Below are 55,359 nucleotides of genomic sequence, written 5' to 3'. Positions count from 1 at the left end.
GGACTGTCCTGATATACCTTTTCTGGCGTTACAAACGCCTTCCGGTTTCAGGCAAAGATTGACATGTCCTCTCGCAGAACTTTTCTCAAATATGCCCTGTTCGGCGGAGCGGCCGCAGCAACGCAGGGGCTGCCGGCCGCCATTCGCCGCGCTTACGCCATAGCGCCCGATCCGGGAACGACATATCTGAATGCCGAGCATGTGGTGATCCTCATGCAGGAAAACCGATCTTTCGATCATATGTTCGGAACACTTGCCGGTGTTCGCGGGTTCAATGACAGGCGGGCCATCCGGCAGAAAAACGGTAATTCCGTTTTCGTGCAGTCGGGGAAGGGAGGCGAAACCTATGCACCCTGGCGCCTCAATATTCATGATACCAGAGTCACGTGGATGGGCTCGATCCCGCATTCACGGGACAGTCAGGTCGATGCCTGGAATGGGGGGCATCATGATGACTGGATTGATGCCAAGCGGCCTCACAAAAAGGAATACAAACAGTATCCTTTGACGATGGGTTATTATACCCGAGAGGATCTTCCGTTTTATTACGCGCTGGCCGATGCCTTTACGGTCTGTGACCAGAATTATTGTGGGGCGATGACAAGCACGACGCCCAATCGCCTGATCTTCTGGACGGGAACCGTCCGTGACCAGCAGAACACGACGTCCAGCGTCTATATGCGGAACCCGGAAATTCTTGAAGGCGGGATGACCTGGACGACTTTTCCGGAGCGGCTGGAAAAGATCGGGGTTTCCTGGAAGTTCTATCAGAACGAACTCAGCCAGACGGGCGGGATGTCTGGGGCGGAACGATCCTGGCTGTCGAATTTCGGATGTAACGTTCTGGAATGTTTTGACAGCTTCAATGTCGGTTCCAATCCAGGCTTCGGAGACTGGATTGAAGAGCGGATCCAGGAATGTTCCGAGCATATCAACCGGCTTGAAAAACTTGAGATGCTGGTTTCGGGTGAGCGTGGTGAGCAGCTTGTGGAAGCCAGGGCTCTGATGGACGTTCTGCGCCGGCGGCAGAAATCAGCAAAGGGTTATGAAGAGCTGACCCCGGCGGAGCGCGCACTTTTCACCAAGGCGTTCGTGACGAACAAGGCTGATCTGGATTATCATTCGCTTGAAGATCTGGCGTTTGAGGATGATCCGGACGCAAAGGGAATGAAAGCGCCCAAGGGCGATGTGCTCTACCAGTTCCGCAAGGACGCGAGGACAGGGACTCTTCCGGCCGTTTCATGGCTGGCCGCTCCGGAGCATTTCTCGGACCACCCGACATCGGCCTGGTACGGGGCGTGGTATGTCTCGGAGGTCATGAATATTCTGACTGAAAATCCCGCAGTCTGGAAAAAGACCATTTTCATCCTGACCTATGATGAAAATGACGGGTATTTCGATCATTGCTGTTCTTACGCAGCGCCCGACCCCCAGCGTCTGGAGACGGGGCAGTCTTCCGGGACAATTGGAGCGGACGGACTGGAGTATACAGTCGCTGAAGATGAAGTCCGACTGGGTGTTCCCGAGCGACTGGCCCGTAGCGGCCCGATTGGCCTCGGGTTCCGGGTGCCGATGGTGGTTGCGTCCCCGTGGAGCCGGGGCGGACGGGTCAATTCAGAGCTTTTCGACCACAGTTCGACGTTGCAGTTTCTCGAGCATTTTGTGGAACGGAAGTTTGGAACGCCTGTCCGGGAGACGAATATTTCTCCCTGGCGTCGTGCGATCTGTGGCGATCTGACGTCCTGCTTTCATTCTTCCGAAGAAGCTGCACCGTCCCTGAGTTATCTGGATCGCGACACGCATCTGCGGGTGATTGAGGATGCACGGAACCGTCCGATGCCGGGCGGTTTTCATTCTTTGTCCGCTTCCGAGATGGCGACCCTGAGGGCACAGCCGGATCTGTTGCGGGAAACCGTTCGGCAGGAACCGGGAATACGTCCGGCCTGTGCGCTGCCGTATGAACTTTATTGCAACGGGGGCGTGCAGGCCGGAGAGAGGCGCGTGCATCTGAAGCTCCGCGCGGGCCGGAGTGTTCATGGGGAACGCTCTGCGGGTGCGCCGTTCAATGTCTATGATTATCGCAATGATGGTAGGGACATGCAGGCGGGCACCTATGCTGTTGCGGCTGGTGACGACATGGATGTGACGCTTCCGGTCGTAGAAGGGCTGTATGATGTGGCGGTTCATGCGCCCAATGGCTTTTACCGGGCCTATCGGGGGCATGTTGACCGGGTTCTGCTACGCTCAGCATGTCGTTACGAAAGTAATGCAAAGGGGAAGGGTGCAGCACTTCTTCTCTCCCTCAGCAATGCTGGCAGGGTTCCGGTGACTGTCCAGTACCGGACGGGAGATGCTGCGCCGTTGCAAACGGTTGTTCTGAAATCCGGGGGGCATAAAGACATCAGGCTGGATCTGTCAGCCACGCATCAGTGGTATGATGTGACGCTGACTTCTCCGGAGGACCCGGACTTCAGGCATGTGCTGGGTGGGCGGATGGAGACCGGGCAGCTCACGATTACGGATCCGGCTGCGGCGGTGGCGTTTTCCGGCTAACCGTTTTTGACGGTCATGATCGCGAACGCTGTTCCCGCCAGGAGCAGAGCAGCGTTGCGATCATGATTTCCGGGCCTGCGAGCAGCATCCATTCGAGAGTATTCAGAATGATGAAATCGCTGGTCGTGGCCTGAAGAACGAGGCTGGCGGTCAGACCCACGGCAGCGCAGCATTTCAGGATATTCCGTTGCAGATCGGTAAGGCTGTCGCGACACAGGACGCGATTTCCGCGTACCGAGGCCATAACCAACAGCAGCATCGCACCCTGCCCAAGAAACAGCGAGATGATCCAGTTCATCCCGAGCGAGCCGTTTTTTGCAGGGTGCGCAATGTTGCAAAGGCGAATGACGCAGACAGGAGAGCGGACGTCGCGCTAACACCCGCCAGAACGGATGTGTGCCATGGCAGGCTGAGCAGTGAGACCACAAGGCACGCAACTGCGCTGCCGCCCAGCAGTTCCGGCCAGGCCCGTTCCGGACGGCGGGCCAGTGCGTAAAGCAGGGTAAGGCCCCAGACCGTGAAGAGAGTTGTCACCTCATACCAGGCCCGGTGCGGAACTGTTGGGCCGATGAGGCGGTTGGCGATGAAAAAGGATGCAAAAGCGAGCGGTGTTCCGCCAAGCACGCCGACATTCAGGCGCGCGACAATCCGGTGTCCCCGATGATGGGGGCGGCGCAGCCGTTTGATTGCCCACAAATGCATGCCGCTGCCGATCACGGCTGCGAGGGCGAGGCCGGACAGGAAATAGAGCCAGCGCGTGATGGTGGGGGCAAAGCGGGCGACATGCAGTCCGTACAGGAAAGCGTAGGTTCTGATGATGGGGCGGTGTTCGATGTGTTGTCTGAGGATGCGGCCAGAGGGGCCATCGAATGTGATGATCTGGGAGGACGTGCTGACCGTATGGCCGTTACCGGCGATCATGGTCACGAGAGAGGCCTGATCGGACGGATTGAACACATAGATCTGTTCCAGCCCGGCACCCCCGAATTTGCTTTCGGCCTCGCGCAGCATCGGCAGAAAAGGGGCGAGATGGGCAGGATGGCCCGTGGCGGGACGGGAATAGAGAGCGGGGTTGAGCTCGGTATAAGACGCCATCAGATCATTGCGGTAGAGCGCCTGTGTACTCCATGGAAGCAGCAGCGTGCCGAGCGTGACGGCGCCGGTGAAGGAAATCATTAGGTGAAAGGGCAGGGCTGCGACACCGAGCAGGTTGTGCATGTCCAGCCAGCTTCTCTGCCCGCGTGAGGGCCGGAAGGTGAAGAAATCCGCAAAAATGCGCCGGTGGATGACAACGCCGGTCATCAGCCCGACAACCAGTGCGAGCGCAGCAAGGGCGGCGATTAGACGGCCGAGAGGATAGGGAAGCTGAAGCTCGAAATGAAAGCGGTAAAAGAATTCACCGCCGAGCGTGTCGCGGATGCCGTCAGGGCTGCCGGTAGTGGGGTCAAGGGCGCGCTGGATATAGTTCCCTTTCGCATCCGGCCACAGGGCTGTTGCAAAAGGCTGAAGGGCATTTGCGCTTGCGACATACCATGCGCTGGCGGCAGGGGCGTTGTGGCTCAGCCAGTCCAGCGCATGGGCGTTCACGGTGAGGGGGGCGGAGGCGCCAGCAGGCAATTCGGGTCTGGCCCAGAGATTGATATCCTGTCGGAACACGCTCAGGGCGCCGGACAGGGCAATGGCGAACAGGACCCATCCCGTCACGAGGCCCAGTGTGGTGTGGACCAGTGCCATTGAGGCGCGGAAAGTATTTTTCATGAGTGCCAGCCGCCGCCGAAAACACAGGCACCCAGGACAAGGGCCAGAACACCGGTCATTGCTGCCAGTCGCCTGATATTTGTGATCCCGAAAGACATCATGAAGACGACCGGCCAGAGCAGCAGGCCGAGCAGGATCCCGGCCATGGCACTATCGGCCCTGGAAAGCGGCAGCCAGAATGAAAGGCATACGCCTGCCAGCGCGGACACGACGTATCCGGCCGGCAGGGCTACGACAAGACGCAGGATCGTGTCGTAGCGCCGGGTGTGTCTGCTCAGCGGTTTACCAGCTGAAGCCAATATTGGCCTGCGCGTTGCGGCGCTCTCCGTAATAGCAGAATTCCTGACCGTAAGAGGCGTAGCTCAGGCAGTTTGCGACAAAGTTCTTGTCAAAGAGATTGCGGACGCTGGCGCCCACGTTCCAGCCATGAAGGCGGTGCGACAGGTTGGAAAGGTCGTAGCGCACCGAAGCATCGAACACGGCATATTGTGGCACCCAGACACTCCCGTAAGACGCTTCGCCGCCATAGGATTTGTTGGAATAGCGCATGCCGCCGCCGAAGCCGAGACCCTTCGCCGGGCCGGAGGGCATTGTATAGAATGCGAACAGCGAGGCATTGCCTTTTCCGGACTGGATCAGGGGCTTGCCGGTTGAGTCGTTATGGACATTCTGGATACTGACAGCGGCTGTCAGAACGAGGTTGTGGAACGGCTCGGCATGGGCTTCGAACTCGAAACCATCTGAATGGACCAGTCCGCTTTCGGCGCTGTAGCCCGTGTTGCCGATCCCGACGAGAACGTTCGTCTGCTCGATATGGAACCCTGCGGCGGTGAGAAGCAGGGATGTGCCCGGGAGCTGGTATTTCAGGCCGCCTTCAAGCTGTTTGCCGATGGACGGGTTGGCCTGACGCACCGTCTTTCCACCATCTGTCGACACGCTTCCGGACTGGGGCTGAAAAGACGTGGAATAGCTGATGTATGGCGAGAGGCCGAAATCGAAGTGATAGAGGCCAGAAGCGCGCCATGTGATCTGGCTGGGGCTCTGGTTGGTGGTGGTGTGGTACATGTTGTCGGTCTGGTGGGAGCGGTACCAGTCGTTACGCAGGCTCCCCGTCAGGATCAGGCGCTTCCAGTGGATCTCGTCCTGACCATAAATGCCGGCCTGATGGGAGTCGGTATTGTAGTTCACCCAGGGGCTCAGGGGAGCAATGGCCATCTGATAGTCGGGATGGAAGACGTTCATGGTCGGAGCGTCGCCGTAGAAGCCGACTTCGGAGGCAGTCTGCTGCATGTAGTCGAAGCCGAACATCATGGTGTGACGCAGGGGGCCGGTACGAACCTTGCCTTTGAACTGGCTGTCGAATGTCAGGTTGTGCGTATGTTCGTTGGTCGCAATGGCCGAGCGGGCCAGTGTGTCATCCGAAACATAATAGCCGCTGTCATAGACGCTGCGATACTGGGTCTTGATGTCGTCGTAACGGCCACGGGTGCTGAAGCTCCAATTGTCGTTGAAACGGTGATTGAAAATGTAGGTGATGGCACCGTGGCGGCGGTTGTATTTTTCGAACGAGGTATCGCCGTCGTAGAAATTGCGCGGCAGAAAGCCGAACGGCGCGCGTTTGAGCGAACCGACCAGCGGGACGCCGCCATAGGTGCCGTTTTCGGGATCGTATTGGTAATTGCCGAGGATTGTCAGCGTGGTCGGGCCATCGCCGCCGAATGCGAAGGACGGGCTGATCGAGAAGCGGCGGCTGCCGGTCCGGGCGAGCTGGCTGTGCTGGCCGTTGATGGTGCCGTCGAGGCGGTAGCGGACAAAGCCGTTCTTCGTCACGAAACCGCCGACATCGGCATCCACGCGATACAGGTCGAACATGCCGCCGGTCGCGTTCACGCTGCCATAAGAGCGCTGATCCGTGGGCAGTCTGCTGGAGAGGGCAACAAGGCCACCGGGGCTCGACTGGCCATAAAGGGCCGAGGCTGGCCCTTTGAGAATTTCGATACGATCCAGACGTGACGTGTCGGTCTGGGCGACGGCGTAACCAGTCGGGCTGTCCTGAAGTTTCAGGCCATCGAGGAAGGTCGGTGCCGAAAACCCACGCAGGGCAAACTGGTCATAGCGCGTCCCGACACCGCCGCCGCGAAGATCCGGCGTAATGCCTGCGGTGTAGCGAACGGCCTGATTGAGGTTCAAGACGTTGCGGATATCCATTTCGTTGCGGGTGATGACCGTGACCGACTGGGCGGTTTCGACGAGCGGCGTGTCCGACTTGGTGGCGGAAGATGCGATCGTCGAGGCGCGGCGGGCGCGGACCTTGAGTGTCTCAACCGTTTTAGCCTGTGTTCCGGCAGTCTCGGTTTTCTTGGTCCCGGAGCGCTGGGTCTGTTCGGGTGTAACATTCTGGTCGGCTGCGAAGACTTCTCCACTCATGACGAGGGAGAGGGGTATCGCGTAAAAAATCCTGTTGCGGTGCATACCCGACCTCAAATGACTGTTCATGCTGATGCGTGGTCAGAGGCTGGTATCGCTATTGAGAGTTAGTTGCAAGTAGAGGTCTGGAAAATAAAACTTTGAAAGATTTCTTTCATGGAAACGAAGTGTTGCGGTCTGTTGCGAAGGGGAAATCCGGGCAGTTTTCTGCTGCCCGGACCAGCGGATTCACCAGACGGTAAATCCTGCGTCCACGTTCACGATCGCGCCTGTCATGAGGCTTGCGGCGTCGGAGGCCAGGAACTGTACGACCGAGGCGACTTCGTCGGGCTGGCCGACACGTCCCATCGGGGTTCCGGCAATCCAGGCGTCGTAAAGTTCCGGTTTTTCCATGCCGAAGCGCGTGAGGGTGGTTTCGATATAGGTCGGGGCGACGGCATTGGCTCGGATGCCGTGAGGCGCCCATTCTGCGGCCAGCGAACGGATATACTGGTGAACACCTGCCTTTGACGCATTATAGGCAGCCTGTTGCTGGGGACGGTTCACGATCAGGCCGGACATGGAGCCGATCGCGACGATGACGCCCTTCTTCTGCTCAAGCATGATGCGTCCTGCGGCCTGGCAGGAGCGGAACATCCCGTTCAGGTTGATATCCACCTGCTTGAGCCACTGACCATCCGTCATGTCCTCGGCCTTGACCTCGGAAATGCAGATTCCCGCGCAGGCGACCAGAATGTCCAGACGGCCTTCCTTTTCATGAACGCTGCGCACGGCGTTCTGTACGCTGTCCGTCTTTGTGACGTCCATGAGAACGCTGCTGACGTCATGACCCTGATCGCGCAGGTCTCGGACGGCCTGGGCTGCGAGCGCTTCGTCGAGGTCCGCGATGACGACGCGCGCGCCGGCTTCGGCAAGGGCCGTGACGCAGGCCAGACCGATGTTCTGTGCGCCACCGGTGACGATGGCGACGCGGTTATCGAGGCGGAGTTTTTCCATGTACATGATGTGTGGTTCCTAAAATCAGGCAGCGAGCGGGTGACGGTGACAGGCCTCGAAGGCCAGGCCGTCAGGAGCAAAAAGGTGACAGTTGCGCGGGGGCAGGGTCAGGCTGACGCGGGTATCCACATCCGTGAGAACGGCGCCATCCGTCTGGACGACGATGATTTCCCCGTCTGGCATGCGGACATGAACGAGCGTGATGGCGCCGAGGCGCTCGATGACTTCGACGCCGCCGCTGTTGGGGCCTGAAGATGCCAGTTCGACGTGTTCGGGGCGGATGCCGACCGTCACTTTGGTTCCGGGCAGAAGGCCCGGGGATGTGACGGGGACGTAGAGGTTTGATCCATCCCGGAGTTGCACGCTCGATCCGGCGGCGTCTCCGCCCTGGAAAATGGCCGAGAAGAAGTTCATGGGCGGGGAGCCGATGAAGCGGGCCACGAACAGGTTACGCGGGTGATGGTACAGTTCGAGCGGGGAGCCGATCTGTTCGACCACGCCTTTCTGCAGGACGACGATCTTGTCGGCCATGGTCATGGCTTCGACCTGGTCGTGCGTCACATAGATCGTGGTGGCGCCGAGCTTGCGGTGCAGGGCTGAGAGTTCCACGCGCATCTGACCGCGCAGGGCGGCGTCGAGGTTGGAAAGCGGTTCGTCGAACAGGAACACTTTCGGATTGCGCACAATGGCGCGCCCGATGGCGACACGCTGGCGCTGACCGCCGGAAAGCTGCCCGGGCTTGTGGTTCAGATAGGGTTCGAGCTGGAGCGTGCGGGCGACATGCTCGATTTTTGTACGCCGTTCCGCTTCCGGCATGCCGGATAGCTTCAGGCCGAATTCCATGTTTTTGTAAACGTTCATGTGCGGGTAGAGCGCATAGGACTGAAACACCATAGCCAGACCGCGCTTGCCGGGTTCCACGTCGTTCACGCGCTGCCCGTCAATGAGCAGATCGCCGGAGGTGATATCTTCCAGCCCTGCGATCATGCGCAGGAGCGTGGACTTTCCGCAGCCCGACGGGCCGACAAAGACCACGAATTCGCGCTCTTCGATCGACAGGGAAATGCCCTTGATGATTTCTTCCGTAAGATACGTCTTGCGGAGGTTTTTGAGTTCGACAGTCGCCATGGGTCAGGCCCCGTTCGTGTAGAAAGAGTGAAGGGAGTGAGCCGGGATCAGAGTCATTTGACGGCTCCGAAGGTCAGGCCGCGGACGAGCTGTTTCTGGCTGATCCAGCCAAAAACGAGGATCGGGGCGACGGCAAGAGTGGAGGCGGCGGACAGTTTTCCGAAGAACAGGCCTTCTGGCGACGAGAACGACGCGATGAAGGCTGTCAGCGGGGCCGCGTGCGAGGACGTCAGGTTCAGGGACCAGAATGCCTCGTTCCAGCACAGGATAAGCGACAGCAGGGCTGTAGACGCGATGCCGGGCAGGGCAAGCGGCAGGAGCACCAGCGTCATTTCCTGCCAGCGTGTGGCGCCGTCCATCCGGCCGGCTTCCAGGATGGGGGCCGGGACTTCGCGGAAGAATGTGTAGAGCATCCACACGATGATCGGCAGGTTCGTGAGCATGTCTACGATCGCAAGGCCCGTGCAGGTGTCGAGCAGATGCGTGTTGCGGGCCAGAATGTAGATCGGCACCAGAACGCCCACGGGGGGCAGCATCCGGGTCGAGAGCATCCAGAGCAAAGTCCCGCGGGTGCGCTTTGAAGGCATGAACGCCATCGAATAGGCGGCGGGAACAGCCAGTGCGATGGCGATGGCTGTCGCTCCGACCGATACGATCACGGTATTCAGCGCGAAGTGCCAGTAATTGGCGCGTTCAAACACCTCGGCATAGCTGCTCAGCGTGGGCATGAAGAACAGCTTTGGCGGCGTGGAAATCGCCTGAACCTCGCTCTTGAAGCTCGTGAGGATCATCCAGAAGATCGGGAAGAACAACCAGAGTGCTATTCCCCATCCAAGAATGGTGACGCCGATCCGGGTGCTGGTTTTTGTCTTGAGCGCCATGTCAGGCCTCCAGATTGCGGGCTACGGCGCGCACCAGAAAAATTGCGACGATATTGGCGATGACGATTGCGACCACGCCACCCGCTGAAGCACCGCCCACGTCGAACTGAAGCAGGGCGCGGGAATAGATCAGGTAGGCGAGATTGGTAGAGGCCACGCCGGGTCCGCCCGCCGTAGTGACGGAGATTTCGGCAAAGATCGTCAGCAGGTAGATCGTCTCGATCATGACCACGACGCTGATGGCGCGGCCCAGATGCGGCAGGATGATGTAGCGGAAACGCGCGATCGGCCCCGCGCCATCCATGCGGGCGGCTTCACGCTGCTCGCCGTCCAGAGACTGCACGGCCGTCAGCAGGATGAGAACCGCGAAGGGCAGCCATTCCCAGGCGACGATCATCATGACGGTCATGAGCGGAAACCGCGCCAGCCAGTCGATTGGGGTGAGGCCCACGGCCCGCATCATGGCGGAATAGACGCCATAGATCGGGTGCAGCATCAGGTTTTTCCACAACAGCGCGGAAACCGTCGGCATGATGAAGAATGGCGAAATGACCATGATGCGGGCGATGCCGCGTCCGAAAAATTCCTGATCGTAAAGAACAGCCAGCAGTGTTCCACCGCCAATGCTGATCAGCAGGACGCCCGCAACGAGGACGAGTGTGTTCAGCAAAGCGTGCAGAAAATCGGGGTCGGTCAGCAGGTACCAGTAATTGTCGATGCCCGCGAAGCCGTGCAGCGTGGGATCGACGAGGTTATAGTTCTGTAGCGAGTACCACAGCGTCATGACGAGTGGGACGATCGACCAGACCAGAAGGATCAGGGCGGACGGAGAGAGGAGCAGGAATCCTGTCCTCTTCGTGGTCCGGACTGTCGCCCCTGCGGGCGGGCTGTGTTCGAGAACGGCCTGCATGGTATTTTGACCTTGATCTGGCGGCGTTATCGCGCGCGGCCGGACTGGCGGAGCGCGCGGGTGACCGAAGCCTGAGCGGATGTCAGCGCCTGATCGACCGTCATCTGGTCGGACAGGGTTGCTGCAACCGTCTGGCCGACCTGAGTGCCGATGGACTGGAATTCCGGGATCGCGACGAACTGGGCGCCTGTGTAGGGGCGGGGCTGTGCGGTCGGACCATTGGGATCAGCGGTCTTGATGGCGTTCAGGACGAAGGAGGCGAAGGGGGCGGCCTTGAGATATTCGGGCGCTGCATAGGTCGAGGCGCGTGTTCCCGGAGGGGCTGCGACCCAGCCCTTCCGGGCGGCGACCAGTTTCACGTAATCCTTGGATGTGGCCCATGTGATGAAGGTCTGGGCATCGGCGCTCTGATGGGAGCTGACGGGCACGGCGAGGCTCCAGCTCCACAGCCAGGTCGGTCCTTTGCCGTAGGGGCCTTTGGGAGCGGGAGCAAAGCCGACCTTGTCCGCAACCTGCGACTGCTTCGGATCGAACAGCAGGCCGCCTGCGACCGTGGAATCAATCCAGATTCCGCAATGCCCGCTGGCAAACAGAGCTAGGTTTTCGTTGAAGCCATTGGACGTGGCACCCGGAGGGCCATCAGCCTTCAGGGCAGAGACATACCAGTTCAGGGTCGCTTTCCAGGCGTCGGATGTCAGGGTCGGTTTCCAGGACATGTCGAACCACTGCGCGCCGAACGTGTTGGCGAGCGAGGAAATATACGCCATGTTTTCGCCCCAGCCGGGCTTGCCGCGCAGACAGATGCCGTAGACCTGATTGGGCTTGTCCGTGATCTTGTCCGCGAACTGGCGGATCTGATCATAAGTCGGCTGTTCGGGCATTGTCAGCCCAGCTTTCTGGAACAGGTCCTTGCGGTAATAGGTGATGACGCTCTCGGCATAGAATGGCAGGGCGTAGAGCTTGCCGTCTGCTGTGAGGCTCTCACGCACGGAAGGCAGGATGTCATTCATGTCATAGGCGTCGTCAGGCTTGATTTCGGTGAGCCAGCCCTGCTTGGCCCAGATCGGCACTTCGTAATTGCCGATGGTGACGACATCGAACTGGCCGGTTTTCATGGCGATGTCGGTCGTTACGCGCTGACGCAGGACGTTTTCTTCAAGCGTGACCCAGTTCAGGTGAATGTCGGGATGGGCTTTTTCGAATTCCGTCGAAAGCTGCCGCATGACGATCATGTCGCCGTTGTTCACTGTGGCGATCGTCAGGGTTCCGGCGGCTTGTGCGCTGGAGAGGACCGAGCCTGCGAGCAGGGCGCCAAGGGCGCAGAGGGCTGTACGGGTGGATTTCAGGTGACGCATGGGATGACCTCTGGAAAAGGGGTTCTGGTTGGTAGAAAAAGTGGGTGGAGGAAGAGCGGCGGGGCAGCAGACCCTGCCTTCAGGCGGTGGCCTCCTTTTCCAGAACGTCGCGCATCTGCTGACGCCAGGTGATCTGGCTTTCGAGCATGTCGTGCGCGATGTTACATTTGGCGGCGTGATATGAGGTGGTGCGCCCGTCGGGGAGGATTTCGTCTCCCGCATGACTCATTCGCGCCATGGCCTGCCTCAGGTCGGTATAGGCTCCGCTTGCGACGGCCCCGAGAATGGCTGCTCCCAGAAGAACGGAATCCGGTTCTGCCGGAAGCAGGATGCGGCACCCGGTTGCATTGGCGTGCTCCCGCAGGAAAACGGAGTTTTTGGTACTGCCACCGGTCGCGAGGATCGTGTCGATCCGGTAGCCCTTCGCGTTGAGAGCGTTAATGATGTCTTTTGTGCCGTAAGCCAGGCCCTGTACGGTGGCGAGGTAGAGCCGTGCCAGATCATCGAGCGTATCAGACAGGGTCAGTCCGCTGATCATGCCTCTCAGATCCGGATCGGCGTGGGGCGAGCGGTTTCCGTGAAAATCCGGAAAGACATGCAGGTCTGACGTGATCGTTCCCGGCAGCTTGTCGCCTTCAAGCGCTTCAATCCGCGCATTCAGCAGCGCATATACGCTTGCTCCGGCTTTTTCTGCCGCCTGCCTGAGCGAGGAGCCAAGCCTGTGGCTGGAGATGATGAAGTCGATCAGTGATCCTGTTGAGGACTGACCGGCCTCATTGAGCCACATTCCAGGGACCATCGCGTTCCAGTAGGGGCCCCAGACTCCCGGTACGAAGCGTGCTTCTTTCGAGACCGCCATATGACAGCTCGAAGTGCCACAGATCAGTGATATTGAGCGCTCAAGTTGTTCATCGGACAGAGAATCTTCTGTGTTAAGGCCAAACAGGCCTATCCCTCCGGCATGGGCGTCAATTGCGGAGACACCGACGGGAATGCCGGGTGTCAGACCCATTTCTGAGGCCGCTTTAGCGCTCAAGTTTGCATCCAGAATACCGCCTAACGGACGAATATCATTCCCGATACGTTTGAAATTGTCAGCCGCGAGGTCTTCCAGTCCGACAGATTGAAAATACCTTTCATCCCAGCGGTTTTCGTGGGCGAGATAGGTCCATTTACAGGCTGTCGAACAGGCGGAACGGGACAGGCAGCCTGTCGCGCGCCACGTCAGAAAGTCCGGAAGATCAAAGAAATGAGCTGCCTGATCGTAGATATGGGGAAGGTGACGTTTCAGCCAGAGCAGCTTTGGCGTCTCCATTTCAAGGGAGATCGTACCACCGACGTAGCGAAGCACATCATGTCCGCCGCGATTGATGTCCCGCGCTTCTTCAAGGGCACGGTGATCCGCCCAGAGAATGATGTTCTGCTCAGGTGCCCCATCGGGGTCTATCGACAGGGCATGACCGTCTTCATCAAGCACGACGAGAGAGCAGGTTGCGTCAAAGCCGATCCCGGTGATTCTGTATGGTTCATCAAGCATTGCCAGTGCGTTGCGGGTCGCTTCGCAGATGGCGGACCAGATATCAGTAGACGATTGCTGGGCATAGCCGGCACGTGGTGTCCATGTCTGGATTTTATGGACGAAGGCCGCTTTCTTCTGCCCGTCAAGGGTGAAGAGACCAGCCCGGGCGCTCCCTGTCCCCACATCAATTCCAAGAACCAGATCCATAGACGACATCCAGACCATATGAAGCACAGAGCAGACATGACGGGTCAGTCATGCCCAGGGTTCCATCCGATCCGTTTTGTGATGGAATATCACACTTTGGCCGTAAGAACTATCTCTCATTATGTTACATATAACGATATGTGTGTCCATAAGGTTGTGAGATATTTTTCTCCTGTGGAGATAAGACTCATCAACAAGAGGTTATTTTCCGTGGGAAACGGGCTGGATGGGGGCGCCTGATTTTCGGTTAGGAGCGTAAGCTACAAGCCGAGTATCCGTCGGGTTTCCGCGTCAACCGGGATGCCATTGACGGCTCTTCGTCTGGCTTCCTGCCATTCCCGGTCTCCGGGTGCCATAACCGGGTGTTGTCCGTCCGCCGAGGGGCTGTTGCGCAGAAGATCGAGATATTTACGCATTGCGAGGTCATAGGCGACGGATCCGATAAATTTTTCTGGATCTATTGCGATTGCAAAATGCCCGACATTCTGTCGCTTCAGGAAATTCTGCTCTTCATCTGTTCCGGTCATAACGGGGTCCAGTTCTGCGCCCGTCAGTGCGCCGGCCAGTACCGTAACCAATCCCGCCAGTGCAGCTCCCTTGAACCCGAAGCCTTCACCGCCAAGCGGCTGAAGAAAGGAGGCAGCCATCGCATCCTGCGTGGATAGACCCGAACTATCCGCCGCTACTCCGACAGGCAATGGAAGTCCCAGCGACCGGTAAAGTTTGACCCGGTTGAAGGGGATCGAAGATGTGGCGATATCCATAAGCCACGGATCCGAATTCTTCACGGGTGCTGCCATGGCTATGGGGTTTGTCCCATGAAACGGTTTGGCGCCGCCGAACAGAGACACGGTGGCGTCGGAATTGCTCATGATCAGGCCAATCATGCCTTGTCGCGCAGCTTCCAGCACATAAGCGCCAGCGGCTCCAAAATGGGAGGAATGATGTACGCCCACGGCTCCGATTCCTGCTTCCCGTGCCAGCAGGATGGCTTCGTTCATGGCCCTGTAGGCAGCAGGATGGGCAAGGCCGCCATCAGCATTCAGTTGACCGGTTGCAGGCCCGGTTCTCTTAAAGGTTGTGGACGGTCTGGGATTGATGCCGCCTGTTCCAAGAAGCCGGAGATAGTGGCCTATCAAACGGACGCCGTGACTGTCTACACCGATGCGAGAGGCGTGCAGAAGAGCGCATGTCGTCGCCTCTGCGTCCTTTTCCTGTGCGCCGGCTTGAAGCAGAAGGGTCTTGACCTGCTGAGAAAGGACAGATTCCGGATAATACTGAACGGTCGTCATAACATTCACCAGAGAAATCCATTTTTTGCAGGGAAACCGGAATGTCGTGAACCCGCTCTGGGGGCGGGACGCGGCCTGTGCTGCGCAACTCGGCATACAGGTCGTCCCATCCCTGCCTCGAAACAGATGAACGATTAAAAAGCGAGAGGCTCAAGGCCTCCAGCCATCAATATGTTACGTTCATCTTTGCGCCTACAAAACGTGGCAGACCTGGCATGACGCCATAGAAAGTTGCCTGTGTTCCGCCTGAAAGCCAGTAGCGGCGATCAGCAAGATTCTGACCGTAAACCGTGACAGACCAATGTTGTTTCGGGGCGGCAAAGGTCAGAAAGGAGTTTACGAGAAAGTATGAAGGGGCGCGGTAGATGCCTCCGTCTCCAATATGCTGAGGCTGTGTCTGGGCGCCGCGGTAGTTATAGTCGACATCAAAAGTCATTTTGTAGTCGCGGAACATCGGCCATGAGTAAGTCGCGGCACCGGAGAGTGTCAGGTTTGCCAGACCCATATTGTAGCCATTGTAGTTTGTATTGACCGGTGACCATATTCCTGTCGCTGCAAACTGGGCTGTAGTTGCACTGCGGTTCAGGCTTTGGAACTGGGAGTAGGAACCGTTCTGGTAGCCGAAATTCTGTGTCAGCACGAGCCCGTGGAATGGGTGGGCTTCCATGTCGAATTCGGCACCATAGATATTGGAGCGCGGAGCATTCACATAGCCGCCGAGCACGCCATACGGTGGTACAAGAATGGTGCCCAGAAGCTGCTGGTCGCGATAGTCATAGTAGAAACCAGCGGCATTGAACCGCAGGCGGCGGTTGAAGAACATGGTCTTGAAACCGCCTTCATAGGTCAGAACCTGTTCGGGCTTGAATGGCTTCAGCTGACTGGATTGCTGGGTGATATTGGCGGAGAAGCCGCCTGGCTTGAAGCCGCGCGAGAACATCACGTAACCCATGATGTTCGGCTCGAACTGATACTGTGCCCCAACGCGTCCGGCAAACTGGTTGGTCAATGCGCCGGAATTTCCGAAATTCTGAAGACGTGTTCTTGCGCCCGTGTTGAGATCATAATCTGCACTGAGAACGTTCAGCATCTGACGGTCATCAGATTCATGGCTGATCGCCCCGATTACAGTCAGCTTTGGGAGTATCCGGTAGGAGAGCTGGACGTATTGATTGAAATTCTGCTGGTTCTGACGATACGATGTCTCATTGAGAGGTGTTGTATTGGGACGATCTGAAGAATCATACCAGAAATTCTGTGCCATCCGTGCCCGGCTGTAATACATCCCTGCTTCCCAATGAAATTTGGCATGCGGGTTCAGGGATTCAATCTTGAGTTCCTGAGAAAAGACATTGGTCTGATTGTTGCGGAACATGTTGCCATAGGAGGCGACAGAGTTGGTCTGATTGGTCAACTCATGTTCGTCCACAGTCTCAAACGCACTCAGCGTCCACAGGCGACCCCAGCTGAAATCCTTGGTATATTTGATGTTGGCGCCCCAGAACATGTTGTCTTCGCGCGGCTTTTTGTCGTTGCCGTTTATACCGATGATTTTTGCAAATCGTGGGTCAAGTCCCCATTCTGTTTCCATGATATTGGATGTAATGGGGATGCCGTAGCTATTGTACAGATTGTGTCCAGACGATGCTTCAGATTGATCCGTCGTCCAGTGGCCGCCAACATCGAGTGTCGAAGTTTCGTCGATCTTCCAGCGAAGCTTTCCACGAAGAGCGCCGATATTGGCGTTGCCGTAACCCTCACCTCTGGAATTGCGCTGAAAGCCGCCACCAGTCATGGACTGTCCGGCAAGCCGGAACGATACAGATCGGGAGATCGGCCCAGAAACGAACCCTTCAACTCGGTTACGCCCATAGCTGGCAATATCTTCCGTCAGACCCGCGTGAAATTCGGGCGTTGGGTCTGCCGTATGGAAATTTATTTCTCCACCCGTAGTGGATTGTCCATGCGTAAAGCCGGATGCGCCTGGGGCAACCGAGATGTCGTCCATGTCGAACAGTATGCCAGATGTCATGATGCTGACGGGATAGGCCACACCGTCTACATACGGCATGACGGATGGCGTATTGTTCTGTGTAAAATCCATCAGCCCGACACCACGCAGGGCAAAATTCAGTGCAGAGCTTCCAAAAGAAGGCTGAATGGTCAGGTTCGGTGCGACACGAACGATATCTGTCAGCTGCCGAACATTCCGGTTCTGAAGTTCCTGGCGGGACAATACAGTTTCGGAATGTGCTTCGTGCTGTCCTGCCCCTGTTACTCCGCGCCGAGCATTGACACGAACAACCTCGTTACTTGTCGCAGAAACGTCGGTCGCATGATGTCGTGAGGCGGCAGACTCATGTTTGTTTGCGGAGTGTACTCCTCGTTTTGCTGCTATCGCAGCCGCATCAGCACTTCCTGCGCAGGACAGGAGAGCTGTGGATAAAAGCATTGTGCGCAGCGAAAAAACAGGGCGGAGGCGACAGGACGAAGCAAGGGACATCGGGCATTTCCAGATCGGCGATGTGAAGCAGTCAGGATGTGTCACAATTCACCAATCTGGCAAATCTTGTATACAAGATAGAATATAAAATTCTCTTGTTCCATATTAAAAACGATCTTTTCCGGAATATTCCTTTCACGGATCTACTGTCGTGCTTGTCCCTTCGGAAAAGGAAGCGCATACAAACTGTTATGAAAGCCTGGGAAAAACCGCTGCAGCCAGCCAGCAGCAATGTCATCGAGAACAGGATCATACAGGCCGTTCTTTCTGCGGAAATCTCGCCAGGAGAACGGCTCGGAGAGAAAGATCTGGGCGAGATTTTCGGTGTCTCGCGAACTTTGGTGCGAGAAGCGATGATGCGGCTCAGTAGCCGGGGCATTGTAGCTGTTTCGCCACGGAGAGGCTGGTTCGTTGTTGAACCCACTGCGGAAGAGGCCCGTGAAACGATAGAAGCGCGTCGATCGATTGAGGTCGGTCTTCTTATGACCCGAAAAAGCATCAGCACAGATGCGATTGATCACCTTGAGACGCATGTTCTCGAGCAGCAGCGTGCCATTGACGAGGATGATCTGGGACGCCGCAGCTATCTTCTGGGTCATTTCCACGTCCATTTGGCCACGGCACTCGGGAGTTCTATTATTGCCAATTTTCTTGAGGAATTGACGACCCGAACCGTGCTGATCGCAGCCCTCTATCAATCCAGGGCCGATGCACAGAAATCCTGCGACAACCACCGCCGATTGGTACATGCATTACGTGAAAACGATGTGGAGGGGGCCGTGAAAATCATGGATGATCATTTCACGCATCTCAACAAGGCACTCAAAACCAGGTCACGTTTACAAAGGACCTAATGCGGTCCAGATAGCTTTTCCAGTCTGCTGGCTGGGAGCGCCACGGCCTTTTCGTGAGGGAATAACCGGCAGGATCCCGTGGATCAGCAGGTCCTGGCGGCGGCTGTCGCTGTCATTGCCCCCGATCGGCCAGCATGGCTTTGTTATTCGAGAGCCGCCCTGCGGTAAGGACAAAGCCGGGAGTGCGTCCCTGACTATCGCATGGAGCGTGGATTTTGCTCGTAAAGCTGCTGTATGGTCGACCACAAGCCTCCGAATGAGCTTCCCTTCTGCACCCGGATACTGTGAATAGGCACGGACTACGGCGCTGTTGATCATATGCTGCCCGTTATCGCCCATTCCTGATCCGTCAGATTACCTCGTGCCATATCTGCTCCATTACGCTACCTAGCCATAGCAATTAGCAAAACAGATCTTACCCAACACAAACCGGTCTTTTGGTAACGCGGCCCAGGTCTATTCGGCATACTCCCAGCCTCCACCGAGTGCGCGGTAGAGGCCAACAAGTGTGGTCTCAGTTCGCGTCTGGCTAATGGAGAGAGCAGACTGGCTGGAAAGCAGAGCTGCCTGTGTTGCCACAACGTTCAGATAATCCGACGCGCCTTGCCGGTAACGCTCATGTGCGGCGTTGAAGGCGGCCTTGTTCTGAAGAAGTGCCTGTTGCGTCAGATTATAAGTTGACTGTGCCTTGGTATAGGCCGTCATGGCATCGTCGACTTCGCGCCAGGCATTCAAAACCGTATTGTGCCATGTCAGGATGGCTTCACGCTGCGCGGCTTTCCGAAACTGAAGCGTAGAAATCAGCCTTCCGCCCTCGAAAACAGGGATGTTGAGAGTAGGACCAACGCTGAACTGCTTTGCTGGCAGCGAAAAGAAATCAGCAGCGGAAAAGGATTCTGTTCCCATATTTCCGGCAAGCGTAATGTCCGGATAAAAGGCCGCCGTGGCAACACCGACTTCTGCGGTCGCAGCATGGAGACGCGCTTCTGCCTGAAGGATGTCCGGACGGCGACGTGTCAGATCTGACGGAAAACCCACGGGAACGCGGGCTGGCAAGGGCGGCTGGACAGAGTATGGTCGCAGTTCGGCTTCAAGGGCGCGGGGTGGCTCTGCCAGAAGCAGGCTGATAGCATTGATGAGGGCTGCTTCGGAGTTCTCGAGGCCGGGTAAATCGGCGCTCATGCTGGCAAGCTGTGCAGAGGCCTGTGAGACGTCCAGATTTGTGGCAACGCCATTGGCGAAACGCTCCTTCACCAGCTTCAGGCTGGTCCGGGCCAGTGCGATATTTGATTTGAGAATGGCTTGCTGCTGCTGGACGCCGCGCAGTTGCATGTAGCTGGTTGCGAGGTCGCTGACCGCCGCGAGGGCTGTGGCACGGCGTCCTGCGAGCATGGCTGTTGCGTTGGCATGTTGCGCTTCAACGCTGCGGCGAATGGTGCCAAACAGATCCAGATCCCAACTGGTGCTTAGGACGTTTTCGTAAAGATTGAAGTTCATACTCGAACCGGGGCGTGGTTCCGCGAGCGAGAAAATGCCTTCAGAGCTGAGCTGACGGTAGGCATAGGAGCCGGACCAGTTGGCCTGTGGCAGCCCAGCGGATGCGGCAGCTTTCATCTGCGATCGGGCTTCGCTGATGCGTTCTGCGGCGATCTGCAGGTTGAGGTTCTGTTTTCCGAGCCGATTGGCAAGGCTGGTCAGTTCAGGGTCATGGAAGTTTTGCCACCAGCGCGTATCGACAGCACCCGCATAGGTCTGACTGATACTCTGGGGTTCAGGCCCCCAACTGGCGGGAGTATTCATGGTCGGACGCTGGAAGTTCGGCCCCATGGTGCAGGCCGAAAGTACGAGGCTGCCGGTCAGCAATACGGAAATGGAACGGCACTTCATGGTGCAGCTGCAGGCGTGGGAGATGATAGGGAGGGCGTAACGCTTCTCGGGTTTTGAAGCTGTTCGACGGTGACATTGTCGAGGTTGGTATCAACCGTGGTCTCTACGGAAAAGCCAAGGCGCAGCAGACGGGCCAGGGGCTGGTTCGGTGCAAGGATAATCTTGACCGGCAGGCGCTGGACGATCTTGGTGAAGTTTCCAGTCGCGTTTTCCGGCGCAATAGGGGCGAAGACAGCTCCCGAGGCCGGGGGAATGCTGTCCACGATCCCGTCCAGAGTCACGTCGTAGGCATCCACATGGATTTTGACAGCTTGGCCAGGACGCATGTGACGGAGCGCGAGCTCACGGTAGTTGGCGCGGATCCAGATCTGGTCGAGCGGGACGAGCGCCATAAGAGCGGTGCCCGAATCAACATAATTTCCGGTCTGGACGCTGCGTTCGCCGATCATGCCGTCTTCCAACGCGCGGACTTTGGTATAGGACAGGTTCAACTCGGCCTGGCGGACATGGGCACGGTCCATATCCACGGTCGCCAGTGCAGATTTGTGTCGGGCCTGAAGAACGGGAATCTGGGCGCGTGCGGCGGCAATGCGTGCTTCAAGGGACTGGAGCGTTGCTTCCATTTCGCGCAGGCTCGCCGCGGACTGCTGATGTTCCTGCGTCGAACCGGCACCTGTACGGGCCAGGTTGGTATAACGCTGGTCATTCTGACGGGCAAAAACGAGCTGGGCACGGATGCGGGCGGCTTCCCCGACATTCTCATCAATAATGGAGGGCTGGCGTGACACGCTGGCTGCGGCATCCTGCACGAGCGCTTCGTCCCGCGCGAGCGTCGCACGGCTCTGGTCCAGTGTGGTCTGGTAATCGTGGGGGTCAAGTTCGACAAGAACCTGTCCGGCCTTCACTGGCTGGTTGTCGGTGACGTCAACAGCGATCACCTGCCCGGCAATTCGGGGGGCAACGACGGTATAATGGGCTGTAACATAGGCGTCGTCGGTCCAGACATGGCGGTTGGGCACAAAAATAATGGCCAGAACGACAGCGATGAAGACGAGGATGACAAGGCCGCCACCAATGAAAAGCCAGCGGGTGATGGTTTGGTGTTTGCGGTCCTGCTTTTTTTTCTGCTCTTCTTCACGGGGATCCTGGGAAGACTTGTCGTGCTGATCTGCCATCCTGCGGCAATTCCTTTCAAGTCCTGCTGCATGGCAGGATGGCTTCGGGAGTTATTTCGACTGAAACACGATACGTGGGGGATAGGTTCGAACGGGAAGTACGCAGACCCAGATCATCAGGAAAACCACGAGACTACCGAGTACGACCCAGTCATCGCTGAACGTCAGTGTTGCGGTCTGTCGGGCCATCTGGGCATGTAAGGCGCCCATACTGCCGGGAGAGGCAGCCTGGCCTGAGGGCGTGAGAGGAGCAGGCCGTTGCAGAACCGGGTTTGTGCCCTGCACGAGGCTGTAGCGAACCTGCCCGAGGCGATCGGCAATCCGATCCGAGTGAAGCGAGCCGCGCTCGCGGTGCATGAGTTGAAGCAACCAGATGCCTACGGCTTCCGCAACCGCCCGGGGTGTGTTGACCATGGCAGAGGCAAATGGTCCCTCCGAAGGATCGAGTGTGTTGGTGGACATCATCAGCAGGGGCATGACGATCATCGCGTCGCCAATCCCCTGTAACGCCTGCCAGAGATAGAACTGGTCACGGTTCCAGTTCGAGGTGAGGAAAAAATCGCCGATGCAGGCCGTCAGAATGCAGGACATGCCGATAAAGCTGACAATGCGGGAGTCTACCCAGGTTCTGTTCAGAACGACCGCCATCAAAGGGAGCATGACGAGCTGTATGGCCGCGATTTCCAGTGTGACAGGATAGATCTGTTCCGGACGGTAACCAGCGGCGGATTGCAAAAAGGACGCTGGTAACGTGGATGAGGATAGAGAAATGACAACAAATGTCAGCAGGGTGGTGGCGCCATAGGCGAAGTTGCGGCGACCAAGAAGCTGGAATCTGAACAGTGGAAGTGGGTGAAACCACTCGTTCAGAACGAAAAGCGGAATACAGACGAGGCTTGTCAGCCCCAGGACACAGATAAAGGGACTGTTGAACCAGTCCATCCAGTCGCCCATCTGCAGCATGATCGAGAAAGAGCCCATTCCAAAGACGATCAGAAGGAAACCTTTCCAGTCGAATTTCCAGAACCGCTCATGTTTTGGAGGATCGACCGGCATGCCGTACCACAGCAGCAGGAAGGACAGGGTGCAGAGCGGGATGGACTGCCAGAAGACGAAACGCCAGTCCACGAGGTCGCTCCATAATCCAGCGAATGCCATGCTGAGATTGGGAAAGAAGGTCGCAGTCAGGGCATATGCGGCCAAACCGTAAAGCCTTATGGGGGGCGCCAGCACCCGCAAGGCGATCGTCATGAGAAGAGGAACGGTAAAGCCACCTGCCAGCCCCTGAAGAACGCGCAGGATGTAGAGCAGGGACAGCGTTGAGGTAAACGGAATGAGGCTGGACGACAGGACAGCGAGAAGCGCTACGAAAAACGAGAACCGTCGCAGAGTCAGTGTTACGGCGAGCCAGGGCGAGACCGACATCCCGATGATTTCGGCGGTAATATAGAGGCTGGAGAACCAGCGCTGGGAGTCCAGACTTAGCCCCAGAGCGCCCGCGATATCGGGAAGGGCCTGGGCGGAGACCTGCTCATTCAGTTCTGTAGCGAAAGAGAGGGCGATGATGCCGGCAAGCCCGAACAACGACCTTTGCTGGGGTGTCATGCAGATGATCGGGCAGGAAAAAAGAGCATCATTCCTCAGGTCATGCCGGAACAGTCGAACTATTTTAGACCGGATTCAGCAATTTTCGGCATAAGGAAAAATTTAAGAATCGCCACGCAGCATAAAAGGAGCCCGAACGAGAAGTTCCCACGGTCCTCCAAGATATCGCCACAGGCGCAGGGCCGCTCCATGGGTTTTCACAGGTTCATAGCCCTGTGACAGATGTTTCAGAAGCTCACGGGCTTTCTGGGGAGAAACCTTGTTCTGGATGGTCAGGTGTGGGTGCCATGGAGCGCGATCCTGTGCCGTACAGCGCTCTGGCGGAACAAGGCCGGAAATTTCTTCCCGAACGGCTTTGATCTCAGGGGAGATGACACGATAAGCCACACCCCGTCCCAGCAGAAATGGCGCCTCGATTGTGACGCAGGGCGCCTGCCGATCTCTGATGAGATGCGTAAGGAGGATGTCTGTATATTCTGCAGGCAAGGCGTGGAAAATCGTGACATGCGCAGGAACGATATTGCGGTCTTGGGGAAAATGGTGGTCCCGCATGGACTGCGCCCAGTCCTGCACGGACTGTTCCAGCTCAAGGGTCAGGATCAGGGGCGCATCCTGTTTCTCCGCCAGAAAACGGCTCACGCTTTACGAGCCCAGCCCGGTGCAGCCGGAGTAAGAGTTTCGAGAAAAGCAGACGCACTCGAGCGATACTCCTGCTGTTTTTCCCTGCTGAAACGGTGCCACGTTGCGTACATGTTTTTCATGCGCGCGTTATGAGAAAAGCGTGTTTCGTGCCGTGCCAGAAAGTCCCAGTAGAGAGCGTTGAAGGGGCAGGCCTCGGAGCCTGTCTTCTGCCCGACGTCAAACCGGCATTTCCCGCAGTAATCCGACATGCGGTTGATATAGGCGCCTGAACTCACATACGGTTTGGACGCGATCTTCCCGCCATCAGCAAACTGGCTCATGCCAATGACATTGGGGAGTTCAACCCATTCGAAGGCATCGAAATACACAACCAGAAACCAGTCAGAGACTTCTTGCGGATTTAGACCAGCCAGAAGGGCAAAGTTGCCCAGAACCATCAGGCGCTGAATGTGATGGGCGTACGCTTCCCGTTTTGTCTGGGCGATACTCTGGGCCAGACAGTTCATGTCTGTCTGGCCCGTCCAGAAAAATTCAGGCAGAGCTCTATGAGCGGCCAACTCGTTCCGGGATGCAAACCGGGGCATGTCGCTCCAGTACATTCCGCGCATGTATTCGCGCCAGCCAATGATCTGGCGAATGAAACCTTCGACGGAATTGATGGGGGCGTCGCCCTGCTCGTAGGCCTCGGCTGCTGCTGTGCAGACCTCGAGCGGATTCAGTAATCCCGTGTTGAGACAAAGGGAGAGGCTGCTGTGATAAAGATAGTCCTGCTCCGTCATCATGGCATCCTGGTAGCGCCCGAAGTCGGGGAGGGATGTTCCAACAAATGCTTCAAGTGCCTTCAGGGCCTGAAGCCGTGTAACAGGAAGTGCGAAAGGCTCCAGCTCTCCGAAATGCTCACCGAAGCGATGCTGCACGAGTTTCAGGACATCTGTGGTCGTATCATCGGGATTGAAACGCTCTGGAGAAGGATAATTCAGGCGGCAGGCAGGTTTTTCGCGGTTGTCATGATCGAAATTCCATTGACCGCCCGCCGCTGTGCCGTCAGCATTCATCAACAGACCGGTTTTCAAGCGCATCTCGCGATAGAAATACTCCATGCGCAGCGTTCTGCGGCCTTTGGCCCAATGCTCGAATTCGTCCCGCGAGCAGATGAACCGGTCATCCTCAAGAATGTCGCAGGGAATGCCGGCTTTCTTGTCCCATCCATGCTGGAACTGACAGACACGATATTCGGAGCCTGTGACCGTCCGGATACGCGTGGCGCGGTGCCTTTTCGCTGCACGCACAACCTCGCCTGTGAAACTGTGCGTATTTTCCGGCTCGTCGAGCGCAACATAATCGACCGTCCAGCCCTGCGTCCGCAGATCACCGGCGAAGTGGCGCATGGCGGAAAATATGAACGCTATTTTCTTCTTGTGGTGCCGGACATAGGTCGCTTCGTCCCAGACCTCCATAAGAAGCACCACGGACGTCTTTCGGTCCACATTCTGCAGACTGGCAAGGGAGGGCGAAAGCTGGTCTCCCAGAACAGGGATCAGCAAGGTCACACCTGGGCCTCGACGTTGTTGCGTGCTGCCGCGCCAAGAAGAGCGATCAGTGCTGTCGCGACCAGAAGCTGGAGTGGCCGCAGGCGTAGAAAAAACCGGGGAAGCCGGTCTTGACGGGCCAGGAAAACGTCTCCACCAAGCGTCAGAAGCATTCCGGCTGGCGCAATCCGCCATGCTGTGCGCGAGGGCAGAAGCGCAAGCCCCAGCCCGCCGAAATGCATGCTCAGGAAAATCAGCGGATCAGACAGACGCGGCCCTTCCGGGTTGTAAAAACTCGCCCCACGATGGACGCCAGCAAAAAAACAGAAAAGACCTGCAACCCAGATCCGGGCCAGACGGAAAACGAAAGACCGGATCTTCCCGGATGTGAGGCGGCTACAGAGCAGGAGGACGGCCAGCATCAGGATGGCCAGCCATCCCAGCAGGCCGCCTTCAAGGGGTACATGGTCCGCCTGAGCTTCCTCGCCGTGGTATATTCGGGGAGTCATGCTTCGTCGCCTTCGGTCTTCTTGCGAGGCGATGATTTTCCGAGAGTGCCACAGAGCATGCCGACGACCATCGACAGGTAGATGACCGCCATATCCGAACGGGAGAAGACGAGTTCCCAGCCGGGAGTGAAACGTTTTGGAGTGGCTTTGTAGTCCACCACACAGGATACGGGACCAAGAGCCGCCGTTAAGAGCAGTGTGCGCATCACCGTCGGATTGCGACCGAGGGCCCTGTCATAGAACCAGGCCCAGAAAAATACGGCAGATGTATTGGTTGCGATGCCGGCGAGGGAATGGGAGACATCCAGTCTCCCGATTTTGGCGGCGTCATCGCCGTGCAGCCAGTGTGCGGTACAGTTCACGCCCGGTCCATAAGAGCCTGTCCTGATCCGACTGAGGATCAAGGCAGCTGAGGAGGAAGCAAGCGCGCCCCCGAGCGTAATCTTCCAGAGACGTGAAATCATGATCTTCCTGTTTCCCTCGGCCCAGCCAACTTATCAGTCAGCTTGAATGCAAAGTCTGTTTGGCAGGTCACCAACGCTTGACTTCGTCTCCGGATTGTTTCGGGCAGGAAGAATTCACGTTGGAAAATCTGGTCCCACCCTTATAGGAAAGCCCTGATAAAGGTTTCCAGATCGTCGGCTTCTTGTGCGGGTTTGTCGCGTCGAATACGGGCTACACGGGGAAACCGGAGCGCGACGCCGCTCTTGTGCCGCTTGGAATACTGAGCCGCGTCAAAGGCAATTTCCAGCACAAGCCCCTGTGCGACTTCCCGGACTGGTCCGAAACGTTTCGTGGTGTGATCGCGGACCCATTTGTCCAGAAACTTCAGTTCCTCATCCGTAAAGCCTGAATAGGCTTTGCCGATGGGAACAAGCTCGCGTTTTTCTTCGACTGTGCGCCACAGGCCAAACGTATAGTCGGAATAAAAGCTGCTCCTTTTGCCGTGACCACGTTGGGCATACATAACGACGGCATCGACAGTCAGGGGTTCACGTTTCCATTTCCACCAGGGTCCCCGTGGACGGCCGGGCACATACGGGCTGTCGGCCTTTTTCAGCATCAGTCCTTCAATACCTTCGCTCCGGGCATTCTCGCGGAGCGTGGCCAGATCTTCAAAGTTGCGGAACGAGATGAGCTCTGACAGAACCATACGGGGCGGCTTCAAACGCGCGTACCAGCTTTCCAGCCGCTGCCTCCGGATATCGAAGGGCAGGGACCGAAGGTCTTCGCCATCTTCAAACAGGATATCGTACAGCCGGATACCGGCTGGCATGTCCCTGAGCATGGAAGCGGTCGGCGATTTCCTGTTCAGGCGCTTCTGGAGATCTGCGAACGGCGCGACAACACCTTCCTGCACAACCAGAAGCTCCCCATCCAGAACGACGTGGCTTCCCAGATCCTGAAGAATGGCCAGTATGTCCGGAAACGCCTTGCCGATATCTTCCGCCGTACGGGTGTAAACCCGCTCTCCCTGAGGGGTGGAAACGAGCTGGACCCGGATGCCATCCCATTTCCATTCCGCGCGCCATTCGGCAGGATCGAAGGCGGTCAGATCAACATTTTCCAGAGGTTGAGCCAGCATGGGAGGCCGGAAGACGGGAGCATCTTTCGCATCCGGTTTCGGCCCTTTTCCTTCGACCCAGGCGAAAAGCTCCTTATAGGGTGCCTCAAGGCCATGCCAGACTTCTTCCACGTCATCCGGTGCGACAGAGGCCATCTCGGCAAGGGCCGTTTTTGCCAGACGGGCCGACGCGCCTACGCGGAGCGAGCCGGTGATCAGTTTGAGGAGGGCATAGCGCGAGGATGTGTCGCACGCATCCAGCCACTTTCTGACAACGTTCGGAACATCTGCTTTGGGAAGGCGCTCCAGTGTATGGACGACGTCTGCCAGGCCGGGAGCAACAGGGGTATCGTGCTCCTTACGCTCCGGCTTCCAGATCAGCGCGACCGTTTCCGCGAGATCTCCGACATAATCGTAGGACCAGGCAAAGAGTTCGGGATCGGTACGCTCCATGGCCAGCGCCCTGAGCATGGCTGGTTTGGCCGCGGAAAAAGACAGACTTCCCGCCATTGCGGCCAGTGCGTATCCCCGATCCGGATCCGGGGCCATGGAAAAATACTCCCTGAGGAGGGTAAGTTTCATGTTTCGCGAAGGTGTAAAGGCCAGACGTTCCAGAAGCGTGGCGAACTCGATCATACGCTGGCATCCTGCCCGGCAGCTTCCTGTTCAGCGGCTTCCTCATCGTCTTCATAGCCAATCAGCCGAAGGGCCCGGCCGCGAATCTGCTTCCGGCTTAATGCGTGGATCAGAGCATCTTCGCGCCCGTGCGTGACCCAGATTTCCTTCGCTCCCGTGGCCTGGCACGTCTCCAGCAGGGCGTCCCAGTCGGCGTGATCGCTGATGACAACAGGCAACTCGACCCCACGCGCCTTTGCCCGCTGTCGGACATGCATCCAGCCGGAGGCCAGACAGACGACCGGCTCTGGCAGGCGACGCGCCCATCGGTCGGCAATTGCGGAAGGTGGCGCCAGAACAATGCCTCCGCGCATTTCGCCTTTTTTGGCTGCTGTTGCAGAGCGCAGCTCGCCCAGCGGAATGCCGAAACTTTCGTAAAGACTGCACATCGGCAGAAGAGCACCATGGAGCCAGAGCGGCGCGTGATAGCCGCTCTCTCGAAGCAAAGCGATCAGGCGCTGACATTTGCCAAGGGCATAACAGCCCACGACATGCGTGCGCTCGGGGAACAGGCGCACGTCATGCAGCAGTTTGGCGATTTCATGAGCGGGATCGGGTAACCGGAAGACGGGAAGGCCAAAGGTCGCTTCTGTCACGAACAGATCGCAGGGAACGACCTCAAACGGAACGCATGTCGGATCGGGCGCGCGCTTGTAATCGCCACTGACGACGGCGCGTTCCCCACGGTATTCCATGACAATCTGCGCGCTTCCCAGAACATGTCCAGCAGGCGCGAGCCAGATCTTGACGTTCCCTACGGATATCACCTCTCCATACGGGAGAGCCTGCTGTGTCTGGCCGGCCTGGTCTTCACCCATCCGCAAACGCATGATGGCCAGTGTTTCGGGTGTCGCAGTGACATGTTGATGGCCGGGACGGGCATGATCGGAATGACCGTGAGTAATAACGGCATGTCCCACAGGTTGAAGAGGGTCGATGTAGAAAGCGCCGGGCGCGCAGAAGAGCCCTTCCGGTTTCAGCTCAAGCCAGTCCACCCGGTCTTCTCCATGACTTATCCAGGTAACAGAACCCGCGAAACGCGTGTGCGTTCCTTAAAGCCAATGAGCAAACATCTTCCCGAACCTTTTCAGAGCTGGTTTTCGCAACAGGGCTGGTCTCCCCGACCTCATCAGCTCGCCATGTTACAGGCGGCAGAGGACGGCGTGTCCGCGCTCCTCATTGCTCCCACGGGTGGGGGAAAGACGCTTGCCGGGTTTCTCCCCACTCTTATCGAACTGGCCGACGGTTCCTGCGAAGGACTACATACGTTGTATGTCAGTCCCTTGAAGGCGCTTTCGGCCAATATTGCAGAAAGTCTGTCCCGTCCGATCATGCAGATGGGTCTGCCTGTCCGGGTTGAGGTCCGAAGCGGAGACACATCCGGAGCACGTCGGAAAAAGCAGCAGAAAAATCCGCCGCATATTTTGCTGACAACGCCGGAAAGTCTGGCGCTGCTGCTCTCGTATCCTGATGCGGCCGCATATTTCTCTACGCTCAAAGTTCTGATCGTCGATGAGGTACATGCGTTGGCAGGCACAAAGCGGGGAGACCAGCTCGCTTTATGCGGCAGCCGTTTGCGAGTTTTTTCTCCCGCGCTCCGCATCAATGGCCTGTCCGCAACCGTGGCGCATCCTTCCGCCATGGCTGCCTGGATATCTCCAACGGGCCAGAGTGCTGACATCCGCCTTGTCACAGCGGAAGACGGCGCACGCCCCGATGTTCATGTGCTTCTTCCTGACCAGCGCGGCTATCTCCCTTGGGCTGGTCGCACGGGTCTGGGCAGTGCCACGGCCATCCTGACGGAAATTGCACGTGCCAGGTTGACCATTGTGTTCGTCAACAGCCGGGCGCAGGCGGAGCTGCTGTTTCAGGCGCTCTGGAAAGATAATGCAGAAAACCTGCCCATCGGGCTTCATCACGGCAGTCTGGATGCAGCGCGTCGGTCGCGGGTGGAGGAGGCTATGGCGCGGGGCGATCTGCGGGCGGTCGTGGCGACGTCCTCGCTTGATCTGGGACTGGACTGGGGTGCCGTGGACCAGATCATTCAGGTCGGGGCGCCAAAGCAGATTTCCCGCCTGACCCAGAGGATCGGCCGGGCCAATCACCGGATGGACGAGCCATCGCGCGCACTTCTTGCCCCGGCCAACCGCTTTGAAGTTCTGGAATGCGAAGCCGCCAGAGAGGCTGTTTTGCGCCACGAACTAGACGGTAATCCTCCGCGCGCAGGGGGCCTCGATGTTCTGGCTCAACATGTGTTGGTCACGGCCTGTGCCGGGCCCTTCTTTCCGGATACTCTGTACGCAGAAGTCCGTCAGACAGCTCCTTACAGCCAGCTTTCCCGCGCTGATTTCGATGAAATTGTCCGGTTTGTGGAAGATGGGGGCTATGCCTTGCAGGCCTACGAGCGCCATCAGCGTCTTTTCCGGGATTCACTCGGGCAGCTCTGGGTCCGTAATGAGCAGATTATCCGGCAGTGTCGAATGAATATCGGTACCATCGTTGATACCCCGATGCTGCGCGTCAAATCCCGGCGCGGAAAGCCCTATGGAGAAATTGACGAGTATTTCGCCGCAACACTTGTGCCGGGCGATACGTTCCTGCTGGGTGGAGAGCTTCTGGAGTTTCTGGGACTGCACGATACGACTGTTCAGGCTGCCCGCGGTCGGGGGAAAGACCCACGCGTGCCGGTTTACGGAGGTAACCAGCTTTCCATCTCACCCGGTCTGGCAAGGCATGTGCGTGAAATACTGCACACACCATCTGCCTGGGATGTATTGCCAAAATCCGTGCAGGACTGGCTCACTTTGCAGACAGCCCGCTCCCGTTTGCCCGGGCCGGAAAACTTTCTGGTCGAGACCTTTCCCCATCGGGGATTGCATTACATTGTGGCGTATCCTTTTGAGGGACGGAATGCACACCAGACGATGGGACTGTTACTGACGAAAAGACTGGAAAAAACCGGAAAAGGCCCTCTGGGCTTTGTCGCGAACGACTATATGGTCGCCTGCTGGTGCGTTCATCCCACGGGTGCCATGACGGATCTGTTCAGCAGGGATCTGCTAGGGGGGAATCTGGCAGAATGGCTGGCTGAAAGCGCCATGCTTCGACGGACTTTCCGGGACGTTGCCATCATCGCCGGGCTGGTGGAACGCAATTATCCGGGGCGTGAGAAGAACCGCCGCCAGATGACGATCAGCAGCGACCTTCTTTATGATGTTCTCAGAAAATACGATCCTGATCACATCCTCCTGCGGGCGACGCGTCTACAGGCAGAAGAAGGTCTGACGGATCTTGGGCGCCTGTCATCCATGCTGGACCGAATTCAGGGCCATGTCGACCATGTCGCCCTGTCCCATGTCTCACCGCTTGCCGTTTCCGTTCTTCTGGAACAGGGACGTGAAAAAATCAGGGGAGGAGAGGGGGAGGACTATCTGATGGCCGAGGCTGACAAGCTGTATGGTTTAGCAGAAAAAGCATGAAATTCCGGGAGATTACCCTAGCAGGTGAGCGAATACATCTTCTGCCCGGTGGTGCTGTTCTTCTGCCTGAAACTGAGACACTCGTTGTCGCTGACCTTCACCTCGGGAAAGGGACATCTGCCCGGGCGCGTGGGCTTCTGCTTCCACCTGGAGACACGATTTCCACACTTGAGAAAGTATTACTGCTTATTGAAGCGCATGCGCCGCGGCTTCTGATAGCACTCGGAGACAGCTTTCATGACCATTCCGCTGGGAAGCGTCTCCTTGATGCCGAACGAGCCCTTCTCAATTGTATCAGCCAGAAAGTAGATCCGTTATGGATTACAGGAAATCATGATGGGATTCCGGTTTCAGAGGTGGCAGGCGACTGGCTTGAAGAATACCGGTGCGGCGATCTTCTCCTTCGGCATATTCCATCTGCAGTTATTCCTGCCGGTCATGCGGAACTGGCAGGCCATCTGCATCCGAAGATCAGGATACGGAGCAGGGGTCACGTTATGAGCCGCCCCTGCTTCATCACAGGAGAAGAACGTCTGATCCTGCCAGCCATAGGGGCCTATACCGGAGGTCTTGACATCTCTGCTCCTGCTATCAACAGCCTGTTTATACATGGATCTGCGGCATATGTCTGGGGAGCACAAGACGTTCATCGGGTTGCCTAGAAGAGAACCAAGGGTGATTTTTACCCGGAAACAAGATTTGTGTTGCCGTTCCGTTCTTTCGCGTGGGATGGAAGGCTATGCAAACGCGCCCCACGTCATCGGCAGAGTTCATGAATCAAGATTTATCCAAACATCCCTCGACTGGGGAGCTGGCAACATTGAGCGATCGTGAGCCGCACCATTGGGCGCAGACAAAAATCAGTGACCCGACGCTTGAAAACAGAAGCAATGTTTTCTTTGCAGCAGTCGAAATGACCAGAATGCCCATGATTTTGGCTGATCCGCGTCTGCCCGACTGCCCGACTGCCCGATTGCCTTTGCAAATAATGCCTTTCTTGACCTCACCGGATATGAGGTCAGTGAAGTGGTCGGAAGAAACTGTCGTTTTCTACAAGGCGCTGGTACCGACCCAAATGATGTCCGGCAACTGAGAGACGCTATTGCGAATTGCAAACCGATTGCCCTCGAGATCCTGAACTATCGACGCAACGGAACACCGTTCTGGAATGCGATTTTCATGGGGCCGGTGTTCGACGAACAGGGAGAACTGATTTATTTTTTCGCCAGTCAGCTTGACGTTTCCAAGCGCCGTGAAAGCGAGATGGCCCTGCGGCAGGGCCAGAAGATGGAAGCAATCGGACAACTGACCGCAGGTCTTGCGCATGACTTCAATAATTTATTGCAGATCCTGAATAACAGTCTGGACCGGATGAAGGACAAGCGCCTGGATCATCAGGCGTTTGATCGCCAGCATATGATCGCCCAGCAGGCTGCGGACCGGGGGGCGAGACTGACGCGGCAGCTGCTGTCTTTTGCGCGCCGGACCCGGCTTGAACCAACACAAGTCAATCTGAGTTCACTCATCAGTTCTTTCAAAGAATTGATAGAGATGTCAGTTGGAACCCAGATTGATCTCTATCTGAACCTGAGATTACGTTTACCAGATGTAAAGCTGGACGCAAACTACTTTGAAATGGCGCTTCTCAATGTCGTCGCCAACGCCCGCGATGCGTCTTCATCGGGCGGCTCGATCACGATAAAAACGAAGCTTCTTCATCTCAATGGAGATGCCGAAGCCCGCCGTCTCAAACCAGGAGACTACGTGGTCGTGACAGTGGCGGATGAAGGGCAGGGAATGCTGCCTCATATTGTCTTGCGAGCGACAGAGCCGTTTTTTACAACCAAACCGTCCGGACAGGGAACAGGTCTGGGGCTGGCAATGGTTCAGGGCTTCGTTCAACAGTCTGGTGGGCGTCTGGAAGTGGAGAGCGAACACCAGAGAGGCACAAGTATTCATATGATTTTTCCAGTGTCTGCGTCAAAAGAAGATACTGAAAACATCAAGGAAAATACGGGTTATAAAGCACAGCCGGTCGATGAAAATTCGAATGTGCCGCATATTCTGATTGTTGAAGACAATGCCGATATTGCCCAATACGCAGCGGATGCTCTTATGGAAACCGGGTATCAGGTAACGATTTCCCAGGATGCCACGGAAGCATTGGATGTTTTCGCGAAAGCACTTTCTGAACACAGGCCATTCAGTGCGGTCTTCTCGGACGTTATCATGCCAGGGGGACCCAATGGCCTGGTTCTGGCAGAAAAAATCAGCCAATTACGTCCTCAGACGCCTGTTGTTCTCACTACAGGTTATAATGATGAGATGTCACTGAACGCACCTGACAATAATAATTTTGAAGTACTTGGCAAGCCGTATCAGAGATCCGAGCTTATAGATCGTATTCAGGCGGCGCTCAGCCATGGGTCACGCAGTGGAAATGGTCGTCAGACATCGGACTTCGGTCACGCTGAGGAATAAAAAAACTGCTCTTGAGCGAGGTGGTTCATTTGAAGGGATAGTTTTCTGCTGCTGATGCTCTTAAGGCGGTAATATTCTCCAAGGATCTGTTATGGCTTGATTCGGTCTGCTGTAACTGCGCTTCGGATATCCGTATCTTTTGAAAAATTTGACGGTACCTGTCCCATGACGCGCTTAAACGCTGCACTAAATGCACTCTCGGAACTATAACCAGACAGTTCAGCCGCTCGTGCTACACTTATTCCTCTTTTGGCAAGATGGTGTGATGCAACCGTCATTCGCCATTGTGTCAGGTAGTTCATACAGGTCTCGCCAATTATTGCTTTAAAGTGAGCCGCAAAACTAGTCCGTGACATTCCAGAAATTCCCGCAAGCGTTTGAAGCGTCCATTGGGCTTCCGGATTTTTGTGGATCGCACACAGGGCGGCATGAAGACGTGGATCGCGCAAGGCGTATAGCCAGCCCGTACCCTGAGTGCTGCTGGTGATATGTAGCCGCAGCCCCTGGATCAGGAGCATTTGAGCAAGATGGGCTGCAAGGAGCGCGCTTCCTATTTCGGGCTGGCGTAATTCGGACATCAGTTGTTCAACAGCCCATTTCATTGTGCTTCCTGAAGCATTTGGCCTGATATGGATCAGTGGCGGAAGCTCGCTCAGCATTCGTTCTGCATAAGGCGCTTTGAATTTAAAAAATCCGCCCATGCCTGTGACGTGTCCTCCTCCGTTCAAGACAGCAGTATGGCCGACGGCTACGGACAGCAGAACATCGTAGGCACTGAGAGGCGAAACGGTTCTGTTCGTGTAGGTGCGAAAAGCATGTTGGCCTGACAAGAGGACCAGATCGCCCGCCTCAAGTTGAACAGGAGCGTCAAGACCGTCCACCTCAATCCAGCACACTCCTGTCTGTATGGCCTGACATTTCAGACCAGGTCCTTCAGGAAACTCCAGACACCAGTCTCCCTGTGCGCTCAGCCCACGAAAACCGTAACTGTCAGGCTCAAGAAACCTAAGAACGTCAGAAAGTGGATCCATAACCCCTCTGTACGATTGCGACGAAAAAGCGGTTTTTAAAGCATGGATCGTACAGGAAGGGATTGTTAGAAAATAGACCATTCTGAAAGTGATGCGAGTATTCCATGCCCAATCATGAAGCACTTATTCTCGGCGAGAAGCGTGGTCTTTTTGCAGTGCGCGCTGTTCCAGACATAGCACCCGGGATGGATGAAATTCTCGTTTCTGTCCGTGCGATCGCTGTAAACCCGTTTGAACGGCTCATCCAGTCCGTTGGTGATGTCATTACTCCCTGGATGACTTACCCGGCCATTCTTGGCTCAGACGTGGCGGGGGATGTCGTCGCGGTCGGTTCAAATATTACCTGCTTCAAGGTGGGAGATCGGGTCGTGGGCTTTGCTTCCGGAGAAGAAAAGGGTCGGCGGTCTGCCGAAGGGGCATTTCAGGAGCAGGTCATTCTTATGGAGAAAATGACTTCGCCGCTGCCAGACAATCTGTCTTTTGAGGCGGCAAGCGTTTTACCTCTTGGCCTCACAACAGCTGCAGCAGGCCTTTTCCAGCCTGATTTTCTTGCCATGCGCCCTCCCTCCAGCAAGCCTGCGCCAGCGGGTCAGACACTGGTTGTTTGGGGAGGCTCCACAAGCGTTGGATGCAACGCGATCCAGCTTGCGGTCGCGGCTGGCTATGATGTCATCGCAACGTCATCTCTGCGAAATGCTTCCTATCTGAAGAGGCTGGGCGCCTGTGCCGTTTATGATCGACACAGCCCGTCAACACCGTCGGTAATCATTGAGGCGTTGCGAGGACGGGAGGTCTGTGGCGCCATTGCGATCGGTACGGGATCGGCCAAAGCCTGTATCGACATTCTTGGAGCTACCAAAGGGCAACGCTTTATCGCGCTGGCGACGCCTCCTGTATCTCTCGATGAAATTTCAGCGGGACGTGGGCGCTGGCAAAAACTGCTGCCTGCTTTGATGGGGCTGGTGATCAGAAATATTTCCCTCGCTCTGAGAGCCCGACGCAAAGGCGTGAAGACAAAGTTCATCTGGGGTGGCGCCCCTCTTCATAATGAGGTCGGGCCTATGATTTACAGGGAATTCCTGCCGTCGGCGCTTGAAAGCGGGCAGTTCAGGCCCGCGCCTGAGCCAGAAATTGTCGGGCACGGCCTGGAAGTAATTCCAGAAGCACTCGAACGCCAGCGTAAGGGCGTTTCAGCCAGAAAACTGGTTGTAACCCTAGGGCCACGATAACGGCCGATTCAAAACAGAACCAACATGCAACGAACGGACGTCTGACGAGTTCTTGCAGAGGCAAAATACAGCGTTTCATCGCGTCTCTGTTTTTAGAAAAAATTCTGTCTCGAGTGGAAAAGACCAAAACTTGGAAAACGATGCGATCGTCAAAACGCTTATAAAGTCTGGTTCTCTCCACAATCGGCGGATTGCGATTGTTGGTGGCGGGCCAGGCGGCCTGGCTTCGGCAATGCTGCTGGCCCATGCAGGTGCGGACGTGACGCTCTATGAGCGGCACAGTAAGCTCGGGGGAAGATCTTCCGCCATTGAGGGCGAAACCGGAGCCGGGGTGTTTCGGTTTGATACCGGGCCGACCTTTTTTCTTTATCCTCAGATCCTTCGGAACATCTTCACGCGCTGCGGGCTGCGGATGGAAGACACGATTACCCTGAAGAAACTCGATGAAAATTATGATCTGGTTTTTGAAAACGGTCCGTCCCTGAAGGTTACGTCCGATATTGATGTGCTGGAGCGTGAGATTGCGCGGATTGACGTGCAGGATGCCGGACAAATTCGGGAATTTATTGCCGATAACCGCGCCAAGTTCCGCAACTTCATTCCTGTTTTGCAGCGGCCTTTCAACAGTGTGCTGGATCTGTTGCGGCCGGACATGCTGCGGGCTTTTCCAAAGCTGCGGCCGCTGTCTTCTGTTGACCGGGACCTGAGCCGGTATTTCCGCGATCCGAGGACGCGGCTCGCCTTTTCATTCCAGAGCAAATATCTCGGCATGTCGCCCTACAGGTGCCCGAGCCTGTTCACGATCCTGAGTTTCATGGAGCATGAATACGGTATCTATCATCCCGTCGGGGGCACGATGGCCGTCATGGAGGCCATGGGGCAGGCAGCAGAGCGGCTTGGGGTTACGATCCGTCTGAACACACCGGTACGTGAAATCCTGACTCGCAAGGGGTGTGCAACCGGTGTGCTGACCGATCAGGGGCCTGAACGGGCGGATGCCATCGTCATCAATGCCGATTTCGGGCGGGCGATGACGAAGCTGGTTCCGGACAGGAAACGGCGCCGATGGAAGAACAATTTCATCGAGCGGAAGAAATATTCCTGCTCGACGTTCATGATATATCTCGGAATTGAGGGAACTGTTCCGGACAAGGGACACCACACGATTTTCCTGTCAGAATCCTATGACCGGAACTTCGCTGAAATCGAAGCAGGGAAAATGCTGTCCGAGGAGGCGTCTCTCTACATCCAGAATGTCTGCGTGACCGATCCGGAGCAGGCACCGGCGGGACATTCTACACTCTATGTCCTGATGCCGGTGGGGCATCTGCGTGACGGGGGTGTGGACTGGACGGACGAAACACGGGCGCAGGCGCGCAAGCTCGTGATGGCGCGTCTGGAGAAGGCCGGTTTTGCGAATATCGAGGAACGGATCCGCTTTGAGAAGATCCTGACGCCGATGGACTGGGAAGAGCGTTACGACGTTCACAAGGGGGCGGTTTTCAATCTGGCGCATAATATGGGTCAGATGTTGCACCGTCGGCCGCACAACCGTTTCGAGGATATTCAGGGCGTCTATCTGGCGGGCGGCGGAACCCACCCGGGAAGCGGGCTTCCGGTGATTTTCGAGGGCGCGCGGATCAGCAGCGACCTGGTGATCCGCGATCTTGCGCCCCGCAGGGGCTCTGCGTTTTTTAACCGGCGTTCCCGGAAAGGGGCCACCCATGTCGCGTCCTGAACAGAAGTCGTCCGTCATTATCATCGGAGCCGGGCTGGGCGGACTTGCAGCGGCCTGCACGCTGGCGGCGCGTGGCCATAAAGTGACCGTGCTTGAGGCCAATGACTGGCTGGGGGGCAAGGCTGCGGAATGGCGGGAGGGCGGCTACCGCTTCGATATGGGGCCGACCATCCTGACCGTTCCGCGTGTGCTGGAGCGTGTTTTCGCCGAAGCGGGCGTTGATATGCACGAGCGGCTGGATCTGCGGCGGCTTGATCCGCAGTGGCGCTGCTTTTTCGAGGACGGGCAGACGCTTGATCTGGAAGAAAATGCGGAGCGGATGGCGCAGGTTCTGGAAAGCCTGTGTGCAGGGGATGGCGACGGGTATCGTGACCTGATGGAAACCAGCCGTCAGCTGCATGAGACGTCCGAAAGGTTTTTCTTCTGGAAAAGCGTGGGCGGCATTGCGGATACGATGGATCTGCGCAGGTCGTTCACGCTTGCGACGTTGCAGGATGTACTGCGGCTGCGGATGGATTCCACGTTCGCGCGGGAAATCCGCAAGCGCATCCATAATCCGCAGGCGGCCCAGATGCTGGACCATCTGACGCAATATGTAGGCTCCAACCCGTTCCAGGCGCCGGCCGTGTTGCTGGGGATTGCCGACATGCAGAGCCATGACGGGGTCTGGTATCCGATGGGGGGCACCCGTGCCGTTCCGGAAGCACTGGTCCGGCTTGGCGAGGAACTCGGTGTCGAATTCAGGACGGGAATGCGGGTGCAGCGGATCCTGACGCGGGCCGGGCGCGCCTGTGGCGTTCTGACGGCGCAGGGTGATGTTCTGGAGGCAGATGCGATCGTTTCCAACATGGACAGTGTGCGCACGATGCGGGAGTTGTTGGCGCATATTCCGACCGTAGGGTTTGAGCGGCACTGGAAGCGGCGCCGGCCAGCGTGTTCGGGTGTGGTGCTCTATCTGGGGCTGGATCGTGCCTATGATCATCTGGCGCATCATGACTTCGTCTTTTCCGACGATCCGGAAGAGGAATTCGACGCCATCTATCGCCGGGGCGTGCCTGCGCCGGACCCGACCTGCTATCTTGCGGCACCGTCACGGACCGACCCCGGGGTCGCACCGGAAGGGGGCGAGGCGCTGTATGTTCTGGTGCACACCCCTTACATCCACCGCGGTCAGAACTGGCAGGACATGTTTCCGGGATACCGGCAGGTCATTCTCGACAAGCTGAAGCGCTGTGCAGGAATGCCTGATCTGGAGGAGCGGATCCGGGTGGAACATCATCTGACGCCGCTCGATATTCAGGAACGTTATTCCACGCTGCGCGGGGCAATTTATGGTCTCGCGAGTCATGGGCGTCTGAACGGGGCGTTCAAGCCTGCGAACCGCTCAGTGGATGTTCCGGGGCTTTATCTTGCAGGCGGCTCTGCGCATCCCGGGGCGGGAATGCCGATGGCGCTGATGTCGGGATGGATCGCGGCGGACTGCGCCGATCACGACATGGCGGAAGCCGGCGTCTCGTGACAGCTTCAGGAGGACGGCATCCGCTGGTGGCCGCACTTGTGTCGCGGGGGATGCGCCGGGGGATTCAGCGCGGTTTCAACGCTGTCCGGCTGTCGGGAGACGCAGAGGCGCTGCGTCATCGCGGACCTCTCGTGGTGTGTGCGAACCATCCGGGGTGGTGGGATCCTGCGGTTTTTGCGTGGTTGCAGCATCATTTTTTCGGACACTGTCATGGCTATGGCCCGATGGAGGCGGCGGCCTTGCGCCGGTATCCGCTGCTGGAAAAGGCCGGGCTTATCCCCGTTGATCCCAGTGATCCGCAGTCTCTCCGGCAGTTTGTCCATGTTGCGCGGGATGTATTGCAGCAGGGGCATGTCCTGTGGATCACGCCTCAGGGAGACTTTGCCGATTGCCGTGTGCGGCCCGTCCGGCTTCAGCCGGGGTTTGCGCATCTGGTGCGGCATATTCCTTCGGTCCGGCTTGTGCCTCTGGCAATTGAATATCCATTCTGGAACGAGAACCGGCCGGAGCTTCTGCTCAGATTTGGCTCCCCGGTGCCTGTGGGTGAGGGGGTACGCTGTGTGACGACGCGCATGGAGGCGGCTCTGACGGAAACGATGGATGCGCTGGCGCGTGATGCGTGCGCGCGTGATGCATCGCGCTTTACGACGTTTGTGCAGGGGCGGGCAGGGATCGGCGGCCTTTATGATGTTGGTCGCAGAGTCCGGCGGTGGGTGCATCGGGACAGTTTTCAGCCACGGCATGATCCATGACCCGGAAGCTTGAGAAACTGGCATTCGGCGCCGCTCTTCTGCCGTTCGCCATGACGCTGCTGAATCTGGGCAGGTTGCGCAGGCTTCCGGACGCATCCGGACATGGGGCAATTTCCGTGCTGATTCCGGCGCGGGATGAGGAAGAGACCATCCAAGGGGCGATCGACACGGTTCTGGCCAGTCAGGGCGTGGAACTGGAACTGATCGTGCTCGATGACCATTCGAGCGACAGGACGCTGGAGATTCTGCGGGCCTGCGATGATCCGCGGCTGCGGGTGTTACAGGCGCCCGACCTTCCGGAAGGGTGGTGCGGCAAGACGCATGCCTGTGCGGTGCTTGGGGAGGCTGCGCGGTACGGGTTGATGCTGTTTATTGATGCGGATGTGCGGCTGCAGCCCGATGCGCTGGCGCGGCTTTCCGGCCTGATGGCGGAGCAGCCTGATGTTTCGTTTCTCAGTGGTGTGCCACGGCAGGTGACGCGGACATTTCTGGAGTGGCTGCTCCTGCCGTTTATCCATGTCCTGCTGCTGGGGTATCTGCCGATGGTATTCGATACAGGCCGGAAGCCTGCATTCGCCGCGGCCTGCGGGCAACTCGTTCTGGTGAGACGCAGGGCCTATCAGGCCAGCGGGGGGCATGCTGCCGTCCGAAACCGGCTGCATGACGGGCTGGCCCTTGCGCGGCAGTTCCGGAGGCACGGGTTTCGGGCAATGTTGTTCGATGCGACGGATCTCGCCTCGTGCCGGATGTACCGCCGTGGGGCAGATGTCTGGAACGGGCTTCTGAAAAACGCGACGGAAGGCATGGCGACGCCCCGGGGGCTCCCGGTCTGGAGCGTGTTGCTGGGAGCAGCGCAGATTCTTCCATTCGTACTGCCTGCAACCCCGGTCTCCCGGCTGGCGGCCGGGATGACGCTTCTGACACGGGGTCTGATTTCGTACCGGTTCCGGCAGGGCTGGGGCACCGTTGTGCTGGCGCCCCTTGGAACAGCACTGCTGCTGATGCTTCAGTGGCAGGCGTTGATTGGCAGGTACCTCGGCTATGCGCCACGCTGGCGGGGGCGGTCCTATCCACCGGGGTCTGTATGATGAAATTACCTCTGATGCTGTTTTTGTTTCTGTTACCCGACGTCGTGCAGGCTGCTGCGCTGAATGTGGCAGTGACGAATATTCCTGATGCGACCGGGAATATTCGCGTGGCTGTGTGTACGAAAGCGGAGTTTCTGGCGCCAGATTGTGGGTATCATGCGATCGTACCGTCCCGGCCGGGGCAGGTGAGCGTAACATTTGCGGATGTCCGGCCTGGGGTTTATGCGGTTCAGTCCTTTCAGGACCGCAATGGCAACCAGAAGCTGGATCAGAATTTTCTGGGAATACCGAAGGAGCCACTGGGCTTTTCGCGCAGTCCGCCGATGCATTTCGGACCACCCCGGTTTGCCGATGCGGCGTTTACTTTTGGAAATCAGGATGCGGCGCTCTCCGTAGCCTTGAGAACGAAATAGGGGGATCGGACAGATGACGGTGTCCGACGATGCTGTCGCCCGGCTGAAACAGGCGGCAGAGCATTGGGATGCGGTGCCGATGGGCGCGCGGCTGCGTCTGGTCCGGCGTTTTCGTTGTCTGCTGTGGCGGAAATGGCGGAGACTTCCGGCTCTGTATCCGAAGCGTCCGGCGGTTGAGACATGGACGGCCGAACTGCTGCCTCTATTGGCAGCGTGCAGGTTTCTTGAGCGGAATGCCGGGAAAGTATTGAGCGCGCGCAAGGCGGGTATGTGGGGGCGGCCGCTGTGGCTGCCGGGAGTGACGTCGCGTGTTGAGCGGAGACCTTTCGGGGCGGTTCTGATACTGGCGCCGGGGAATTATCCGTTGATGTTACCCGGCATCCAGCTTTTACAGGCTCTGGTGGCGGGGAATGTGGTGGCTCTGAAGCCGGCCCCGGGGGGAGAGGCGGCGGCACGTCTGCTGGTTGATCTTCTGGCGCAGGCTGGTTTCCCCCCATCGGTATGCATGGTTTTGCCAACGGATGCAGGCCGGGAAGCGGTCGCCGCGGGTTTTGATCTGATTATCCTAACCGGATCGGCGCAGACGGGGCGGCAAGTGCTTCAGGATGCCGCCAGAACCTTGACGCCAACGATCATGGAGTTGTCAGGCGTGGACCCGGTGTTTGTGCTGCCGGGCGCTGATCTGGCTCATGTCGCTCGTCGGCTTGCTTATGGGGTCCGTTTGAATAACGGCGCGACATGTATTGCGCCGCATCGGGTTTTTATCCGCAACGAGGACAAGGCTGCCGTTTTGGCATTGCTGAGGTCCACGCTGGCTCAAAAACCGCCTCTGTCCTGCGACAGTGCTGGTCAAGCGCGGCTTGCGGCACTGAAGGAGCGGATCGAAGCTGCGGGTGGCCGTGTGGAGATGGTGGGGGATGTGAGCATATTCACGCAGGTGGAGGGGCTGCATGGCCTCCTGGATACGGACATTTTCATGCCCTGGCTGGCGCTGACGGGTGTTTCGGATATCGAGGTCGCCACGACGCTGGAGAAGGGGATGTCTTACGCACTGGGGGCGAGTATTTTTGGTCCGGCACCTGCGGCGGCAATGCTGGCACGACGGCTTCGCTCGGGCTCGGTGTGCATCAACGACCTGATCGTACCCACTGCAGATCCAAGACTGCCTTTCGGAGGCGCAGGGGGAAGTGGGTATGGCGTGACCCGCGGGCCAGAGGGACTATTGGCGTTGACGCGGCCAGTGGTAATATCCTCACGCTAGGCTAGGCTTCCTGACGGATGAACAGACGGAGCATCTGCGCCTCGGTAGTACGGTCCACATAAGACGCTGTACAACCGCTGGAGCGTCATGGGGATCTTCGCCCGCATGATGGATGGCCTGGCTACTGGCGAGGCAGAGCCCCAGACTATTATGTTGGATGTGACGTATCTCAAGCCGCATTCCACGGCTTCGAGCCTGCCGTTGAAAAATGGGATCCAGGGCGAGTGATCGGACGGACAAAGGCGGCATGAACACGAAGCTGCATGCGACCACCGATCAGAACGGACGACCGCTGAGCCTCTTCATGACAGCAGGGCAGATCAGTGATTATACCAGTGCCGCTGCCCTGCTGGGAGAACAGGGTAATGACGCCGCCTGGTTCAGGGACGCTCTGGAAGAGAAAGGGAGAAAGCCCTGCATTCCAAGACGGGAAATCTCGCGAAAACCTGTCAAATACGATAGGCGGAAATACAAACGCAGCAACCGCATCGAGATCATGTTCGGAAGGCTCAAGGAATGGCGGCGGGTCGCAACCCGCTACGACAGATGTCCGACCGGCTTCTTGTGCGCCATCTGCCTCGCTGCAACCGTCATGTTCTGGCTTTGAGGATTAGGTCTTGGATTTATCACGGTAAAAAAGGAGTTTTGCCGTTGCCCGCCGGCAGGAACGCGATAGCTACCACGCCAGAAGCCTAATTTTGCGCCCAGTCCCGCAACGTCAGGAGGGCCGGATGCTCATGACGGAGGTCAGGAATGTTGGCGTGAAATCCGTCGCTTGCAATCCATTCGAACATGAGGCGGAAGTCTTCTGGTAGCCGTGCGCAAAGCTGAGTTGGGATTTTGAAGGACACTGCAGGGCGCAGACCCGAGCGCCTAAGAATGGAGGACGCAGATTGCAAGGTGACGTTATCGCCCGCCAGTTCGATACGACGACCTGCAAAAATGTCTGTTTTCTCAAAAGCTTCAGCTGCGAACCACCCGACATCTTTGGCCGAAACAAGCTGCATGGACTGTTCGGGAGCCAGATAGGTTTTCATCATTGAGAGCATTGTAGTGCGGAACATAAAGATGGAAAAATTCTTCATGAAAGCCGCAGGTCGAAGAATGGTAGCCGTCAGGCCCAGTGCTGCAATATGTTTCTCAATGGCCCACTTGCTTTCGAAATGAGGTACTCCACTTCTGCGCTCTGCTCCGCCGGCGGAACACTGTACGAAATGGCGGACACCACTTTGCGCTGCCAGCGTCGCCAGTAATTTGCCTTGGCGCTCCTCCCCGGCAGGCCCGATTTTCATGGGAGACTGGACGGACAGCACCCCATGAACCCCGCGTAGCGCTGTTCGAAGAGAGTGCTCGTGATCAAGATTGCCTTGCATCAGTTCCACACCAAGTTTTGCCAGGACCATCGCTTTTGGCGCCTGAAGGTCCCGAACCAGTGCCCGGATATGCCACCGTTCTGCGCGACGCATCATCTCGCGGATTGTAGCACCTCCCTGTTGTCCAGTGGCGCCTGTGATCAGAATAATTGGCTTTGGCATATCCGTTTCCTCATTGAAATCAAAGGATAGGCCGTTCCTTCTGTGAAACGCAGCCATCTTATCGTAGACATCACGTCTCACTTATGGAACGGATTTCAATGAATTCTGATGATCTCGGTTGCTTTGTCCATATCGCGGACGCCACGAGCCTCAGTGGGGCAGCGCGTGCAACGGGCACCTCAAAATCATCCCTCAGCCGGGCGCTCCTTCGTCTTGAAAACATCATTGGAGCAAAGCTGTTTGAACGTAGCCCGCAGGCTCTCCGGTTGACGGAAGCGGGGCGGATGCTTCTGCCCTATGCGCGTCGTGTTATGGACGATTTGAATGAGGCGAAAGCGGCGCTTGATAATGTAACGGGACAGCCTCGCGGGGTCTTGCGGATCAATGCCGCAATGACCTTTGCGCTTGGACTTGTAGCACCGATGCTTCCTGATTTCCTCAAACGCTTCCCCGAAATACATGTGCATTTCGATACCGAAAACCGCTTCGTGGATATTGCTCGGGAAGATGTGGACGTCGCAATTCGTATCGGTACGATGCCGAACTCGGATCTGATCGCCTGCAAGCTTGGTCAGATTGCGTTATGGCCATGTGCCAGCCCCGCCTATCTTGCTCAACGGGGAGCACCCGATACGCCCGCAGATCTAGCCAGTCACGTACTTTTCGGGTGGACAGCCCAACCCGCGATATGGCGTTTCCAAGATATGCAGAAACGCGAGCATAGCGTCTCTGTCCCTGACGGGTCCGTCGTGCCGGAGCCTGCCGTTTTACAGGTGTTGCTTGAACATGGCGCCGGGATCGGGCGGTTGCCAGATTTTCTCGCGCGACCTGCCATTGAGCGTGGCACCCTGATACGGCTTCTTCCAACATTCACGACAGAAACCGTAGAAGCCCATGCTGTCTATGCAGCGCACCGAAGCCTCTCCTCAAGGATCCGCGTTTTCATCGACGCGCTACGAGCGCATCTGTCCCAGAATTCAGAATAAAAATAGCAAATCATAAGAGAGAGGTAAGCATCTCAGGACGATTGAAAAAATTAACGAGCACCATTCGTAATTTTGGGTAGAGATAATCCTTGAACAGACGATGTTATATCCCGCTACAAACTGCCTCGATTGTTGGGGTGATCCGCAGATAGTTGCCGATCTGGGGAAAGATGCACTGATGAGGTGATGTTAGGCGCGGCTGGAATTTGTGGCAGCCTATATTTATCTGGCGAGCGAAGACAGGTCTCTCGTAGCCGGGCAAACACTTTACGTGATTTGTGCTATAATAAATCGATGGCCGATTCCTGGCTGTTGGTGCCAGCTTCTTTGGCCTGTTCAGGCCCAAGAAGCTTCGAGGCTCAGTTTCCCGACATAATCGGCAGATTGCGATGGCGTTGACCCGTTGCATGGAAGATTGCATTGGCAATGGCTGCCGCCGTACCGCACATGCCAATTTCCCCTACGCCCTTGACCCCGAGCGGGCTGACTTCCTGATCCTGTTCCTCGACAAAAATGACATCCATGTCCGGAATGTCGGCATGGGAGGGGATGTGATACTCGGCAAAACTGTGGTTCATGAAGCGCCCCACGCGTTCGTCCATCAGGGACTCTTCATGGAGCGCCATGGCGGTCGCCATAACCATCGCACCTCGGACCTGACTGGCAGCCGTCTTGGGGTTCATGATGCGGCCGGCTGCAACAGCGTTGACCAGCCGCTTCACACGCACGATACCGAGTTCCTCATCCACGCGGGCTTCGCAGAAAACGGCACTGTGGGTGAAACGGGCCTTTCTCATCTGGCTGATGGTCCCACGAAGCCCCGGCTTCGCGGTTTCTTCGACTTCAAGCTTTTCCTGTCCCGTTAGAGACATCGCTTCGGACAGGGGCAACCTTAGGGTCTCGTTCCCGTCCGCACCTTGGAGGAACCCGTCCTGCAGAACTGTAGTGTTGTTCGACAACCCTTCTGTCAGCCAGACGGAGATGTTTCCGCTTTTCCCCAGCACTTTGAAAAGCTTTTCGCGCAGGCTCTGACAGGCAAGCCAGACCGCAGCTCCAGCTGAGGCGGCTGTCCATGAACCACCCTCAGTCGGACATTCCGGAAGAGTTGAATCGCCAAGTTCGATATCAATCATCTCGATGGGGATACCGAATGCTTCAGACGCCGTCTGGGCCAGGATTGTGTAAGTTCCTGTTCCGATGTCGGAGGCGGCGGTTGCGATATGCAGACGTCCATCGCCAGTCAGTGTGGCGCGTGCCGATGTGGGGGAGAACATTGCGTCCCAGATACCTGTTGCCATGCCCCAGCCGATCAGTTCCCTGCCTTCCCGCATGCTTTTCGGTGCCATTGGTCGGTTTTGCCAGCCAAAGCACTCTGCGCCCTCATGCATGGCCTTTTTCAATGCCTTGCTGGTCAACGGCATGTCATGCATGGCGTCGATATCGGAATAGTTGTGCAGACGAAATGCCAGCGGATCCATGTTGCAGGCATAGGCCATTTCGTCGATGGCCATTTCAAAGAGATTGACGCCTGTGGCGGCTCCGGGGGCACGCATGTCGCTGGAAGTATAGGTGTCGCGTGGGGCCACCTTGTAATCGGCCATAGCGTTGGGGCATTTGTAATTGATCAGGCCCCAGATCACGAGATTTTCCATGTTGTGCTCAAAGCGTGATGTGTCCGTCACGCCATTGACGATCATGGACTGCAACGTGCCGTCCGGCTGGGCACCAAGGGCGATATCCATAACGGCTTCCGGGCGGAAGACATGGGTGAACATCTGTTGGCGCGTCAGGGTGACACGGACCGAACGATCCAGCATTTTCGCTGCGAGAACTGCGAGAACTGCGAGAACTGCGAGAACTGCGAGAACTGCGAGAACTGCGAGAAAAACATTGTGCTGAGCGCGCAGGCCCGAGCCGAATGCCCCCCCGACATAGGGATTGAGCACACGGATCTGATCTTTTGAAAGGGACAGGGCGCTTGTCAGGTAGGTTTGTACAGATTGCGGGCCCTGTGTCTTGTCCCAGACCGTGAAGGTGCCGTCCTCCTCGACGATAACGGTCGTGGCGTGCATCTCCATGGGGTTGTGATGCTCGGGGGCGAGGTGATAGCGCCCTTCGACCTTGATGGGGCTGAGAGCATAGGCTTCGGCAGCATTTCCGCGTGACTTGGGCGGCACGTAATTGCTGCGGGTTTTGTCTGGCATGTATTTCTGATGCAGGGAGGCCTCGAAATCCGCGTTATGTGGCCAGCGCTCGTAATCCACTTCGAGAAGCATGGCCGCTTCACGGGCGGCTTCGAATGTTTCCGCGAGGACGACGGCGACGGGCTGGCCGCTGAAGTTTATTTTCGCCTCATGAAGCGGCCTGTAAGGAGAGCCGGGGCGCCCAGACCGTCGACATACGATTTTTCAAAAAGCGCAGTGCGTGGGCGGTTAAGATGCGTCATGATCTCCACCACACCGGGTACCGATCGGGCTGCCTCTTCCTAGATTGTTTCGATCCGACCGCGCGTGATGGCACTGTTGACGATGAAGCCATACAGCATGCCGGCAGGATGCGGCTCGGCGGCATAGCGGGCCTGTCCCGTCACCTTGGCGAGGCCATCAATCCGGGAAATGGGTTGTCCAATTTTTACTGAATGGAGAGTCATACCCAGGTTCTTTCAGAAGGTGTTCTTTTGCGTCTGGGACTGGGGCGTGCCAGCGGCGGCCTGCGACAGGGCCCTGATAATTACGCGGGGAGCCTGCTTCAGCTTGGCGGCGTTATCGCGGTCGGTGACTGCACCTTGCAAAAGGCGCTCGGCGACGCCGTGAAACAGGGAAAGAGAAGGTGTTTTCCCTTCAAGGAGCGCTTCGGCTTCCGGGACGCACCAGGGTTTTGTGCCGACGCCACCCATGGCGATGAAAGCCTTGCGGATCGTATTGTCTTCCATTTGCAGGCCGGCTGCGACGGACACGATCGCAAAGGCGAAAGACTGTCGGTCGCGGATCTTGAGGTAGGTGTGATGGGAAGCGAAGCTGAGTGGCGGCAGATCAATGGACGTGACGATTTCACCGGTGCGCAGGATGTTGTCCTGCCAGGGTGTGTCTTGTGGGAGGCGGTGGTAGTCGCGCAGGAGAACAGTGCGCTCGCCTTCAGGGCCAGTGAGGTTGACCGTTGCGTTCAGGGCTGCAAGGGCCACGCACATGTCTGACGGGAACGTGGCGATACAGGATTCGCTGGTGCCGAGGATGGCCATGATCCGGTTGCGTCCGCCTTTGGCGGAACATCCCGTACCGGGAGAGCGCTTGTTGCAGGCCATATCAGGGTCATAGAAGTAGTGGCAGCGCGTGCGCTGGTTCAGGTTGCCGCCATTGGTGGCCCTGTTACGGATCTGAGGGCTGGCACCGGCCAGAATGGCGGAGGCAAGCAGGGGGTATCGTTCTCTGACAAGCGGATGGGCTGCGGTGTCGGCATTGGTGGCGAGGGCACCGAGGCGCAGACCGCCATCAGGGCGTTCCTCGATCTGGCTCATGGACAGGGCATTGAGATCAACGACATGCTTGGGGCGTTCGACGTCCGATTTCATGAGGTCGATGAGGTTGGTGCCTCCTGCTAGGTAACGCGTGTGCTCTGGGATGCGTTGCGCTGCGTCAAGTGTGTTGGGGCGGGAATAGGAGAACTGTCTCATGCGGCTTCTCCAGCCCTGTCTTGCTGCTGCTGGGCAACAACCTGCTCGATGGCATCTATAATGCCATTATAGGCGCCGCAACGGCAGAGATTGCCGCTCATGAATTCGCGGATTTCCTCGCGAGTGTGGACATGCCCTTCTTCCAGAAGTGCCACCGCTGACATAATCTGTCCTGGTGTGCAGTATCCGCATTGAAAGGCATCTCGGTCGATAAATGCCTGTTGCATTGGATGTATTTTTTGCCGTCCCGGCCCAAGCCCTCAATCGTCGTCACCTCGGCGCCAGGGATTGAGACAGCCAGAATGAGGCAACTTTTCACCCGTTTGCCATCTACGAGTACGGTGCAGGCCCCACACTGGCCGTGATCGCAGCCTTTCTTCGTTCCTGTAAGGTCCAAACGCTCCCGAAGAAGGTCCAGTAACGTCACACAGGCCGGGATTTCATCAACATAGGGCTCTCCGTTGATCCGGAGACGGCAGGAGCTGGAGGCGAGCATGTCAGGCATCGAAAATCGCTCCGTTCAGCGCTATTTCTTCAGGTTTGTCAGATTGTAAGAGGCGCAGCGGCGTCAAGTTTCACCGCAACCCCAATAATTCCGGGCACAGATCACCCGTCATACGAAAGGAACTACGAAAGGCCGCGGGGCACGGCGGAAAAGATGATTTCTTAAGACATTTTCGTAACACGACCGTGATCTGGCCGTTCAATAGTGAAGCGGCAGAGTTTCGACGTCTGTCCGGCTTCTGAAAAGATCTTGACGGGAATTGCGGTGACGAAAAACAAAGAGCAGACACGGCACCAAAGGGATGATCTTGCCCTCGACGGACTGAGCTTTCTTCTGGCGGATGTTCAGGACAATCTGGGAAACTTCCTGACAGCGTTTCTGACGATACAGAGCTGGCCTTCAAACCGGATTGGTGCGGCGATTGCTGCGGGCGGTCTTGGAGCTGTTCTGGCACGGTTCGCAGGTGGGTGGGCTCTGGATATTTTTCCGCGCCGCCGTCTGATGCTCGCTGTGTGCTGTGCCGTGACATTCATGTCCGTCACTGTGATGGCCTGGGCACCGCTGTTTTACCCGATTGTTCTGGCGCATTTCATCGCGGGCGGGGCAGGCGCGCTCTTTACGCCCGTCCTGCCGCCATCAGCCATCATACAGCGGGGGCCAAAGGCTATATTGAGCGCATGGGCCGTAATGAGTCCTTCAATCATCTGGGCAATGCGTCGTCCGGTTTTGTGATGAGTCTGCTGGGCAGGATGATGGGCCCGGTGGCTCCTCTTTGGGGTGTGGGAGGACTCGCGGCGGCCAGTCTTTTTATGATTGGAGGGTTTTCAGCCCGGGCCGATGCCCCCTCGGAACAGCCACGGGATGCCGCCTCAATGCGCCAGACCCTGGGGGCTGTCTGTAAGCTGCTTTCCGAACCGCGACTGGCCGTCTTTCTGGCGACCTATCTCCTGTTCAATGTCGCCAATGGCGCCGTGGTCCAGCTGATGATCGAGCGTTATGCTTTTTTCCATCTGGGCGATCCGGCAATCGTGACGGCCATTTGTATCGTCGTGGCCCAGATCACCATGGCACCTGTGGCCTTCTTCGTGGGCAAAAAGGCTTCTCAATGGCCGCGCAAACCGCTGTTTGTTTTCGCGCTGGTCCTGCAACCTATTCGGGACGGTCTTGTGGTCCTGAGCGCAGGCTGGCCGACGCTGACTCTGGTCCAGATCCTCGACGGGCTTTCGTCTGGCATCATTCTGGTGCTGTTCTATGCTATCCTATCCTTTCGGACATTGCTTCTGGAAGCGGACGAAGCAATCTTCTCATCGGACTGGGACTGGCGCTGGGAACGATCGGGGCGTTACTTTCCAATCTCGCAGGTGGCGCTCTGGCATCAGGCTACGGGTTCAACACGACATTCGTGGTCTTGGGATTGACAGCGGCTGCTGTAGCCTGCCTGTTTGCATGGGGCATGCCGGAGACGCATTCGCCTTCCTCTGAGGGGGCATGAGATGGGGCTAATCTCAGGGTGATGCGTCTGCCTTATTCGCGCAGAATAGTGACCGGCGATATTATTTTCACAAGGATCCCTGATCGACTTCTGGACGTTTCCCATATCGGGCTGCGCGGAAGGGCTACAGGACATGTCAAATTCTGGTCATGGAGGGGCCGACGGGAAAGATTCTGCCTTTAAGGCCAGACTTATGCATCTGTTCGCAGACTGGAAAGTCAGACCCTTCACGTCAGAAGAAAATCTGTTTCCGTCCGACCTCCTGAGATCTCTGAGACAGACCGGTGCTTTGGATGCACTCCTTCCGTTGGAAGAAGGAGGGCTTGGGCTGGTTTCTTCTTCCGACAGTGGAGATCTTCTTTCGTTGCTTCTGCGGCGGACGGGTTATTTAAGCTTATCGTTGGGACGGTGTCTTGAAGGACATGTGAATGTTGTTCGTCTCGTGGGGCTGTATGGCACGCAAGAGCAGCGTCACACGTTGGCCACAACATCGAAAAAAGGAATTTTGGCCGGGATATGGGTCACAGACGGGGACCCTCCTGTGACCATACGGAAGGAAGGGGGCCTCTATAGGCTCTCCGGGATCAAGGGATTTGCCAGCGGCGTCAATGAGGTTGGTCTTGCGCTGATCACGGCAACGACCGAGCAGGAAGAGTCGGTCATGCTCCTCGTGCCGACTACGGATGCCGCTCGCAGACGGCCAGGTCCGGGCAAGCTGACCGGGATGCAGGCAAGCGGAACGGGTGCTTATGATTTTACCGGGCTGACGGTCTCTGCTCAGGATATTCTGGGGGCGGCGGGAGATTATCTGCGGCAGCCTGAGTTTTCCGCGGGAGCATGGCGCGGATCGGCCGTCGCGCTTGGCGCTATGGACCGGTTGGTCGATTTGCTGAGGGAAGAACTTCTGGCCCGGAAGCGGGCCCACAACCCGCATCAGCTCTGCCGGATTGGTGACGCGATGATCTTTCAGAAGACGGCCTCCCTCTGGGTCAGGCAGGCCGCTCATGCTGCGTGTGCTTGTCTGGAGATGCCCCCTGAGGAGGTCACAGCGACTGTCAATCTGGCGCGGTTGGCCGTTGAGCGCGCGGCCCTGGAAATGATTACACTGGTGCAGCGCGGTCTGGGCCTTTCGGCCTTTGTAAGAGGGCGAGCGGTCGAGCAGATCATGCGGGATCTGGCGACTTATCTGCGCCAGCCCGCTCCGGACGAGGCGTTGACCGAAGGTGCGGCATGGTTTGTCATGCATGACTGGCCGGAGGATTGCTCATGAAAGTCCGGGATGTGCTTCGACATTTCGCGGAGTTTCCGGTAGCGCCCCTTGAGACGATCGCACCTGAAACGGCGCTCGTCCTCTCCCCGCATCCGGATGATGAGAGTCTGGGTTGCGGGGGCTTTATTGCCTCTGCGGTGAAGAACGGAAACCCGCCGGTGGTGGTGATTGTGTCCGACGGCTCTGCGTCGCATCGTAATTCAGTGACATGGCCGCCCCGGCGGATGGCTCGGCTTCGTCAGGAAGAAAGCTGGGAGGCCGCGACAGTACTAGGGCTTTCTTCCGACCGGCTGCTCTTTATGGGGTTGCAGGACTCAGCCGTTCCAACACAAGGCGACAGCTTTGAAGCTGCCGTTCACGACCTCATTGAGATCGTTGAGCGTTATGAGTGTCAGACGGTTCTGACGCCATGGCGCTGCGATCCTCACTGCGATCACGAGGCTGTCTGGCTGATGGGGCAAAAGCTGAAGGTTCTGGTGCCGCAGTTGAGGCTGCTGGCTTATCCCGTCTGGGGTCTGACCCTACCACCCGAAATGGAGATCAACGGGGATCTCCTCACAGGATGGAGGCTTGATATAGGGAAGTTTTTAGGCAGGAAACGCGCGGCCATTCAGGCCCATCGCAGCCAGAGGGGGCTTGTCGTCGACGATGACCCAAGCGGTTTTGTTCTTCCTGAACATCTGATGGAAAAGATGCTGCTTCCCTATGAAATCTTCATTGCATCATGAGTAACGAGACATGGAAACCGGAAGTCTTTGAGCGTCTGTTTCAGAATAATCCCGATCCGTGGGGCTTTGAAAAAAGTCCGTATGAACAAAGAAAGCTGGCACGGGTTCTGGAATGTCTTCCTGCCTTTCCTGTTTCTTTTGCCGTGGAGCTCGGATGTGCGATTGGTGTTGGAACGTTAGCACTCTCAAAACACTGCGCACGCATTTTGGCAGTCGATGCCTCCGAAAGTGCACTTGTTATTGCAAGACAGCGCTGTCGCGCGGAGAAATACGTCAGATTTCTGGCGGCTTTCCTGCCAGCGGATTATCCAGTTGCGGAAGCCGCGGGCTGCGACCTCGTTCTTATTTCCGAGCTTCTTTACTTCCTTTCTCCAAAAGACATCCGTCGACTGGCCGACATGGTCATGGAGAGCCTGAAATCTGAAGGGCATATCCTGATCGTAAATTGGACAGGGCAGACCGATACGCCATGCACGGGTGATGAGGCGGCCGAGCACTTCATCAGGGCCTGTCGTGAAAAACACTGGATTCCGGAGCTGTCAGAGCAGGGAAAGGGATATCGTATTGACCGGCTGTCTCGATCGGGAACTTCTTCGGTAAACGCTGTTTTAGCTGGCGAAGGCGCTTGAGTACCCTGAGGGCCCGTTCATGATGTTGCTGCAGATCGTTTCTGCGGATGCAGACTACAGGAAGGTCGGGATAGGAAATATCGAGGCAAGAAGATTGGCTCTGCCAGTATGTCCGTTCTCTTCGAAGTCTCAGCAGGCGTCTGGAGACAGGTTCGAAGGCATCGTCAATAAATTCGTCTTGGGCGATCAGGCGACGCGCCAGAGTTTCCGCCATTCCGCCACGCGCGCGACCCTGAAGACGTGCGGAGACATAGACCTTCACTTGCGGGGCATGACGAATCGCCATGCCGTTCTGCCGCAGGACCTTGGCGAATGCCCTATCCTCTCCTGAAGGAACGCCGGGAATTCCGCCGACCCTGTTCCAAGCCTCACGGGTTACGGCAATGCTGGCGCCTGAATGTTCCAGATGCCGGGGCCAAGGGTCATGCGGCTCGGGATTGGCCAGAAGTCCAATCTGGTCCAAAATTGCACCGTATGCCCGCTCCAATTTTTCATCCTCGTGAAGATGAGGAGGAATCTTTCTGTATTCTTCAGGAAGAAGGAGAACGCGTCCAAAAACTGCCTCAACAGGGTACTGAATAAAAGCCTTGAGAATACTATCAATCCAGTCACCTGCAACTTCGCTATCGGCATCCGTAGTCAGAAGAATCGCATCAGAAGACGCAGTTTTGGCGACATATGCCATGGCGTCACGTCGTGCCTGACCGGCACTCGCTATGGAAGGAGGATAGGAAACCGTCACAGTTTCCAGTTTGAATGGCAGGCGGTGGGCGAGAGAATGCGCCCGGTTATCAGTTTCGTCGGTTGTGTTGTTGATCCAGAGAACGACCCTGTGCGGAAGGTGCTTCTGCGCCGCCAGGGCGAGAAGGCAGGGGATAATATGTTCTTGTTCATTACACACGGGGATCGCCACAATTCTTAGCTTTTGCCAAAATAGGAATTGCCTGCTCAGCGATACAGGATCAGTATTGATAAGCGGAAGGACGCGACTATTCCTGTCGTGTCTCCCCCAGTCTTCGGCGCAAGGAGTAGCCTCGCAGGATCCTCGCGCTCGCTCGTGGGGCATTATCAGATGCTCGCCACGAGTTGCGGTTCAAAGAAACTCCAAACCTGATTGGTTGAATTTTCAGGACCATCGAGAAGTGCGGGCGGCTCGCCTTGCGGGGAAGGTGGCGCTTCCTTCTCTGGAGGATATGACTTCCCAGGATGTTCTTCTTCGGGAGGTTCGTCCGTAATAGGACTTTTATCCGGATATGGATCGAAGTGTTCCCGCTCATCTGGAGAGCCGGGAGCTTTCGTGGGATTGATGGGGAGGGCACTATCTGGAAAAGGCATGTTTGCCTCCATTAAGGAGACAGCTCAATGGTTGAGAAAGGTGAGAGTTCAGATCACTTAAAAGAGAATACTGCGCTCTAGGTATATGTTCAGTAGCGGTTGTTTGCCTAAATAAGGCTTTGAGAGTAGCTATACACTGTACTTTGAGGATATTTCATAATTATGTGGGCGGAATTGCATCAGCTATAATGGCAATCCAGTCTCAGGTTGCGCCCGAGGGAAGATCCATGAAGCCCTGAGAAACCTGAA

43 protein-coding genes and 4 pseudogenes are annotated in these 55,359 nt (G+C 57.2%); 19 read left to right on the top strand and 28 right to left on the bottom strand.

The genetic code is table 11. The features are described from left to right. Positions 1 to 63 precede the first annotated feature (63 nt). A complete protein-coding gene (locus GAL01_RS13950; RefSeq protein ID WP_062029618.1) occupies positions 64 to 2,553 on the top strand; it encodes a phosphocholine-specific phospholipase C in 2,490 nt (829 codons plus the stop codon). Positions 2,554 to 2,566: 13 nt separating this feature from the next. On the opposite strand, the gene GAL01_RS13945 is transcribed toward GAL01_RS13950, so the two are convergent. From GAL01_RS13945 to GAL01_RS13890, 12 genes are all read right to left on the bottom strand, one after another. Next, the gene (locus GAL01_RS13945) at positions 2,567 to 2,851 is read right to left on the bottom strand and encodes a hypothetical protein (protein ID WP_062029616.1); all 285 of its coding nucleotides are present in this window, start codon (positions 2,849 to 2,851) and stop codon (positions 2,567 to 2,569) included. Next, positions 2,848 to 4,311, bottom strand: coding sequence for a PepSY-associated TM helix domain-containing protein (locus GAL01_RS13940; protein ID WP_082790703.1), 1,464 nt, complete (start codon positions 4,309 to 4,311; stop codon positions 2,848 to 2,850). Before GAL01_RS13940 ends, GAL01_RS13945 begins: the two co-directional genes overlap by 4 nt. Then, positions 4,308 to 4,610: a hypothetical protein gene (locus GAL01_RS13935; RefSeq protein WP_062029611.1), complete on the bottom strand. Its 303-nt coding sequence runs from the start codon at positions 4,608 to 4,610 to the stop codon at positions 4,308 to 4,310. Before GAL01_RS13935 ends, GAL01_RS13940 begins: the two co-directional genes overlap by 4 nt. Beyond that, complete coding sequence (locus GAL01_RS13930) at positions 4,594 to 6,783, bottom strand: TonB-dependent siderophore receptor (RefSeq protein ID WP_062029610.1); 2,190 nt, start codon at positions 6,781 to 6,783, stop codon at positions 4,594 to 4,596. Before GAL01_RS13930 ends, GAL01_RS13935 begins: the two co-directional genes overlap by 17 nt. Before the next feature lie 183 nt (positions 6,784 to 6,966). Further along, a complete protein-coding gene (locus tag GAL01_RS13925) occupies positions 6,967 to 7,740 on the bottom strand; it encodes an SDR family NAD(P)-dependent oxidoreductase (protein ID WP_062029609.1) in 774 nt (257 codons plus the stop codon). A gap of 18 nt (positions 7,741 to 7,758) precedes the next feature. Beyond that, positions 7,759 to 8,862, bottom strand: a complete 1,104-nt coding sequence (locus GAL01_RS13920) for an ABC transporter ATP-binding protein (RefSeq protein ID WP_062029608.1) — start codon at positions 8,860 to 8,862, stop codon at positions 7,759 to 7,761. A 53-nt stretch (positions 8,863 to 8,915) separates the two neighbouring features. Continuing rightward, a complete protein-coding gene (locus GAL01_RS13915) occupies positions 8,916 to 9,743 on the bottom strand; it encodes a carbohydrate ABC transporter permease (protein WP_062029607.1) in 828 nt (275 codons plus the stop codon). 1 nt (position 9,744) lies between these two features. Beyond that, complete coding sequence (locus GAL01_RS13910) at positions 9,745 to 10,653, bottom strand: carbohydrate ABC transporter permease (protein ID WP_062029606.1); 909 nt, start codon at positions 10,651 to 10,653, stop codon at positions 9,745 to 9,747. Between the two features lie 26 nt (positions 10,654 to 10,679). Beyond that, entirely contained in the window at positions 10,680 to 12,008 is a 1,329-nt protein-coding gene (locus tag GAL01_RS13905) for an ABC transporter substrate-binding protein (RefSeq protein ID WP_062029604.1), read from the bottom strand. A 79-nt stretch (positions 12,009 to 12,087) separates the two neighbouring features. Beyond that, positions 12,088 to 13,734 (bottom strand): FGGY-family carbohydrate kinase, encoded by a 1,647-nt coding sequence (locus GAL01_RS13900; protein ID WP_082790702.1) that lies wholly within the window; start codon positions 13,732 to 13,734, stop codon positions 12,088 to 12,090. 260 nt (positions 13,735 to 13,994) lie between these two features. Beyond that, on the bottom strand, positions 13,995 to 15,026 hold the full coding sequence (locus GAL01_RS13895) for an Ldh family oxidoreductase (RefSeq protein ID WP_062029626.1): 1,032 nt from the start codon (positions 15,024 to 15,026) through the stop codon (positions 13,995 to 13,997). A 166-nt stretch (positions 15,027 to 15,192) separates the two neighbouring features. After that, the gene (locus tag GAL01_RS13890) at positions 15,193 to 17,529 is read right to left on the bottom strand and encodes a TonB-dependent receptor (RefSeq protein ID WP_082790701.1); all 2,337 of its coding nucleotides are present in this window, start codon (positions 17,527 to 17,529) and stop codon (positions 15,193 to 15,195) included. A 191-nt stretch (positions 17,530 to 17,720) separates the two neighbouring features. Here GAL01_RS13890 and GAL01_RS13885 point away from each other — a divergent pair, with 191 nt between their 5' ends. Continuing rightward, complete coding sequence (locus GAL01_RS13885; RefSeq protein WP_062029601.1) at positions 17,721 to 18,383, top strand: GntR family transcriptional regulator; 663 nt, start codon at positions 17,721 to 17,723, stop codon at positions 18,381 to 18,383. Between the two features lie 456 nt (positions 18,384 to 18,839). Here GAL01_RS13885 and GAL01_RS13875 read toward each other — a convergent pair whose 3' ends face one another. The 9 genes from GAL01_RS13875 to GAL01_RS13835 all read right to left on the bottom strand — a co-directional run bounded on the left by GAL01_RS13875 (position 18,840) and on the right by GAL01_RS13835 (position 28,964). Beyond that, complete coding sequence (locus GAL01_RS13875; protein WP_062029599.1) at positions 18,840 to 20,270, bottom strand: efflux transporter outer membrane subunit; 1,431 nt, start codon at positions 20,268 to 20,270, stop codon at positions 18,840 to 18,842. Beyond that, a complete protein-coding gene (locus tag GAL01_RS13870; RefSeq protein WP_062029597.1) occupies positions 20,267 to 21,445 on the bottom strand; it encodes an HlyD family secretion protein in 1,179 nt (392 codons plus the stop codon). The genes GAL01_RS13875 and GAL01_RS13870 overlap by 4 nt, the downstream gene beginning before the upstream one ends. Before the next feature lie 51 nt (positions 21,446 to 21,496). Next, positions 21,497 to 23,050: an MFS transporter gene (locus GAL01_RS13865; protein WP_062029595.1), complete on the bottom strand. Its 1,554-nt coding sequence runs from the start codon at positions 23,048 to 23,050 to the stop codon at positions 21,497 to 21,499. Between the two features lie 102 nt (positions 23,051 to 23,152). After that, the gene (locus GAL01_RS13860; protein ID WP_062029593.1) at positions 23,153 to 23,689 is read right to left on the bottom strand and encodes a 2'-5' RNA ligase family protein; all 537 of its coding nucleotides are present in this window, start codon (positions 23,687 to 23,689) and stop codon (positions 23,153 to 23,155) included. Continuing rightward, on the bottom strand, positions 23,686 to 25,242 hold the full coding sequence (locus GAL01_RS13855) for a cryptochrome/photolyase family protein (RefSeq protein ID WP_062029591.1): 1,557 nt from the start codon (positions 25,240 to 25,242) through the stop codon (positions 23,686 to 23,688). Before GAL01_RS13855 ends, GAL01_RS13860 begins: the two co-directional genes overlap by 4 nt. Continuing rightward, the gene (locus GAL01_RS13850) at positions 25,239 to 25,730 is read right to left on the bottom strand and encodes a hypothetical protein (protein WP_062029589.1); all 492 of its coding nucleotides are present in this window, start codon (positions 25,728 to 25,730) and stop codon (positions 25,239 to 25,241) included. The genes GAL01_RS13855 and GAL01_RS13850 overlap by 4 nt, the downstream gene beginning before the upstream one ends. Continuing rightward, a complete protein-coding gene (locus GAL01_RS13845; protein ID WP_231865306.1) occupies positions 25,727 to 26,194 on the bottom strand; it encodes a hypothetical protein in 468 nt (155 codons plus the stop codon). The genes GAL01_RS13850 and GAL01_RS13845 overlap by 4 nt, the downstream gene beginning before the upstream one ends. Before the next feature lie 140 nt (positions 26,195 to 26,334). Then, complete coding sequence (locus tag GAL01_RS13840) at positions 26,335 to 27,930, bottom strand: cisplatin damage response ATP-dependent DNA ligase (RefSeq protein ID WP_062029587.1); 1,596 nt, start codon at positions 27,928 to 27,930, stop codon at positions 26,335 to 26,337. Beyond that, positions 27,927 to 28,964, bottom strand: a complete 1,038-nt coding sequence (locus GAL01_RS13835) for a ligase-associated DNA damage response exonuclease (protein WP_062029585.1) — start codon at positions 28,962 to 28,964, stop codon at positions 27,927 to 27,929. The genes GAL01_RS13840 and GAL01_RS13835 overlap by 4 nt, the downstream gene beginning before the upstream one ends. A gap of 66 nt (positions 28,965 to 29,030) precedes the next feature. Here GAL01_RS13835 and GAL01_RS13830 point away from each other — a divergent pair, with 66 nt between their 5' ends. The 3 genes from GAL01_RS13830 (at position 29,031) to GAL01_RS13820 (ending at position 33,929) form a co-directional block, all read left to right on the top strand. Continuing rightward, complete coding sequence (locus GAL01_RS13830; RefSeq protein ID WP_082790700.1) at positions 29,031 to 31,448, top strand: ligase-associated DNA damage response DEXH box helicase; 2,418 nt, start codon at positions 29,031 to 29,033, stop codon at positions 31,446 to 31,448. Then, on the top strand, positions 31,445 to 32,110 hold the full coding sequence (gene pdeM / locus GAL01_RS13825; RefSeq protein WP_062029583.1) for a ligase-associated DNA damage response endonuclease PdeM: 666 nt from the start codon (positions 31,445 to 31,447) through the stop codon (positions 32,108 to 32,110). The genes GAL01_RS13830 and pdeM overlap by 4 nt, the downstream gene beginning before the upstream one ends. Positions 32,111 to 32,405: 295 nt before the next feature. Continuing rightward, positions 32,406 to 33,929 carry a PAS domain-containing protein gene (locus tag GAL01_RS13820; protein WP_197458982.1) on the top strand — a complete coding sequence of 508 codons (1,524 nt, stop codon included), beginning with the start codon at positions 32,406 to 32,408 and terminating at the stop codon, positions 33,927 to 33,929. A gap of 89 nt (positions 33,930 to 34,018) precedes the next feature. Here GAL01_RS13820 and GAL01_RS13815 read toward each other — a convergent pair whose 3' ends face one another. Then, the gene (locus tag GAL01_RS13815) at positions 34,019 to 34,960 is read right to left on the bottom strand and encodes an AraC family transcriptional regulator (protein WP_231865305.1); all 942 of its coding nucleotides are present in this window, start codon (positions 34,958 to 34,960) and stop codon (positions 34,019 to 34,021) included. A gap of 104 nt (positions 34,961 to 35,064) precedes the next feature. Here GAL01_RS13815 and GAL01_RS13810 point away from each other — a divergent pair, with 104 nt between their 5' ends. The 8 genes and pseudogenes from GAL01_RS13810 to GAL01_RS13775 all read left to right on the top strand — a co-directional run. Further along, a complete protein-coding gene (locus tag GAL01_RS13810; RefSeq protein WP_062029580.1) occupies positions 35,065 to 36,189 on the top strand; it encodes a zinc-binding alcohol dehydrogenase family protein in 1,125 nt (374 codons plus the stop codon). 130 nt (positions 36,190 to 36,319) lie between these two features. Next, positions 36,320 to 37,927: a phytoene desaturase family protein gene (locus tag GAL01_RS13805; RefSeq protein ID WP_082790698.1), complete on the top strand. Its 1,608-nt coding sequence runs from the start codon at positions 36,320 to 36,322 to the stop codon at positions 37,925 to 37,927. Then, entirely contained in the window at positions 37,914 to 39,446 is a 1,533-nt protein-coding gene (locus tag GAL01_RS13800; protein WP_062029579.1) for a phytoene desaturase family protein, read from the top strand. Before GAL01_RS13805 ends, GAL01_RS13800 begins: the two co-directional genes overlap by 14 nt. Continuing rightward, positions 39,443 to 40,198: a lysophospholipid acyltransferase family protein gene (locus tag GAL01_RS13795; RefSeq protein WP_231865304.1), complete on the top strand. Its 756-nt coding sequence runs from the start codon at positions 39,443 to 39,445 to the stop codon at positions 40,196 to 40,198. Before GAL01_RS13800 ends, GAL01_RS13795 begins: the two co-directional genes overlap by 4 nt. Next, the gene (locus GAL01_RS13790; RefSeq protein WP_062029576.1) at positions 40,195 to 41,286 is read left to right on the top strand and encodes a glycosyltransferase; all 1,092 of its coding nucleotides are present in this window, start codon (positions 40,195 to 40,197) and stop codon (positions 41,284 to 41,286) included. The genes GAL01_RS13795 and GAL01_RS13790 overlap by 4 nt, the downstream gene beginning before the upstream one ends. A gap of 14 nt (positions 41,287 to 41,300) precedes the next feature. After that, positions 41,301 to 41,699: a DUF2141 domain-containing protein gene (locus GAL01_RS13785; RefSeq protein WP_231865303.1), complete on the top strand. Its 399-nt coding sequence runs from the start codon at positions 41,301 to 41,303 to the stop codon at positions 41,697 to 41,699. Positions 41,700 to 41,712: 13 nt separating this feature from the next. Further along, on the top strand, positions 41,713 to 42,960 hold the full coding sequence (locus GAL01_RS13780; RefSeq protein WP_062029574.1) for an aldehyde dehydrogenase family protein: 1,248 nt from the start codon (positions 41,713 to 41,715) through the stop codon (positions 42,958 to 42,960). Between the two features lie 48 nt (positions 42,961 to 43,008). Beyond that, positions 43,009 to 43,567, top strand: a pseudogene (locus tag GAL01_RS13775) (IS5 family transposase); the annotation flags it as partial. 85 nt (positions 43,568 to 43,652) lie between these two features. Here GAL01_RS13775 and GAL01_RS13770 read toward each other — a convergent pair. Beyond that, positions 43,653 to 44,552, bottom strand: coding sequence for an NmrA/HSCARG family protein (locus tag GAL01_RS13770; protein WP_231865302.1), 900 nt, complete (start codon positions 44,550 to 44,552; stop codon positions 43,653 to 43,655). Between the two features lie 41 nt (positions 44,553 to 44,593). Between GAL01_RS13770 and GAL01_RS13765 the strand changes: the two genes are divergently transcribed. Then, positions 44,594 to 45,481, top strand: coding sequence for a LysR family transcriptional regulator (locus GAL01_RS13765; protein ID WP_062029564.1), 888 nt, complete (start codon positions 44,594 to 44,596; stop codon positions 45,479 to 45,481). 359 nt (positions 45,482 to 45,840) lie between these two features. Here GAL01_RS13765 and GAL01_RS13760 read toward each other — a convergent pair. The 3 genes and pseudogenes from GAL01_RS13760 to GAL01_RS13750 all read right to left on the bottom strand — a co-directional run bounded on the left by GAL01_RS13760 (position 45,841) and on the right by GAL01_RS13750 (position 49,656). Further along, positions 45,841 to 48,131: pseudogene (locus tag GAL01_RS13760) on the bottom strand (xanthine dehydrogenase family protein molybdopterin-binding subunit). Between the two features lie 12 nt (positions 48,132 to 48,143). Further along, the gene (locus tag GAL01_RS13755) at positions 48,144 to 49,151 is read right to left on the bottom strand and encodes an FAD binding domain-containing protein (protein WP_062029562.1); all 1,008 of its coding nucleotides are present in this window, start codon (positions 49,149 to 49,151) and stop codon (positions 48,144 to 48,146) included. Then, positions 49,148 to 49,656: pseudogene (locus GAL01_RS13750) on the bottom strand ((2Fe-2S)-binding protein). Before GAL01_RS13750 ends, GAL01_RS13755 begins: the two are co-directional and overlap by 4 nt. Before the next feature lie 264 nt (positions 49,657 to 49,920). Here GAL01_RS13750 and GAL01_RS15850 point away from each other — a divergent pair. The 5 genes and pseudogenes from GAL01_RS15850 to GAL01_RS13730 all read left to right on the top strand — a co-directional run. Further along, a complete protein-coding gene (locus GAL01_RS15850) occupies positions 49,921 to 50,388 on the top strand; it encodes a hypothetical protein (RefSeq protein WP_197458981.1) in 468 nt (155 codons plus the stop codon). Positions 50,389 to 50,528: 140 nt separating this feature from the next. Then, positions 50,529 to 51,074, top strand: a complete 546-nt coding sequence (locus GAL01_RS15845) for a hypothetical protein (RefSeq protein ID WP_197458980.1) — start codon at positions 50,529 to 50,531, stop codon at positions 51,072 to 51,074. A gap of 207 nt (positions 51,075 to 51,281) precedes the next feature. Continuing rightward, on the top strand, positions 51,282 to 52,418 hold the full coding sequence (locus GAL01_RS13740) for an acyl-CoA dehydrogenase family protein (protein WP_062029559.1): 1,137 nt from the start codon (positions 51,282 to 51,284) through the stop codon (positions 52,416 to 52,418). Beyond that, positions 52,415 to 53,146: a PIG-L deacetylase family protein gene (locus GAL01_RS13735; protein ID WP_082790697.1), complete on the top strand. Its 732-nt coding sequence runs from the start codon at positions 52,415 to 52,417 to the stop codon at positions 53,144 to 53,146. Before GAL01_RS13740 ends, GAL01_RS13735 begins: the two co-directional genes overlap by 4 nt. Next, positions 53,143 to 53,574: pseudogene (locus GAL01_RS13730) on the top strand (class I SAM-dependent DNA methyltransferase); the annotation flags it as partial. The gene GAL01_RS13735 and the pseudogene GAL01_RS13730, both read left to right, overlap by 4 nt. A 73-nt stretch (positions 53,575 to 53,647) precedes the next feature. On the opposite strand, the gene GAL01_RS13725 reads toward GAL01_RS13730, so the two are convergent. Next, positions 53,648 to 54,691, bottom strand: a complete 1,044-nt coding sequence (locus GAL01_RS13725; protein WP_306417709.1) for a glycosyltransferase — start codon at positions 54,689 to 54,691, stop codon at positions 53,648 to 53,650. 152 nt (positions 54,692 to 54,843) lie between these two features. Further along, positions 54,844 to 55,110 carry a hypothetical protein gene (locus tag GAL01_RS13720; RefSeq protein WP_231865300.1) on the bottom strand — a complete coding sequence of 89 codons (267 nt, stop codon included), beginning with the start codon at positions 55,108 to 55,110 and terminating at the stop codon, positions 54,844 to 54,846. Positions 55,111 to 55,359: the final 249 nt, after the last annotated feature.

The sequence above is a fragment of the Gluconobacter albidus genome, assembly GCF_002723915.1.
Lineage (GTDB): Bacteria > Pseudomonadota > Alphaproteobacteria > Acetobacterales > Acetobacteraceae > Gluconobacter > Gluconobacter albidus.
The sequence above is the reverse complement of the archived record's forward strand: the minus strand, read 5'-3'. Positions and strand labels throughout refer to the sequence as shown.

What these genes read in the sequence shown, in the direction of transcription:
- GAL01_RS13950 (WP_062029618.1), top strand. Translation starts at nt 64, where the DNA reads ATGTCCTCTCGCAGAACTTTTCTCAAATATGCCCTGTTCGGCGGAGCG.
- GAL01_RS13945 (WP_062029616.1), bottom strand. Translation starts at nt 2,851, where the DNA reads ATGAACTGGATCATCTCGCTGTTTCTTGGGCAGGGTGCGATGCTGCTG.
- GAL01_RS13940 (WP_082790703.1), bottom strand. Translation starts at nt 4,311, where the DNA reads ATGAAAAATACTTTCCGCGCCTCAATGGCACTGGTCCACACCACACTG.
- GAL01_RS13930 (WP_062029610.1), bottom strand. Translation starts at nt 6,783, where the DNA reads ATGCACCGCAACAGGATTTTTTACGCGATACCCCTCTCCCTCGTCATG.
- GAL01_RS13925 (WP_062029609.1), bottom strand. Translation starts at nt 7,740, where the DNA reads ATGTACATGGAAAAACTCCGCCTCGATAACCGCGTCGCCATCGTCACC.
- GAL01_RS13920 (WP_062029608.1), bottom strand. Translation starts at nt 8,862, where the DNA reads ATGGCGACTGTCGAACTCAAAAACCTCCGCAAGACGTATCTTACGGAA.
- GAL01_RS13915 (WP_062029607.1), bottom strand. Translation starts at nt 9,743, where the DNA reads ATGGCGCTCAAGACAAAAACCAGCACCCGGATCGGCGTCACCATTCTT.
- GAL01_RS13910 (WP_062029606.1), bottom strand. Translation starts at nt 10,653, where the DNA reads ATGCAGGCCGTTCTCGAACACAGCCCGCCCGCAGGGGCGACAGTCCGG.
- GAL01_RS13905 (WP_062029604.1), bottom strand. Translation starts at nt 12,008, where the DNA reads ATGCGTCACCTGAAATCCACCCGTACAGCCCTCTGCGCCCTTGGCGCC.
- GAL01_RS13900 (WP_082790702.1), bottom strand. Translation starts at nt 13,734, where the DNA reads ATGGATCTGGTTCTTGGAATTGATGTGGGGACAGGGAGCGCCCGGGCT.
- GAL01_RS13895 (WP_062029626.1), bottom strand. Translation starts at nt 15,026, where the DNA reads ATGACGACCGTTCAGTATTATCCGGAATCTGTCCTTTCTCAGCAGGTC.
- GAL01_RS13890 (WP_082790701.1), bottom strand. Translation starts at nt 17,529, where the DNA reads ATGTCCCTTGCTTCGTCCTGTCGCCTCCGCCCTGTTTTTTCGCTGCGC.
- GAL01_RS13885 (WP_062029601.1), top strand. Translation starts at nt 17,721, where the DNA reads ATGAAAGCCTGGGAAAAACCGCTGCAGCCAGCCAGCAGCAATGTCATC.
- GAL01_RS13875 (WP_062029599.1), bottom strand. Translation starts at nt 20,270, where the DNA reads ATGAAGTGCCGTTCCATTTCCGTATTGCTGACCGGCAGCCTCGTACTT.
- GAL01_RS13870 (WP_062029597.1), bottom strand. Translation starts at nt 21,445, where the DNA reads ATGGCAGATCAGCACGACAAGTCTTCCCAGGATCCCCGTGAAGAAGAG.
- GAL01_RS13865 (WP_062029595.1), bottom strand. Translation starts at nt 23,050, where the DNA reads ATGACACCCCAGCAAAGGTCGTTGTTCGGGCTTGCCGGCATCATCGCC.
- GAL01_RS13850 (WP_062029589.1), bottom strand. Translation starts at nt 25,730, where the DNA reads ATGACTCCCCGAATATACCACGGCGAGGAAGCTCAGGCGGACCATGTA.
- GAL01_RS13845 (WP_231865306.1), bottom strand. Translation starts at nt 26,194, where the DNA reads ATGATTTCACGTCTCTGGAAGATTACGCTCGGGGGCGCGCTTGCTTCC.
- GAL01_RS13840 (WP_062029587.1), bottom strand. Translation starts at nt 27,930, where the DNA reads ATGATCGAGTTCGCCACGCTTCTGGAACGTCTGGCCTTTACACCTTCG.
- GAL01_RS13830 (WP_082790700.1), top strand. Translation starts at nt 29,031, where the DNA reads ATGAGCAAACATCTTCCCGAACCTTTTCAGAGCTGGTTTTCGCAACAG.
- pdeM (WP_062029583.1), top strand. Translation starts at nt 31,445, where the DNA reads ATGAAATTCCGGGAGATTACCCTAGCAGGTGAGCGAATACATCTTCTG.
- GAL01_RS13815 (WP_231865305.1), bottom strand. Translation starts at nt 34,960, where the DNA reads ATGGATCCACTTTCTGACGTTCTTAGGTTTCTTGAGCCTGACAGTTAC.
- GAL01_RS13810 (WP_062029580.1), top strand. Translation starts at nt 35,065, where the DNA reads ATGCCCAATCATGAAGCACTTATTCTCGGCGAGAAGCGTGGTCTTTTT.
- GAL01_RS13800 (WP_062029579.1), top strand. Translation starts at nt 37,914, where the DNA reads ATGTCGCGTCCTGAACAGAAGTCGTCCGTCATTATCATCGGAGCCGGG.
- GAL01_RS13790 (WP_062029576.1), top strand. Translation starts at nt 40,195, where the DNA reads ATGACCCGGAAGCTTGAGAAACTGGCATTCGGCGCCGCTCTTCTGCCG.
- GAL01_RS13785 (WP_231865303.1), top strand. Translation starts at nt 41,301, where the DNA reads ATGCTGTTTTTGTTTCTGTTACCCGACGTCGTGCAGGCTGCTGCGCTG.
- GAL01_RS13780 (WP_062029574.1), top strand. Translation starts at nt 41,713, where the DNA reads ATGACGGTGTCCGACGATGCTGTCGCCCGGCTGAAACAGGCGGCAGAG.
- GAL01_RS13770 (WP_231865302.1), bottom strand. Translation starts at nt 44,552, where the DNA reads ATGGCTGCGTTTCACAGAAGGAACGGCCTATCCTTTGATTTCAATGAG.
- GAL01_RS13765 (WP_062029564.1), top strand. Translation starts at nt 44,594, where the DNA reads ATGAATTCTGATGATCTCGGTTGCTTTGTCCATATCGCGGACGCCACG.
- GAL01_RS13755 (WP_062029562.1), bottom strand. Translation starts at nt 49,151, where the DNA reads ATGAGACAGTTCTCCTATTCCCGCCCCAACACACTTGACGCAGCGCAA.
- GAL01_RS15845 (WP_197458980.1), top strand. Translation starts at nt 50,529, where the DNA reads ATGCGCCAGACCCTGGGGGCTGTCTGTAAGCTGCTTTCCGAACCGCGA.
- GAL01_RS13740 (WP_062029559.1), top strand. Translation starts at nt 51,282, where the DNA reads ATGTCAAATTCTGGTCATGGAGGGGCCGACGGGAAAGATTCTGCCTTT.
- GAL01_RS13735 (WP_082790697.1), top strand. Translation starts at nt 52,415, where the DNA reads ATGAAAGTCCGGGATGTGCTTCGACATTTCGCGGAGTTTCCGGTAGCG.
- GAL01_RS13720 (WP_231865300.1), bottom strand. Translation starts at nt 55,110, where the DNA reads ATGCCTTTTCCAGATAGTGCCCTCCCCATCAATCCCACGAAAGCTCCC.